We start from the raw sequence: 57,190 nt of genomic DNA, 5'->3' as shown, positions 1-57,190 counted from the left end.
CTTTTATTACGACTTTTTGGTTCATACAGCTCATCCTTTACCTCTGAATAGATAAAAAACTCACTTGCTATCGGGTATAAAGCTTTTGATCCATTGTCCGAAGCTGCCCGGATTTCTGCTTTGGATCAATACCGTCCCCTCGCCGCGAAAACGGCATACAAGCGCTTCTCCGCTCGTTACACTGGACAACCAGCCTTTGGACGCTTTTTCAATTTTGTAATCCATATAGTCCGGCCATGCCACCAGATGAGCGTTATCAATAATACGCTCCTCTCCGGGTGCAACATAAATCGGATGAATGGCTCCGTAAGAGGATAAAAACACTGTTCCGCGACCGCTGATTTCAACGATAAAAAAACCTTCGCCCGAGAACAATCCTTTCATCAGATTCTGCATTTTAGTGCTGACCTCAATGCCCTCCGTACACGCCAAGAAGCCATCCTTTTGCACCAAAAGTCTATACGTACCGTCCAATTCCACTGCTTGTACATCGCCTATACTTGCCGGAGCAAGCAGCACTTCAGCTGGCCCTCGAGATGCTCTCAGCTCCTGAAAAAAGAATTTCTCCCCGCTCAGCATCCGGCCTAAACCGCGCAACAATCCACCATCCACAGTCCCCTTTATATCCACGCTGGAAGACATGGAAACCATAGCTCCCATCTCCGCTTTAATCGTTTCTCCGGGGTTCATCTTTACCTTGAGCATAGCAAAAGCACCTTCATGCACAATTTCGTAGCCCATTCGTTCACCTGACTTTCCCAAAAGTTATTAGTTATCAATATAGCTTGGTGTTATCATACTATACTTGCCGCACTTATGCCTGTTCTTGCATATATGTAAAAGTGATAGATAAGCGCACCAGTAGAGGGCAAACAGCGTAAAAAGCCCGCTGAACGTGTCAGCAGGCCTTAAATTTAGCGTTAGGTTGTCAGTATAATATCATAACATAATGACGTTTAAAACGCTTTTTTATTATCGACTTTTAGTTACGTGTAAATTCCTGTACCCAGTATCCATTATAGTAAGCTACACCGATTTGTGTATATTCTGCCTTCAAAATATTTTCACGGTGTCCCTGACTGTTCATCCAGGCTTTCATAACTTCTCGCGGCGTTTGTTGTCCCATCGCAATATTTTCACCCGCATACGTATAACTTACACCGAATTTCTTCATCATATCAAATGGTGAGCCGTACGTCGGAGATGTATGGGAAAAGTAATTGTTTGTACTCATATCTTTTGCCTTGGCCAAAGCTACTTCGGTAAGCTTCGCGTTAGAAGCGAGTGGGCTCAAACCTTTTTGGCTACGCTCGTTATTCACCAGCTTGACTACTTCTGCTGCAAATTGAGACTTACTGAGCTGTACATCCGACCCGGCGGACTGACCTGCTCCTGAATTCGTATTTTGAGCTTTCGACTGTTTGTTAGTAGCAGGCTGTGAACCTTTTTGGTTAGCCGGCTTTGCCACTTGCTTGTCGGAAGAAGGATTCGTCGTCTTTGTTTTCGCTTGATCCTGTCCGGACAAATCCTGAATTACGGTCTTCGTAATCGTAGTCGTTCCGTTAGAGTTATTTACCGTATATCCGTTATCCTGGAACCATTGTTGTAATTGGGCAGACAAATCGTCGGCTGGTGAAGCTGATGCCGGAACGATGAATCCTGCGGATAACATAGCGGTTAAACTTCCCATCACCAGTGTTTTTTTCAACATATTCTTCATTTCGTCATCTCCTTGTTGTATAATGTCTTGTTGTGAACCTGCCTGGTTACAACTTTGTAATCTTTACTCTAGCAGTATATCATGTTTCATAGCAGGATCAATGGTATAAAATTTGGAAAAAAAATAGCCCCGCTCGGCAATAGCCTAAACGGAACTGATCTATGGTAATGAGGCTCTGAATATAATCCGGGCTTGTACAGGGCTGTTATTTAAGCTTTTTGCTAAAACGGTAGCCTTGCTTTTCAAAGCCGATTCGGTTGTAGAATGCCTGGGCCTCTATTTGTTTGATGCGGTTATTTGCTCCGGTAATGAACAAATGAAAGCTTCCTTGTGCACGTCCCCACTCCTCACCGCAGGCCACCAAGCGCTTGCCAATGCCCTCGCCGCGATACTCCTTGCTCACGACCAGCATGGTGATTTGTACGGCAGGATCAGGATAAGCCAGGCTTTGAGCCGTATGCATGCCGATTACGCCGACAACACGACCATCCATTTCTGCGACCATCATATTTGCTTGGCAGTCCTCCTGCGTAGTTCCCATAACTTCTTTCATCACACCACAAGTCATCGGATATCCGACTTCTCTTAGCAGTCCTGTTACGGCTTCGCAATCGCCAAGCTCTACGGAACGAATTGTCAGTACTGGAATCATCACATTGTTAGACATGATTTACCTCCACTTTCAGCATATTGGCAGCTTCTTTGGCCGTCTTCCGTGCTGTTTCCACATCTCCCGCAGCGCTAAGCGCTACAGCCATCCGGCGTCCCGGCTTGGTTTCAGGCTTCCCGAACACTCGCACCTGTGTCCGGGGTAGCAATAATGCATCATGCAGACCACCGATTACAAAATCCCGTGTAGCTTGTTCTGCCTTCAAGGTAGCCGAAGCCCCAGGGGTTAGCAGTGTAACCGACGGTATCGGGAATCCGAGAATGGCCCGTACATGAAGCGCAAATTCCGACAAATCCTGCGTAATCATCGTTACCATTCCCGTATCATGCGGACGGGGGGATACTTCACTGAATATGACGCCATCAGCCGTTAAAAACAGCTCTACGCCAAACAATCCGTAACCACCCAGTTCATCCGTAATCGTACGAGCAATGTCCTCCGCGTCCAAAAGTTGCTTGTCCGTCATGCCATGAGGCTGCCAAGATTCGACATAATCCCCATCCTTTTGAATGTGGCCAATCGGTGGGCAAAAAGTCGTACCCGATACCGATCTGACAGTCAATAACGTAATTTCACTTTCAAACGGAACAAAAGCTTCAACAATGACACGTGTTGTTTTGGCACGTGCGCCTTCCAACGCCGTATTCCAGCAGGATTCCGCATCTTCGGGTGTCCGGCATACAGACTGCCCTTTACCCGACGAACTCATCAAGGGCTTGACCACGCATGGCGTGCCCAGCTCATGAACCGCTGACCGCAACTGCTCAAAATGATCTGCAAAGCGGTAGGCGGCGGTCGGAAGTTGTAACTTCTCGGCAGCAAGCCTACGAATGCCCTCCCGGTCCATTGTAAGACGGGCGGCCCGGGCCGTTGGAACTACGTGAAATCCCTCTTGCTCCAATTCTTCCAAAGCACCCGTAGCAATAGCTTCGATTTCAGGTACAATTATGTCGGGCTTTTCCTTGCGAATCAGTGCCTTCAATGCCTCAGCATCCTGCATATCCAAACAATAAGAACGATGAGCCACCTGCATTGCTGGAGCCAGTTCATAGCGGTCTACAGCAATACATTCCACGCCAAGCCGCTGAGCTTCAATAATGACTTCTTTTCCCAATTCGCCGCTACCCAGCAGCAGCATCTTTTTAGCCCCGGCAGAAAAAGGAGCACCCCACATCTTGAACTCTTCCCCCTCTGAAGATATTGCTCTGATCTCTTTTCATCTTTATTTTCAGGGTTTAGCTCCAAGAATGCAATAGCGCTCCGCATTTAAATTTACAAAAATCGCGATTTTTTGATCTTTTTTTTACAAAAATCTGAACTGTGCTTCCACCAGCCCCCGATAAATTCCATGTTTTTTCATCAATTGTTCATGATTCCCACTTTCTTGGATCTGCCCATGATCCAGCACGACGATATGATCGGCATTCCGAATGGTGGACAAACGATGAGCAACCATGAAGGAGGTTCTACCTTCCAGCAGCACCTGAAGAGCCTCCTGAATTTTCAGCTCTGTTTCCGTATCTATACTGGCTGTGGCTTCATCCAATATGAGAATTCGTGGATTAGCCAGTAAAGCGCGGGCAAAAGATAGCAGCTGGCGCTGGCCCATGGACAGCATTCCGCCCCGCTCCTCTACCTCTGTTTCATAGCCGCCCGGCAAATGAACGATGAATTCATGAGCATTGACTGCCTTCGCAGCCGCTTCAATCTCCTCATCCGTTGCATCCAGTCGACCGAATCGAATATTATCGCGAATCGTTCCTGAAAAAATGAATGTATCCTGAAGTACGATGCTAATTTGGCTACGCAAGCTCTCCACCGTTACATCACGCACATCATGGCCGTCAATCGTAAGTCGCCCTGATGTAATGTCATAAAACCGGCTGAGCAGGTTAATGATTGTGCTTTTACCAGATCCGGTATGCCCGACAAGCGCAATGGATTGACCCGCCTCGACAGAGAGATTAATGCCTTTAAGCGCCTGACGTCCCTTTTCATATTCAAAAACAACTTCTTCAAAATGGATATCGCCGCGAATGGACGGCAGGTCTTGGGCTCCCGGCTTATTCGCAATATTCGGCTGTTCATCCATAAACTCAAAAATTCTTTCCGACGAAGCCATCGCAACCAGCAACTGGTTATACATTTGGCCGAGTCGATTAATCGGGTCCCAAAAGTTCCCCACATAGTTGGCAAACGCAACAAGCAGACCTACCGTAAGCTGATCCGTCTGAATCAGATGTGCCCCGAACCAGAACAGCACAAGCGTACCCAAGCCTCCGGTAATATCAATGAGCGGGCCGAAGATCTGATTCATGGCCGATGCTTTATCCCAAGATCGTTTGCTGGAGCTGTTCATGTTATCGAAATAAGCCATGTTTTCCTGCTCCTGCGTGTACGCCTGCGTCACACGGATACCCTGAATGGATTCATTCAGATGAGAGTTGATACGGGAATTCTTCATGCGTACTTCCTGCCAGGCACGGCGGATGCGCACACGCAGCTTGGTAGAAATTAAAAACATGATCGGAACAGTCACGATGACCGCCAGACCAAGCTTCCAGTTAATCAGCAGCAAAATGACGATGATTCCAGTGAGCTGTACACAGTCAATCAGGACATTCACCGCACCATTCGTAAATAGATCCTGAAGCGAGTTGATGTCATTCGTAACGCGTACCAATACAGATCCAGCCGGTCTTTTATCAAAAAAGTTGAAAGAAAGCTTCTGAATATGCTTGAACAGATCCTCACGCAGATCGTAAATGACACGTTGACCGATAATATTGGTAAATTTAATGCGGTACGTACTGGCTGCCCATTGAATTAAATATAGCAACAGCACTGCTCCAGTTATAAGCAGCAGCAATTTTACACTCGGCAGTGCAGGCCCTACGGGAGCAATCGCCTTGTCAATGGCCAGACTGATCAAATAGGGTACAGTCAGCTTGGTGATGGTACCAAGAATCATCATGACCAGTAGTATCGGCAGGATCTGCCGAGCGTAAGGCTTCATGTATGCGAGCAACCGTTTGAATTCGGACCAGTTAAACGGTTTGTCGATGATATCATCATCCTGGTACACAAATCGCTCATTCATTGGTTTTTGAAGCGTTTTGGCTTTTTCAGCGGGTACATTCATGATCTCACCTGCCTTTCGGATGCACCGTCAGGAGTCTGGGCTATGTAGTCGGCGTATTGAATATGATACACATCCTGATACGGACCTGGAGTGGCAATGAGCTGTTCATGCGTTCCTCGCTGGGCTATCCGCCCTTCCTCCAGCACTACAATTTCATCAGCATGACGAAGTGAAGAAATACGGTGAGCAATAATAAAGGTCGTCCGTCCTCGCATAACCTCTTGAAAACCGGTCTGGATTTCACGCTCCGTCTCCATATCGACCGCGCTGGTCGCATCATCAAGCACCAGAATTTTCGGATTTTTGAGTAGTGCGCGCGCGATGGCAATCCGTTGTTTTTGCCCACCAGACAGCCCCAGTCCCCGTTCACCGACAACTGTGTCATAACCCAATGACAGCTCGGTAATAAATTCATGCGCCTGGGCCAGCTTGGATACGCGTATAATGTCATCCATACTGACATGGCTTAGTCCATAAGCAATGTTGTTACGGATGGAAGATGAGAACAGGAACGTCTCCTGGAACACGGAAGATATTTGAGCACGTAAATCACGGATTTTCAAATGGCGTATATCCGTTCCATCCAGCTTGATGCTGCCTGCGTTCACATTGTAAGCACGCATAAGCAGTTGAATAATGGTGGATTTACCTGATCCGGTTCCGCCCAAAATACCGATGACTGATCCCGGTGGCGCATCCAGGTTGATGTCAACGACAGCGGGTAGCTTATTCCCGTAAGCAAAAGTGACATGCTCAAAGGTGACATGGCCCTCCACCTCATCAGCATCGAGCGTCAGAGCATCAGCTTCATCGGTAACATCCACCGATTGATTCAGTAGCTCCAAGACTCGTTCGCCCGAAGCTTTGGACTGGGTATAGTTATTGATATGGAAGCCAATGTTCCAGATGGGGCCGATAATGTACCAAATTAAGCTAAAAAAGGCGACAAGCTGACCCAGGGTCAGCGACTTTTCAATAACCAGATAGCCCCCCATGCCCAACAGAAGAACCACACTGACAGAAGCAATCAGCTCCATGGCGGGGAAGAAACGGCTCCACAGGGAAGCAGCTTGAATTTGATTACTTTTGTACTGCTCATTTCGCACTGAAAATTTTTCAACCTCATATGATTCGCGGGCAAATGATTTGACGGTGCGCACGCCTGTTATATTTTCCTGCACCGCTGTCGTCAAGGCGCTGAGCGCAAGCCGCATTTCCTGAAAGGTGGGGTGAATTCGGGATTCGAACTTAAACGTGACGAAGAGCAGCAAAGGCATGCTGATCATCGTAAAGAGGGTGAGTTGCCAGTTGATATACAGCATCATCATAGATCCGAATACGACCATCAGTACCACATTGAGGATTTGGGCAAAACCAAACCCGATGAAGTTGCGAATCGCCTCCAAATCACCCGTCAAACGGGACATGAGATCACCCGTTTTGGCAGTGTCATAATATCTGAAGGACAAAAATTGCAGTTTTTCATAACAAGCATTGCGGAGTCGGTATGCCAGATAGTTACCCAGCCGTCCACCAAAAAACCCGTGTAAAAATTGCATAAAGCCTTTGACGATCACTACTCCCAGCACAGTTAGAGCCAGCGCCGGGACTTTCCCGAAGTCACCGGGGATGATAGCGTTATCAATTAGCCTTTGGAGCAGGTTTGGATACACCAGTCCCAGGGCCGTCGCTATCGCAAGGCATAGAATGGAAAGAAACAGATAATGTCTCCTCTCACGAAAAAAGCCCTGCAATTGCCTGAGCACTTCCATGTCAATGTCCCTCCATTAGTTGCACGACGTTGTTATATGGCTTAGTGAAGTTTACCATTCGCATTCCAAGGCGGCAAAGAGGATAACTGGCCGTTTTCAGGCAGGTTCGCAATTGGCGGGTGATTAGACAAATTAAATCGCTTTCTTATCATTGAATATGGCTAATTACTCGCTATTGCTGTCTTTTTGAAGTATGCGTAAAACACCGGGTTGTCCCGCAACCCGGTGTCCTGATGAAAGATATGCTTGTCCATGAAGCGACGGTAGCCCGCAATCTATGGATGGAATGCTTATTAGGTGGCTGATTAGGTTATTTGAAAAAATGAACTTAGGCAATGTGTGGAAAGAATTACGTTAGCGATTCTTCCTGCTCCAAGGCGACAATCCGACTGGCAAGCTCTTCCCAAACCTGTGGCTGCTCACCACCCGTAAGTGCATGCTCCATACCACGAATCGTCTCCAGCATCTGCTCCCGAAGCAGAGCCGTCTGCCACGTTTGTTCCTCATGCACCAGCGTAATGTAAAAAGAGGACATTCGTTCTCGCTGTTGCTCTACAGCTTCCCCGATTCTCTCGCGCAGCACCGGCTCCAGTTTGGTTTGCAGACCCGCACGGCCAGATCCTTCAAAAAATAGCTTTGGATTTTTAAAGCTGTTCCAATATTCCTTCCAATGGACGGACTCCTGCAAGGAAATTTCAATCAGTTCGGGAACAGCCCATTCTCTGGGTTCAGGAACCGTGCAATCCAGTCCTTCCAGCTGATGGTTCATGTCCTCTACACACCGCTGTATAGCCTTGCGTACCAAGCTTTGTCCCGTTTTTTCCAGCCTAAGCGTGGTTGCCAGCAATTCTTGTGACAGTTCCAGTTCGATCAGGCGCATCAGCTCACGGCCACAGGAAGCAAATGCTGAACGAAGATCGCCCACACCTTCCCGCAGGACAGAGGGATGAAACGCCTCCGCGATAAACTCTCCAGTCCGATAAGCCAGCCGTTGACGTACGTGAAACAGCAGTTCATCGGTTTCCCCAGACAACACAGCTGCACCACTGCTATCAGACAGGCTCAGTAGTGTTTGCTCCAGTCCCTCGCGGATATGGGTTATTCGCTCCAACCGCCCTTCCCGTTCCTCCACGCTATATCTGGCCTCTGCGGCGTGTTGCACTATCCGGCTTCGCAACCGCCCCAGCTCCTGCATGGCGGAAGCAATGGACAATCCGGCCAGCTCTTCGGCTGCAAATGCTGAAAAATCATCTTCAAACGCATCAAAACGTGAAGCCGCACGCAGCGAAGCCTCTCCTTGCTCGGCTGCTTCCAGCGCAAGCATACTAGACAGCGGATAAATACGCGGCTTACGAATCCCGTTCGCTTGCAGTTGCTCCTGCACATGCCGGGTTACGGATTGCAGCTCTTCTTCGGACGAAGCGAGGTCTGCTGCATTGACGATAAAAAAGGTCTGATCCAGCGCCAACGTCTCTTTCACCCGGCCCAATTGATTCAAAAATTGACGGTCTCCTTGGGTGAACGCATGATTATAGTACGTGACAAATACAAGAGCGTCCGCATGCTTCATATAATTGAAGGTCACACCTGTGTGACGCGCATTGACTGAATCCGCTCCGGGGGTATCCACCAACACGATCCCCTGACGGGTCAGAGGGCAGTCATAATAAAGGTCAATATGCTCCACAAAGCATGACTTATGCTCGGATGCAACAAAATCCCGATACTGCTCCAGATTTACTTTAAGCTGCTGACCCAGCAAACTTTCAGCTTCTTCCCATCCAGCGGCGGCAGCCTTCAAAAAGCTGTAATGGGGCCGCCCGGCAGGGTGAATACCTTCCGGGGACAACGCATGTACGGTGTCCTGCCATCCCTCCGCAACCGGTTCTCCCAGTCCTAGCAACCGGAACGAGTATTTAAGGTCTTCCCGCAAAGCGTCCACTGATTTCATATGGACGTCTGCGGTAGCATGGCGCTCCTTGCTTGCGGGCGCCATAATCCGGTTAATTGCCGCTGTCGTCGGATGCGGCGATACGGGCAACACCGCTTCGCCCAGCAAAGCGTTGGCGAAGCTGGACTTCCCGGCGCTGAACGCTCCGAACAGCGCCAGCGTGAACCGCCCGCCTTCCAGCGCAGCGGCGCGGGCGTGCAAATCCCGTACTGCCGCTTGCATGGCAGGGTACGGGCTCAACAATGCAGCGGCGGCCTGCAATCGGGACGCTGCTGCATCCAGCCGCGTGCGGCGGCCTCCGGCGGCGGGCTGTGCTGCCACCGTGCCTGCAAGCGGCTGCGCCGCTGCGGCGTGTGCGCCAGCGGCGGCAGTACGCGCAGCGCCCGCTGGCGCGGCCGAAGCCGCAGCGGTGGTTTCCGCCGCTGGCGCTGGCGCTGCCGCCTGGGGCAACGCGTCAGGCGCGGCTGCTTGCGGAAGCAGGCTGCGCAGCACGGTGGCGTGCGCAGCCGAGGTGCTTAGGCGGGCGCGATAACGGCCTGCCGCGTCCGCCTGCGCCAGCAGCTCGGTGCGCGCGGACGCAAGAGCCGCGCGCCGTGCTTCGGCCTGCGCAGCTAGCTGCGCCAGCATGCGGTCTGCCAGCGCCAGCGCCTTGCGGCGGCAATCGGCCGTGACGGCGCTGCGCAGATCCTTGCAATAGTTCAGCGTATACTCCGGCGACAACGCGGTTTCCTTCACCGTTTGCTCAATCAGTCTCCGATCCGTCACAGGACGAATTTCGTCCAGCTCCTGCTCCATCGCAGCCGACCACAAACCATGCCCATCCCCCCAGGAACGCAGCAGCTCTCGCACATGAGGCAGCAACTGCCCCTCCACCTGATCAGTCAGCATACCAGTCAGTCGTTCTATTCGGTTTTCCTTCTCCCGCTCCGTCTTTCCTCCGGCAAACCATAGCCCGGCCTTGAAGCCCGGCTTGCGGCTCTCCAAATATTCGCCCGCCGCCTCACGCAGCTCCGCAGGTGTCAAATGGGCATGCTCCAGTACATGATCCAGCTCTTGCCGCAGCCGTTTATGCTCCTGATCTGGTAGTATATTCCAGCGTTTATCCTCTTGCTGCAAAACTTCCAGCTCCATATCCAGACGCGAAATTACTTCCTCCCCGCCTGCCTCTTCCAGCAACGTATTCAGTTCCTCTTCCTCGGCAGCCTGCACAGCCTCCACATGTTGATCCGCCAAATGGCGCATGGAGGAAACCAAACTGTACGACAATAGCTCTGTTTTTCGCTCCAACAGTGCTTTGATCAGCAACGGCAGCTCTTCCCATTGGTTCCAAAGATGGTTTTGCTCTTTCAAGGAGGTGAACAGTATATCTGTGTAATGAACCTGCCAAGCATGAAAGCTGGCCTCTACCTCACTACGATAACGTGTAAATGAAAGCTCTCGCTCTCGATGCTTATCTATTTGGTTAATAATCAAATATAACGGCTTGCCCCAATCCGACAGACTTTTGGCAAAGGACAAGTTATTTTCCGATTGAACATGGTTATAATCCATCACATAAAAAACAATATCCGCCCAGTGCAAAGCAGAATGTGTCGCCAGCGCATGGCCGTGGTCCGTAGAATCGACACCAGGTGTATCCAGCAGTACCCCTCCGCCAGCTAACATCGGGACATCCTCCCATACCTGAACCGATTCGTAAGCTCCGCCATTTTTACAATATTCAGCCAGCTCGGACAGAGAGGTTTCCAGCACCTCCGGCTCCGGGTTTTCTGATGTTTTGGCCGGATGAATTAGCGCTCTCGAACGTCCGTAACGGATCGACACCACATTAGCGCTCGTAGGAACCGGCCCGGAAGGCAGCACTGTTTTGCCGCACAGACTGTTGATCAAGCTCGATTTCCCAGCGGAAAAATGCCCGCAAAATGCAATGGTCAGTTCCTCTGCATCCGCCTTCTCCAGCAAGTCAGCTACGGCTTTCGCTCCTTCCTCATCCCCGGCTGTGCGCAAAAAATTCCGTAACTGTTCTATTGTATTCATTTCTTCCCGAGCTTTCCCTGTAATCGTTTGCATCATAAGCTATAGTTCCACTCCTTGTCCCTTAACTGCCTCAAATAGCTTTATTGTAGCATTCCTTAGGCGCTGTGAGAATCATCACAGTTGAGGATTTTGCAAAAATCCACAAAGCGACGTGTAATCAGCAATATATAGATCGAAATGATTTTATTCATCTATATGTTGCACCTTGGAGCGGCTGGAATCGAATTTTGCAAAATCCTGAATTAAAAAAGATGTTAAAAAAAGGCGCTCCCCGCCATGTACATGACTTTGGGAAATCGCCTTTTTATCAATAGTCAATAAGTTCATCTCATTCTGTCCAAAACTGATCTTTACAGCAAAGCTTCAATATCCTCTTCCATATCCAGGGGATCCGTTGTCGCCTCAAAGCGTTTGACCACTTTCCCGTTCCGATCAATCAGGAATTTTGTAAAATTCCATTTGATCGAATCTCCAGCTAAGTATTCAGGATGACGCTCATGAATTAAAGGAATAAGTATTTTGGCAACCGAATGCGTTTCATCAAAGCCCTCAAAGGGCAACGACGAAGCAAGATATGTAAACAACGGGTGAGCCTGCTTATCACGTACATCCACCTTTTGGAACATGGGGAACGCAACGCCATAATTCAGGGTACAAAATGCATGCACGCTGTCATTGGAATCCGGCTCCTGATCGGCAAACTGATTACACGGAAAGCCGAGAATCACCAAACCTCTATCCTTATAGTGATCATACAAACGCTGCAAATCCTGATATTGAAATGTAAAACCGCACTGGCTGGCTGTATTTACAATTAACACCACTTTATCTTTAAAATCACTAAGGGAGATTTCCTTACCGTTCATTGCAACGGCTGAATAATCATAAATGCTCATTTAAGAATAACTCCTCTGTAAGTTATACACCATGCGCCCCGAGGCTGGTTAGACCAGCCGAGCCGCCTACGGCGGAACATGCAAGCATGTCCGCTAATTGAACTTAATTTGTTGCCGTCTCAAGCACTGGCAGCAAAATTTCGAATACTTGACCATGCTGCAAAATCGTAATTCCGCGGGATTTGTCCTTCATTACGACTACTTCTGGCTTTTGAGACATACGCTCCAGATAATGCTCAGGTACATCACCAGAATGGCTAACTGTGATTCCTTCAAGCTCGCGCTCTTCGTTTTCAGCAAACTCCGATGTTACGATTTGCTCAAAAATATCGGAAAAAGCCTCAAAATTGTCTGTATATACCGAAATGCATTTCATACTCTTCATCCTTTTCTACACTTAAATGGTTAAACCCTCGTAATCTCTGCGGGGTCTTTAAGCTCTACGTTCCTTATCTTTCCTGATCAGGGACGTTTTCATACGTTTCTTGCCTTCCCTGCATACATCGAGCAACGGACATACCTGACATTGAGGGTTTTGCGCTTTGCAGTGGTAGCGGCCGAAAAAAATGAGCCTGTGATGGGTCAAGGACCATTCGTCCCTAGGTACCCTTTTCATCAGCTTTTTCTCCACCTCTAGCACTGAATCATCCCATCCCGCAAAGCCCAGTCGTTTGGAAACACGCTCTACATGCGTATCTACCGCAATGGCTGGTACATTAAAAGCGGTGGACACAACGACATTAGCCGTCTTGCGCCCAACACCGGGAAGCTTGACCAACTCATCATGCTCAGACGGTATTTCTCCCCCGTACTGGTCTATCAATAAACGGCACAGGTTATGAATATGCTTAGCCTTGTTCCGGTACAAGCCGATTCTGCGGATATCCTGCTCCAGTTCTTCAATGGGAACAGCCAAATAATCCTCGGGTGTCTTGTATTTTTGAAACAGGTCTGCCGTTACTTTATTCACCATCTGATCGGAGCATTGAGCAGACAATAACACAGCAATCGTTAATTCAAAAGCATTGTCATGGTTCAACTCACAATGGGCATCCGGAAACATCGTACCGATGGTGTCCAATATATGACGTGCGGTTGCTGCATTCACGGAATCCTACCTCCTACCAAAAAAAACGTCTTGATACGGGATAGCCCGCATCAAGACGGTCACTCTAAATAATCATCCGGAAAGAAACGAATACTATTTGTGCATGACTGCCTGCATAGGCGAGAAATACACTCCTATATTAACATTAACTGTCACAGATTGCACGTGAAAAGTGTGTAATTCCCAAGAAATTTTCATACAGTCTGATCTGTTAACGGTTCATCGGATGATCCAGGTCTACATGTCCCATTAAGGATTCCAGGGATTGACCATCTACGAGCAAATCCAGCGTTTTGACTTCCTTGAACTGGAACATCGTTTTCTTCAAAGCGTCGATAGCCAATTCCTCGCCGCCTGCACCCAGACGAGCCTCGTCCGGCAGGGAAATATCAAACGTCAATGCTCCATTGTCCAATTTGATTTTATGCACGGAAATTTTCTCGGACCATAACGGTATCAGAGTAGAATTCCCACTCTTTTGCAGAGCTTCAAACGCCTTTTGGAATTTTTCCAGCTCGCTTGGGTAGGTAATTTCCTTTTTCTGTTCCTTCAAGCCTGTCTCTTGTGTATCGGTGTAGTACACCGTGATCTGTTGAGTTTGGCGGTCTCCTGATTTTACCGTATCCGTCTTGGTGTTTGTAGGCTCGGTTGACGAGGATGCAGGTGTTTGACTCGCTCCGTTATTTTCAGCAGACTGAGTCGATGAATCAGGGGCCGTTTGTTCTGGTGTGCTATTTTGCGCCGCAGACGTTTTCGTTTCCTGAGATGGAGCAGCAGGAGCGGCTGTCTCCTTGGAGGCGCAGCCTGCACCTGCAATAGCAAATAGTGCCAGCAGACCTGCGATTACGATTTTCTTGTGCATATGTCCCCCTCCTTGCTTGACGTTGGCAAGCGATTTGTTGAAGATTTATTTTACACCAAGATACTCTGTGATGCCATCTGCAATCCCTTGAGCTACCCGGTTTTGGAAATCTTCATCAAACAGTGTGGCTTCCTCTTTCGCATTACTGAGATATCCTACCTCAAGCAAAACAGCAGGCATCGTCGTTTCCCGAATGACATGGAAATTGCCATAACGAATGCCCCGGTCTGTCAAACCTGTCGCTGGTGCAAAGTACTTATGCATGACGTCCGCGAACGCTTTGCTTGCACTACGCTGGTAATACGTCTCTGTACCATTGGAAGCCGAGCTGCCGCTGCTGTTGGCGTGAATGGACACGAATACGTTGGCATTGAGATTTTCAGCCACTTTTACACGCTGTTTAAGCTCCAAAAACGTATCATCGCTGCGTGTCAACACAACCTCAAGATTAGGGTTCTGCTTCAAAATGCTTTCTGCCTTTAGAGCCATAGCCAAGTTGAAGGTCTTTTCGTAATTTTTTCTAGAAATCCCAACGGCTCCGGAATCCTTCGCTCCATGACCGGCATCAATAACAACGACTTTTTTGCCATTGCTGTTAACTGGTGAGGTCTGTGTATCATCCGGCTGTGAACCATCTGGTAAGGTAGCGTCAGGTGTTGTATTCACTGAATCCTTCGATGCCAGATCGACGATAACGCGATTCGAGCCGTCATTGTATGCGGTATAATTCATGGCATGCTTCAGATCAATAACAACGCGAACCGTTGAAGGTTCCTTTTGGAATAAAGCATAACGGATACCGGATACATCCGCTTCATCCTGAATATCCAGTGAACCATTCTGGCTGCTATCCAGCTTTTGCTGGGCCCCAAAGTTGTCAGCAAAAGCCGTAGCCGGCAAATCCACAACTACTCGATCAGGAGCAGTCATTGTAAATGCTTTTGGCTTCACTGCACCCGTAGTCGTAATGGTTAAGCGGTTTTGACTGAAACTGATTCCCTGTACCTGCATTACACCTGAACTGGCATTATTCGTTGGTAAAGTTACACTTCCAGTATCTGTGCTGCTATTCCCGGATTTAGGAGGAGTAAATTCCCCGTTTCCCGACCCGCTGCTGCGGGTATATAATTTTACGGACTTGGAGCTACTGTCCCATTTTACGTCCAGTCCCATTTGCTCGCCGATAAAGCGAAGCGGTACAAGGGCATAATTGGAACGCAGCAGAGGCGAAGCATCCAGACTAATGTCGCTTCCATTGACAGTCGCCGTCTTGCTTCCGATTATCATTCGGATCGAGGTACTGTCCTTCTCAATCGTTATGGTTCGCACCTGCTGCTTCCATGTCACGTCATAACCTAAATTTTCAGAAATTACGCGTAGCGGAACCATTGTACTTCCGCCAATCACTTGTGCCTTAGCACCACTCGGGACACTCAGCTGTTGATCGTCGAGATAGATTTGTGTTCCACTCGAAGCCGCATGTCCATAACCCGGAACCGCCCACATGAAGACAAATAATAACAACAAAAAACCAAATTTCTTCATTCGTCACCCTTCCATTCATAATTTTTTTGCCACATGCTCCGGTGCGGCGACCTGATATACGCGCTTATGTAATATCAGACAACCTTTTAGACGTTATTCCACACCAAAAGTTGCGAATATATTCCATCATAACAGAAATATACGTGCCAAAGAACTAGTTTTGTCGAATTTTAGCTAAACATATAGTTCATTCGCTTTGCGGCTAAAGTCATTGCCCGATTACAAAAAAAAGCTGCTTCCTCCCTAAATATAGCTAGGGATGAAAAACAGCTTTTTGGTGAGTTTCATACGATCTCATTTGAAATTTTCAAAATTATGAGTTGATAGAATCACTCGTGTCGTTGACCGTCACAGTCCCCAGATATTCCTTTAGACCGTCCACAATCCCTTCCGCAATCCTTTCCTGTGTTTCTTCCGAGAACATGGCCGCTTCATCAGACAGATTGCTAAGGTAGCCGCATTCCAGCAACACGGCTGGCATTTGGGCCTTTCTCGTCACGATATGATTCGCCACCTTAATCCCGTTATCCTTAAATCCGGTAGCTGCTACAAGATGCTTATGCATCGTTGTTGCCAATCCCAGACTTTCCTGACGTGCATAGTAGGTTTCAGAACCGTTGGCTTTTCCTTTATTGGAGGCCAGCATACTGTTTCCATGGATCGAAACAAACACGCTTGCCTGCTGTTCGTTTGCTAGCTGGGGGCGTTCATCCAGCGTAGGATACGTATCTCCATCGCGGGTCATGACTACCTGAATATCAGGATCGTTTTGCAAGAGCTGCTTGACCTTTAACCCTACAGCCAGTGCAAACTCCTTTTCGTGTCTTCCAGTGATACTGCCTGCTCCAGGATCTCTGCCACCATGCCCTGGATCAATGACGACTATTTTCCGTCCGCCGCTGTTGGTTGGTGTCACAGCCTGATCAACACTGCGTTCACGTAATTGGAGTGTGATTTCACCTGTGCTGTTAGTTGAAAGCTCGTAATCACGTACCTGGTTTAAAACAATTACAATACGGACGCCGCCCTTTTGTCCATCGGCGGGGGCAAACCTGACTTCCTGCACATCCCCGCTGTCAATATTCGTCAGCACTCGTAATCCATCGCTACGAACCGGAAATTGCTGAGAAAGCTCCGACGTCAGCGCCGCTTCTGCCAGATCTACAACAATGCGGTCAGGTCCCGTCATTTTGGTCACTTTGGGCGTTACATCTCTGTTCAAAGAAATCTGTAATGCTTCATCTTGAAAGGTAATGTTTTGTACCAGTAGTGTATTTGCTTTTAGCTGTTCTGTATCCTGCTGCTTGGATGATGAGAATGCATCCTGTGTAAGCTTGTCTGATCCAGCAAGATTTGTAGTCGTCGTTGTTGGCGTAGGTGGTTTTGGTGTGCTTGTGTTCTGCACCTGCGTTTGTGATGATTTTTGGGATGTAGACTGTTTGTCTATCTGCTGAGTTGCCACTTTCTGACTGAGATTCACGGATTTATTTTTATTATTCCAATCTACCTTCAGCCCCATTTGCTCCCCGACAAAACGTAACGGAACCATGGTGGAGTTGCCACGCAACACAGGAGGTGCATCCAAATTGACCGTTTTTCCATTCACATCAGCCGATGTACGGCCCACATACATGGACATATCCGTGCTGTTTTTTTGGATTGAGATTTTATAGGCTTGTGGTTCCCATTTAAATTGATATCCAAGCTGTTCACCAACCACTCGCAGCGGAACCATGACTTTTCCATTGACCATCTCAGGCTTGGCATCTGCGGGCGCTTCTATCCTTTTTCCATCTAAAAACAAATCTGCTCCAGCCGCATTCACATGAGAGGAGGACGGCCACAACCCAATTAGAATAGCCACCAGTATCAACCAACCATATTTCTTCATCCTCATTCCCCTAACTTAGATATGTATTTTTTGTGCTACTGCATAGGCATAGTCCTTCAGCCATTTTACATTTACCATACCATGCTGAGTCGAACCGTCAACCCCTTATTTACCAATTTATCTTATGAACATGACAAAAGCCCGCAGGCAAAAGAATTGCCAGTACGGGCTTTTTGTCCAACAAACCAGTTCACTTTATCGCTACAAACTCATACTGAGCTGGAATTACGCGCCTTGCTTCGCAGCACGCTTCTGTTCATAAGCCAGGATTTCAGCCTCATGCTGGAGCGTCAAGCCAATGTCATCCAAACCTTGCAGCAAAAATTGACGGCGATGCTCATCCAGATCAAAATTAATATGCAGACCATAATCGTCGGTAATTGTTTTTTCGTTCAGGTCTACGCTCAATTGGTAGTTATCATGCTTCGCTGTGCGTTGAAACAAATCCTCTACTTGCTCCTCAGACAACTTAATCGGTAAAATAGCATTTTTAAAACAGTTATTATAGAAGATATCCGCATAAGACGGTGCAATTACGCAGCGAAATCCATAGTCCATGATCGCCCACGGCGCATGCTCACGGGAGGAGCCGCAGCCAAAGTTGGCACGAGAGATCAGAACAGATGCTCCTGCATAGCGAGGTTTATTCGGTTCAAAATCAGGATTTATATTTCCTTCCTCATCAAAACGCCACTCGTAAAACAGAAACTGTCCAAAACCTGTACGCTCGATTCGTTTCAAAAACTGCTTGGGTATAATAGCATCTGTATCTACGTTCACCCGATCCACGGGTGCTACAATCCCTTTTAAAGTTGTGAATGCTTCCATTGTAAATTCCTCCTCCGTATCCTAGTGGACTACTGCTTCCTGCTTGAACTTCCAGTCCCGCACATCGACAAAATGTCCATGAATCGCCGCAGCGACTGCCATTGCCGGAGATACGAGGTGAGTACGGCCTCCACGTCCTTGGCGACCTTCAAAGTTACGGTTAGAAGTCGACGCACAGCGCTGTCCCGGTTGAAGTACATCCGGATTCATCGCAAGACACATGCTGCACCCCGCTTCACGCCACTCAAATCCTGCTTCCTTGAAAATGACGTCCAGTCCTTCTTCCTCGGCCTGAATTTTCACACGTCCTGAGCCTGGTACGACGATTGCCGTTACCCTGTCGGATACCTGATAGCCTTTGGCCACCTCGGCCGCAGCGCGCAAATCTTCAATTCGCCCGTTGGTACAAGAGCCAATGAATACATAATCAATCGCAATATCCGTGATCGGTGTACCTGGCTTTAAATCCATATATTCAAGCGCTTTTTCAGCAGCTTTACGTTCGTTTTCTGTTGGCAATTCTGCCGGAATCGGTACTGTGGCAGAGATATCTGTACCCATGCCCGGGCTAGTCCCCCAGGTTACTTGTGGAATCAAAGCATCCACATCAAACTCTAGCACGATATCAAATTCAGCGCCTTCATCTGTAACAAGCTCTTTCCACTCAGCAACCGCCTGCTCGAAAGCAGCTCCTTGCGCTACATGTTGACGTCCACGCAAGTAGTTAAAGGTTGTTTCATCCGGCGCAATCATACCCGCTCTGGCTCCGCCTTCAATGGACATGTTGCACACGGTCATGCGCTCTTCCATGCTCAATTCGCGGATAGATTCACCTGTATACTCAATAACATAACCGGTAGCGAAATCCGTGCCGTATTTGGCGATGACACCCAAAATCATATCCTTTGCTGTCACACCCGGCATGCGGCGGCCCACAAAGCGGACTTCCATTGTTTTTGCTTTTGCTTGCTGGAGACATTGCGTTGCCATTACGTGCTCTACTTCGCTGGTTCCGATACCAAAAGCGAGCGCTCCGAACGCGCCATGTGTGGAGGTGTGACTGTCACCACAAACAATCGTTTTACCCGGGTGAGTCAGACCGAGCTCCGGCCCCATAACGTGAACGACACCTTGATCAATCGTATCCAGATCATACAGTGTGACACCGAAATCACGGCAATTTTGAGTCAAAGTATCAATCTGCTGCTTGGAAATCGGGTCCGTAATATTGTAACGATCCTTCGTCGGTACGTTATGATCCATCGTCGCAAACGTAAGCTCTGGACGACGCACCTTGCGTCCGCTAAGACGAAGCCCCTCAAACGCCTGCGGCGAGGTCACCTCATGTACTAGATGAAGGTCAATGTACAAAATACTCGGCTTTCCCTCTTCCTGATAGATGACATGGTTATCCCAAATTTTCTCGAACATGGTCTTTTTGCTCATCATAATTCACCCCTGTGTTTTTCAAACCTATTGTAGAGAAGGCTGTACGGCTTTCTCTTGGATGTCAACAATATACCACGGCATGCTTGATTGATCCAAGATATGATATCTATAGAAGTGATAGGTTAAGGCTATAAGGCGGGTTAAGGCAACATGGGATAGATATTGGTATAAATACGCCATAAACATTTCCCAACGAGACAGCTTTACTTCACATCTGCTTGTGTTTATTGAGGTAACAACGGGTACAAATTATAGATAGAACATATGTTCTATTCAATAAATTTACAGATAGAAAAATATTCCTAGGTCTGATAGACTACTTGTAGAATGAGGATTTTGCAAAGTCCTGAAATATTAAAAGAGGAGATTATTATGAAGCGCCTTCTTACCTTATTGTTCATTTTTGTTGTCTATTTTGGAACGATTCCAACCATTCATGCGAACCCGTCGAATTATCGTATTTTTTTGGATGGAAAAATTGTGACACTTCAATCTGCCCCTCGCATTGAAAGTAACTCCCTTATGGTTCCAGTTGTCCCGTTGTTAAAAAAATTAGGCTATACAGCTGCTGTAGATCCCGATATTCCTGATCGTGTAAAAATAACAAATTCGGATAATTCGATTACCTTTGTGATTGGTGCTAAAAATATTTATATCAACGGAAAAGAAATTCGTATGCCTATTAGCTCTAAATCATACAATGGAGTAACTTACCTTCCTCTGCGCGCAATTTCGCAAGCGCTCGGGAAACCATTTGGCAGTAACCCTACAGAACAGTACGCCTGGATTGGAGTTGCACCGAGTAAAAGCCAAAACATTCCCCCAGAATTGCAAGGGAAAGATTTTAGAAATGCTGTATGGGGTATGACAGTTCAGCAAATTAAAAGATCCGAGACACTGCCTCTCATCAATGCTGTCACTGAATTGGATGATTACGGCATGAGTAATATGTACTATACTTATTTGGACTACAAAGGTGAATACAACGGGTACAAAGCAGTTTACACTTATATCCTAACTGGGGAGGATAAGAACAACACTAAACTGTATGACGGCCAGATTGTATTTCCTGAAAAATTTAGTAACATGCAAAACTATATAGATCGATTCTTTAAAATTAGTTCTAAAATGCAATTATCATACGGTACACCAGTTGATACGGAGCGACCACGAGGAAAAGATCAGAGTAAATGGGCGGAAGACCTGTCTTTAGGTAATCTCTCATTAACCGATTACTACAATGTCGGTCGAAACTCTTATTATATTCGATTGTACAAAAGTATGCATTCTGAATATCCTCAATTGGATATTTTGGTGTCTCAAAGATAATATTAGACTTTTTTCTGAGAATCAGCTCGACAGTGTAAATAATTTTATCGAGTGCTTCGAAGATCGCTATAGAACTGACTAGACAAAAAGCTCTGCCGACCCATTAAGGTTAGCAGAGCTTTTTTATTTACGTTTAAGCACCTCCAACGACATCGTGAAGCTGAATACTATGGTGCTGGTCATAAGCATGATTAGGCCCATTCGCGATAAACAGAAAACTAGCTGCGACGATCAGAAGAACCATTTTTCTCAACATTGTTTATCCACACCCTCTCAATGAAATTGAAAACCTCTGCTTTGGTTTCAGGAACCGCATGATTCCGAAAGTGTAAAAACAAACCCATACAATTTATAAAATAATCCTTATTACTTAGTGTATGATAACTTATCATTGAATACATCAAATGTTTAAAACCATCACTATGCATCCCTCGATACAAATAATAATAAGCCAATTCATATCCAAAGCGTGCAAATTGCTCTGGTATAACTTGCTTAGTATACATGTCGGATGATAGCTGTCCCTGTTGCACAAAAGAGTCAATAACCGTTTCAAAACGTTTAAGTATATCACTCACATCTAACTGATATCGGTTAGCCGCAAACATTACGTTCAACAGCTTAGTAACCATTTCTTTATCGGCTTTATTGGTTGATGCAGCAATATATTCAACATAATCGTGCAGAACACTTATATCTCCCGACAAAAGCTTAAATACGTAAGTATTAACTTCTGCCCAATGTTGAAACAAACCGATCCAGTGTCGGGTATCCTCGTCCGCCTCCTTGACCCAATCTAAATTAGCGTAGGCGTATGTATATTGTAGAGCTTGTTGATAATCGCCTTGGGCTTCACAAACACCTGCACACAACAAATCAGCATAGGTGATGTACACAAACATGGGACGACTCAGCTTCTTTTCAGACTCATTGCGCTCTCGCTTCTTCTGTTGATGTTCCAGCGAATATTGGATTTCCGCTTTCTCCTTCATTTTTCTCGCTGTTTCATCAACCTTGTCCCATAGACGCAAAGACCTGTACACGTTCGCCAAATCCTTCAATGCGTCAAGCTGGTCTATTTCATCCAGGCGCTCAACAAAAGCTTCAAATATCGTAGCTGCCTTGAGATTTTGGCGTTGATTGGTTCCAGCCTGAATTGTGAATATACGATACTGACAGACTGCCAATCTTTCGGAGTGCTGGTACTTCTCTCCTTCCGCAACCCCCTCATAGAGCAACAACGCAGCAGCGTGCCGACCTTGTGCGAATAATATTTCCGCTGCATCAAATAGCTTCGGGGAATATAGCAGCTTGTCCATGATATGCCCAACTACACGCTTAATCGCTTCCAGCTTATCCAGTTCAGCACAACGATACAATACTGGCTCAATTCGCCGCCAATCCGGGGAACGTTCGATGATGTAATGTTCTATGTATCGTTCGTAAAAAAAGCTTTCTGGTAATCCCATAGCCAGCGTCATTCGATCAAGCTGATGTATAGCAACAGGACGATGCTTAAGAATCCAATTATTAAGCGTTCTTTGATGAACACCTGAGCACTCCGCAAATTCTGCTAAAGTCAAGTTGTTTTGCTTTAAATAATTATCCAACTCCGCTAAAACCGTAGGTGTATGCTTCATGTCATATCCACCCTTCACATAAAAATTCCAATTTTTTATATTATTACATTCTATTGTTGTCCAAAATTAACCATATGTCAATATACTATGCAACCAATATAATATTCAATTTTTGGCATGAAATGAAACAAAAAACACTCTCCGCTAACCTTTGGTCAACGGAGAGTGTGATTCTCTATATTTTTTTCTCAGTGTTGTTGTTCTTATTATTTTTCTCAGCAATAAGTAGACCTAGCAGTGTATATATTAAAATCACCCAGCTATATTCATCGACAATTCCACTTCCTATTCCCCAATACCCCGTATTTGACAAAAACATTACGCTATACACGATGATGTTAGCCTCTGGGTTCGTAGACCATTTTGTCAACAGATCTGCCGATTTTTGATGCACTGCGTAGTAAAAAAAATCGCTTGACTTGGAGTTAACTCCAAATGCAATAATATCGGATGTAAATAGGTGGAGGGTAATCAGAGTAAACTGCATTTGAATGAAACAATATCCAGGAAAGCGAGGAACAAACAAATGGAATATGTGAAACTTGGAAATACCGGCTTGGATGTATCTCGGCTTTGTCTTGGCTGTATGGGCTTTGGTGTTGCAGAGCGGTGGATTCATCCATGGATACTTGATGAAGAACGCAGTCGTCCAATTATAAAAAAAGCCCTGGAGCTTGGTATCAATTTTTTTGATACTGCGAATGTATATTCAGACGGAACAAGCGAGGAAATTGTTGGGCGGGCTTTAAAGGATTATGCGAATCGAGATGAAATTGTCCTCGCGACGAAGGTTCATTTCCGTATGCATCAAGGTCCCAACGGTGCGGGACTTTCCCGAAAGGCAATCATGAGTGAAATAGATAAGAGCCTTAAGAGACTGGGAACAGATTATGTGGATCTGTACCAAATTCACCGCTGGGATTATAATACTCCCATCGAAGAGACAATGGAAGCATTACATGATGTGGTGAAGGCCGGGAAGGCAAGATATATTGGTGCTTCTGCCATGTACGCATGGCAGTTTCTGAAGGCGTTACATGTAGCTGAGAAAAATGGATGGACCCGGTTTGTATCGATGCAGAATCATTTAAACCTCTTATATCGTGAAGAAGAGAGGGAGATGCTGCCGCTTTGTAAGGAAGAAAAAATCGGTGTGGTTCCATACAGCCCTCTTGCAGGAGGAAGATTGACGCGTGATGCGCAGGAAACAACACATCGTTCCGAAACCGATCAAGTTGCGAAATCTAAATATGATGCGACTGCACATACCGATCGATTGATCGTGGATCAGGTTGCGGCAATCGCAGAACAACGTGGAGTTCCCCGTGTCCAAATCGCACTTGCCTGGTTGCTGCAGAAAGAACCGGTAACAGCTCCCATTATCGGTGCTACGAAAACGTCTCATCTCGAAGATGCGGTAGCTGCGCTCTCGATTACGTTAACACCTGAAGAAATTGCGTTGCTGGAAGAGCCGTATGTTCCTCATCCGGTTATTGGCGCTCAGTAAATTTTGATGCGATGACCGTTTTGATATAAGAAACGACAAGAAAGCCCTATCCATTTACTTAGGGCGTTCTTGTGCGAAAATCGGGAGGTGAAATCTGCATGTTGATAGCAGAAGTAAGTAAAAAATTTGATCTATCACAGGATACACTCCGCTATTATGAACGCATCGGACTTATTCCACGTGTGAACCGCAATAAAAGCGGAATTAGGGATTATACGGAAGAAGACTGCAGGTGGGTTGAATACATCAAATGTATGCGAGGCGTAGGTCTTCCAGTTGAAATTTTGATTGAGTATGTTGGGTTGTTTCAACAGGGTGATGAAACCATGGATGCTAGAAAAGAACTCCTAATCGAGCAACGTAAGCAGCTCAAAACAAGAATGGAAGACATGAAGAACGTGTTGGAACGCATGGATTATAAAATTGCAAGATATGAACAGACAATAGTTGAAAAAGAAAAAACACTAAATAGACCGCAAAATTAGTCTTTTGAATGACCATGTGAAAATCATTCCATAAGTCAGGTCTGTCTACAGTAGTAATATTGGCGTCTGGTTCAGTAAAGAAACTTGTACCTATAGTAAGGATTAGGATCATCGAGTTGGGTAATTACTTATACAAAGGAGTGAAAAATCAATGATTAGTAAAGTCGGTCAAATTATGTTGTATGTAAATAACCAAGATGAGTCACTGGATTTTTGGACAGGAAAAGTAGGATTTAATGTAATTTCTGAAGAAAATAATGGTCAAGGAATGAGATGGATTGAAATTGCTCCTGAAAAGGGTGCAGAAACAAGTATCATTCTCCATAATAAGGAATTCGTTGCTAAAATGTCACCTGAATTAAATCTCGGTACACCTTCTTTAATGTTTTTTTCGGAAAATCTCGATCAGTTACATGGCGACTTATCCAATAAAAATGTCAAAGTCGGAGAAATTGTAAATATGCCTTCAGGCAGAGTATTTAACTTTGCAGATAATGAAGAAAATTACTTTGCTGTAATGGAAAAAAAGTAAATTACGATAAAAGAGTAAAAGCCCTCCGTTTAAGAGGGCTTTTTCATATATGCTGGCCGCAAACTAAAATCATCGATTGACCTCACTAACCGCCAATCTGGTCCACTCCAACCTCATCTATGTAAAATTATGGCTTAGTGTAATGAATTTCACATCTTTCCGGGTCAACCTGTTCTACCATAGAAGAGTGATACGCCGTGCTGGGCAGACCACTTTGGGCGGGACGGGGGCGTTCTGCTGCAAATCAGCTACACAGGCTGTCTGGCATGAGCGGCAAGCACGCTTTTATTTTGATTCGAAGCGGAGTGTCCAGATGTTGAATACCGAATGGGAATACCGTGAGCGCATCAGGAAGCTGGCCGTATGCATTGTCAAGCATTACCGAGGAAAAGGACCGGACAACGTCAAGGTCTCACTGGAGTCGCCGCTCCGGATTACGGTAGAGATTTGGGGCACCTTGTCCAATCTCTCCGAAATTTTGGTTCATGAAGGGGCCGGCGAAAAGGTCAAAGAATATTGGAACGTCCTTCGTCCTTATCTAGAAAAGGAATTTATGAGCGAAGCCGAAAAAACACTTGGCAGTCCCTTCACTTACACTTGGGAAGTCTGCCCCTCCGTCCATGGGGACGGACATATTATCATTACTCTTGAATTACAACACATACACCGGTTGGATTAGCGGGAAGGAGCTTGTCTCCTCGCCCGCGGATAAGCCAGTACAGGATGCAGCGTAAAGCGGCATTTTTGTATTGGCTTTTTTTCATGTTACGAGCTTCATCTAATTCATATAAAAAGAGGTGCTGCACACATGGCAGACAAGGTATTGACCGTATGTCCCTACTGCGGAAGCGGTTGTCAGCTTCATTTGCTGGTGGACAAGGGACAGGTAATTGGCGCAGAGCCGGCTGGTGGTCGTACAAACGAAGGAACACTGTGTCTGAAAGGACACTATGGATGGGATTTTCTGAATGACCCGCAAATTCTGACTGCACGCTTGCGTAAGCCCCTGATACGCAAAAATGGGGTTATGGAGGAAGTAGAATGGGAAGAAGCCATCCAGTATACCGCTGAACGCCTTTTAGCAATCAAGGAAAAATACGGACCCGATTCCATTATGGGAACAGGCTCCGCACGTGGTCCGGGAAACGAAGCGAATTATGTCATGCAAAAGTTCATGCGGGCGGTCATTGGCACGAACAATATTGACCATTGCGCTCGTGTATGCCATGGCCCTTCTGTGGCTGGTTTGACATACTCACTCGGGGACGGAGCCATGTCCAACTCAATTCCAGAAATTGAACACTCTGATCTTATTTTCGTGTTTGGGTATAATGCACCCGAAACACATCCGATCGTAGCAAGACGCATTGTAGCTGCCAAGCAAAGAGGTGCCAAAATTATTGTATGCGATCCGCGCATGACTGAAACTGGACGCATTTCAGATATGTGGCTACCTCTAAAAGGCGGTTCGAACATGGCTTTGGTGAATGCTTTTGGTCATGTGCTTGTACATGAAGGACTGTACGACAAACGATATGTGGAAGCAAACACAGAAGGCTTTGCCGAATACGTAGAAAGCATTAAAAAATATACGCCTGAATATGCAGAAGGCATTACGGGGGTCAAGGCGGCTGACATTCGAGCAGCTATGAGGGAATATGCAAAGGCCCCTACCGCTACAATTCTGTATGGAATGGGCGTATGTCAATTTTCACAGGCCGTTGACGTGGTAAAGGGACTCGCTTCTCTTGCACTGTTGACCGGAAATCTGGGCAAGCCGAATGTGGGGATTGGGCCTGTGCGGGGGCAAAACAATGTCCAGGGCTCCTGCGACATGGGCGCATTGCCGAATGTATATCCTGGTTATCAGGAAGTAACGGATAGCACGGTTCGCAAAAAGTTTGAAAAAGCATACGGTGTTGAGCTGCCGCGTAAAAAAGGATATCCCCTTACGGAGGTGCCACACCTCATCCTGAAGGAGAACAAGCTGAAAGCTTATTATATTTTCGGCGAGGACCCTGTACAAAGCGATCCGAACGCCGCCGAGTTACGTGAAGCGCTAGACCAATTGGAATTTGTCGTGGTGCAGGATATTTTCATGAATAAAACGGCGCTGCACGCCGATGTCATCCTCCCTTCTACCTCCTGGGGCGAACATGATGGTGTGTATTCCTCGGCAGACCGCGGCTTTCAGCGCATTCGCAAAGCGGTCGAGCCACAAGGTGACGTAAAGCCGGACTGGGCCATTATTAGCGAGGTTGCTACCGCTATGGGCTACCCTATGTCCTATGCAAACACAGAGGAAATTTGGGATGAAATGCGCAGCCTCTGCCCGTTATTCGCTGGTGCCAGCTACCAAAAAATGGAGGAACAAGGTGGCGTACAGTGGCCCTGCCCTACAGAGGATCACCCAGGTACACCGTATTTGTACAAAGGGAATCAATTTTCTACACCTAGTGGCAAAGGCCGATTATTCGCCTGCGAATGGCGTCCACCGCAAGAACAGCCGGATGAGAAATTCCCACTTGTCTTATCTACAGTTCGTGAGGTAGGCCATTACTCCGTGCGTACCATGACTGGCAATTGCCGTGCGCTACGCCAACTGTCTGATGAGCCTGGCTTTATTCAGATTAGCCCGGAAGACGGAGCAGATCTGAACATTCTGGATGGCGAAATTGTTGCCATATCCTCCCGTCGGGGACGCATCATGGCACGGGCACAAATCACTGACCGTGTGCAACAAGGTGCGACCTACATGACCTATCACTGGTGGGTTGGAGCATGTAACGAGCTGACCGCCGATTTTCTTGATCCGGTGTCCAAAACACCGGAATTAAAATACTGCGCCATCCGGCTGGAACGGATCGCCGACCAAGCGCAGGCCGAGCGTGATGTACATGAATCTTACCAACGGATCCGCAGACAGATGAACGTCCAGGAAGCTGTTTTGGCGGATAAGGTGACGAGATGAGCGGCGCACGAAACACGCTGAACCGTCCGACGAGCAGAATGGGAGCAGCCGATAGAACAAGCGCTGTCGCCTCTTCCTTTGTGGTCGCAGATGCCGGGCACTGTATCGGCTGCAAAGCCTGCGAACTAGCCTGCTTCGCCGTTCACAGTCAGACTAACGGCATAGGCGCTTCGGTCGGAACCGTCAGCGTGCCTGTCGTACCTAAGGTGTATGTTGTACGCGCCGGGGATACGTATGTGCCTGTGCAATGCCGGCATTGTGAGAATGCGCCCTGCGCACATGCCTGTCCGGTTCAGGCCATTCGACAGGAGAACGGTGTGGTTATGATTGATGAGGAGCTGTGCATCGGCTGTACCTCTTGTGTTTTGGCCTGTCCCTTCGGGGCCATTGAGGTATCTACCATCTACCGGGAAGGACGCGTCATGACGCAGCCCGGCTTGACCGACCGTGCCGCTCACAAGCCTCTCCCCCGGACTGCCGCAGGCAAATGCGACCTGTGCGCAGACACAAACGGAGGACAGCCTGCCTGTGTAGAAGCCTGTCCAAACGATGTACTACGGCTGGCTATAGTCGAGTCCGATCTGCTTCCCGAGCGTCGGCGGGAAGTCTTCTTCCCTCACCTGTAAGGCCAAAATCAGCCGCAGAAAGGTAGAAATAAGATGTCCATAACAACTAACAATGCCTATTCGGCTCCTTGTATGGAGACGACAGATTGCACCAACCCCATTATTCATATTGACCCCAGTATGTGTACCGGATGTAGACGCTGTGCAGGGGTTTGTCCGGTAGATGCCATAGAAGGACAGCCCGGAGAGCCGCAAACCGTGAATGCAGACCGTTGCGTGATCTGTGGCCAATGTGTACAAATATGCAGCGTATACGCATCCGATTGGGCAGATTCATCCCCACAGGAAGCCGCCAGCAGACGGCAGGAGCGTTTGCGTGAGCGCGATATGCCTGCTGACATCGGAGAACCGCTATTCGCTGCCTATTATAGCGGTAGCCTGAATAAGGTGACCGACATGATGACGAAACCGGGACAGTTTCGGATCGTCCAATGTGCTCCAGCCATTCGCGTTTCAATCGCGGAGGAATTTGGTATGCCATTTGGCACGCTCACACCAGGTAAAATGGCCGCAGCTCTGCGCCGTCTGGGCTTTGATCGGGTATATGACACCAACTTTGGAGCTGATGTCACCATTATGGAGGAAGGCACCGAACTGATTCGTCGTGTAACCGAAGGTGGGCCGCTACCGATGTTTACCTCCTGCTGTCCGGCATGGGTTCGGTTCGCCGAGATTGAATATCCCGATCTGTTGGACCATCTATCCAGTTGCAAATCCCCAATGCAAATGCTAGGCTCGCTGGTCAAAACCTATGGTGCCCAACTGGACGAGGTGGAACCTGCGAACATTTATAGCGTCGCGATCATGCCTTGTACCTGCAAGCAATTCGAATGTGATCGTCCTGAAATGGAATCCGACGGGTACCGTGACGTGGATGAGGTACTGACAACGCGTGAACTGGCATACTGGATCAAGAAAAGCGGCATTGATTTTATGAATCTGCCAGATGAAGAATTCGATTCACCGCTAGGACGTTATTCAGGAGCAGGGTCCATTTTTGGTGTAACAGGAGGCGTTATGGAAGCCGCCATCCGTACAGGTTATGAGCTGCTGACGAATGAAAAGCTACCGAAACTCCAACTGGATTTTGTTCGCGGTGAGGAAGGCATTCGAGTCGCGGAGGTTCAGGTGGGCGAGCTACAACTTAAGGTAGCGGTCGTCGCGGGGCTACAACATGCCTATGGGCTGCTGGATCGTGTGCAGGCAGGCGAATGTGATTATCATTTTATTGAGGTAATGGGCTGTCCTGCCGGATGTATTAGCGGAGGCGGTCAACCCAAGCTCATGCTGGAAAAACACCGGATCGAAGCTTACCGTGCACGCAAATCCTCTATTTATGGACATGATGCGGGACTCCAGGTGCGAAAATCACATGAGAATCCTCACATTATTAAGCTGTACGATGAATTTTTAGGTGAGCCGCTTGGTCATGTATCGCATCATCTGCTGCACACGACCTTCCAAAAGCGCGGACCAGGCAAGCAAAACCGTAGCTGTGATGCTCCCGCTAAAGAGAATACAGGTAACTCCATTCATTAGCACGTTAAGTTAAAAGGGTGAACCATTGCGGCATCCTGCCTCTCCATACTTAAAAAGAAGCTGCTGAGTCTTATCTGTGTTCATCCTATGCTCATCATGTTCTGCACCAACAAATTGCATTATTAAACTTTTTCATACTGTACCCATTGTATTTTGTCGTTAGTTAGAAAGGAGTCGAGTTGAATGAACCGCTTTGTTTTAGCTGATCCCGATCAGTGTATCGGTTGTCGTACCTGTGAAATCGCATGTGTCATCGCACATTCAGCAGGTAACCCTTTTATCTCGCCGGATGATGAGTTTCATTTTCACCCACGTCTGAAGGTCATCAAATCCATTGGGGTCACTGCCCCTGTCCAATGCCGTCACTGTGAGGATGCCCCCTGCGCCAACGCTTGTCCGAACGGTTCCATTACGAACGCGGACGGCTGCATTCTCATTAACAGCGAGAGCTGTATCGGCTGTAAAACCTGTATGATTGCCTGCCCATACGGTGCCATTACCATGGTACCTGAATATCGGGACGGGCGGCCTGTAGTACAGGATGGACTGTACAGCAATGTGTCAGGACGTTTGCAGCCCAAAGAACGAATGATTGCCAGCAAATGTGATCTGTGTGCAGGTGTAGAGGGTGGTCCCGCCTGTATTGGAAAATGCCCAACACGTGCCCTCAAGCTGGTTGAGCCGGATCTGCTTCACGCTCGTGTTGAGGAAAAGCGAGCTGCGAGCGCACGCCAGTTACTGCATATGACGCGCATTCCGGCAACGGGTCTCTGACATGACTGAAGCCCTTCCTCTGCAAAAGGATACGCGGACCGAGCGGGATGCGCTAGGGGAAATGGAGATTCCCGCCAATGCCTATTACGGCATTCATACCGCACGTGCGATGAACAACTTTGCGGTCAGCGGCAGACCTGTGAACCGGAAGCTGATTCACGCTCTCGTGCTGGTAAAAAAGACAGCCGCTCAGGTGAACTGTGAGCAAAATCGGCTCCCTCCCCACCGGGCGGCTGCAATGATAGACGCCTGCAATGAATTGCTCGCCGGACGGCATCTGGATATGTTTGCAGTCGATGCCCTGCAGGGCGGTGCAGGCACCAGCACCAACATGAACGTCAATGAGGTCATTGCTAATTTGGCGATTATGCGGCTTGGTGGAAAACCCGGACAGTATGAGCTAGTACATCCTCTGGATGATGTGAACTGCTGTCAGTCCACGAATGATGTTTATCCGACAGCATTACGAATTGCGGCCATTCGACTGCTTCGTCCTTTATGTGACGCGATGGCTTCGTTACAAGAGTCTTTACAGCACAAAGAAACGGAATATGCCGATCTGCTCAAGCTAGGTCGCACACAGCTAATGGATGCCCTGCCCATGATGGCGGGGCAAGGCTTTGGTGCTTACGCAAAGGCCGTGGCACGTGACCGCTGGCGTCTCTACAAAGCCGAGGAACGGCTGCGGGAAATCCCTATTGGCGGTACGGCGATCGGCACAGGCATGAATGCGCCTCGTGCTTACAGCTATCGGATGGTTGAGAAGCTGGCGGACGAGACTGGCTTTGGGCTATGCCGAAGTGACCACCCGATGGACCCGATTCAGAATATGGATGTCTTTGTGGAGGTATCCGGTCTGCTCAAATCCGCTGCTGTGAACCTGTTCAAAATATCAGGCGATTTTCGCCTGCTGGCCTCCGGTCCTCTCGGCGGTATTGGCGAGTTCACTCTGCCTCCAGTTCAGGCAGGATCATCCATTATGCCTGGCAAGGTTAATCCGGTGATGGCTGAACTGGCCGGACTAACGGCGTTGCGTGTGATAGCCGAAGATGCAGCGATTACGATGGCGGCTGCCTCCGGGCAGCTAGAGCTAAACGCGTTCCTGCCGCTGATTGCCGAATCGCTGCTGGAATCGCTACAAATTCTGGACGGCGCGGTTCGGCTGTTTGATGAACGGTGTGTACGCGGTCTGATCGTATGCGAGGACCGCTGTTCAGCTAATCTGCGTAACTCCGCTGTGATGGCTTCTGCGCTGGTCGCGGAGCTTGGCTATGATGAAGCTGCCTCCATTGCCTCAGCAGCCATTGCGCAGGGCCGCACACCGGAGGATATTACCGAAGAACGCGATCTGCTGACACGCTCGCGCATTGAGCAATTGTGCCATCCCTATACAGTAACCAAGCCCGGTATTCCGGGGCAGGAAGAAGGAATTCACGATGGGAATGCATGATACCCCCCGTAGCAACCGACCGCACATCACCCTGCTCGGTCGCCGCAACGCTGGCAAATCCAGCATTCTGAACACCCTGACCGGCCAGCCCGCCGCCGTGGTTTCTCCCGTAGGAGGAACGACCACGGACCCCGTTTTCAAGCCGATGGAGCTGCTCCCTGCTGGCCCCATTGTTCTGGTGGATACCGCCGGACTGGACGATGAGGGTGAGATCGGAGCGCTGCGCCGCAACAAAACGCTAGAAATATTAAATAGCACGGATCTGGCGCTGCTAATCATCGATGCTACTGTTGGGGTTAGCGCATTTGAACATGGGCTACTCGAAAAGCTGCATGCCAAGAAGATTCCCGTCATTGGTGTATTAAACAAGACGGACATCTTGGCAGAGGTAGAGAAAATGACCGCAACCCTAAAGGCTGAACTGGATTTACCCCTCATTCCTTTCAGTGCCTCTAAGCTATGGGGAGACGCGGAACTGAAAAAGGCCATCATGGATGCCCTTCCCCAAAATGAGGATCGTTTCCGTATCGTTGGTGACCTGCTGTCACCCGGCGATTTTGTCGTACTGGTCGTTCCAATCGACAAAGCTGCGCCCAAAGGCCGACTGATTCTGCCACAGCAGCAGACGATCCGTGATACGTTGGAGAGCGATGCCATCGCCGTAGTGACCAAAGAACATGAGCTACGACTGACGTTGGAGCGACTGGGGCGCAAGCCCCGCTTGGTCATTACCGATTCACAGGCTTTTATGAAGGTAGCCGCAGATACTCCCAAGGATGTATCCCTGACCTCCTTTTCCATCCTGTTCGCCCGCCATAAAGGTGACCTTGACGAACTCGTACGAGGCGCAAGAGCCATTGACCGTCTCAAGGATGGTGACCGCGTACTCATTGCTGAAGCCTGTACGCATCAATGTCAGTCTGATGATATCGGTCGTGTGAAAATCCCCCGTTGGCTCCGTCAAACGATAGGCAAACGTCTCATCATCGAGCACGCATCTGGTTCCAGCTTTCCTGCCGATCTGAGCGAATATGCGCTGGTTATTCACTGCGGGGCCTGCATGCTCAATCGACGTACCATGCTTCACCGAATGGCAGAAACGGAAGCCGCCGGGGTACCCATAGTGAACTATGGTATTTTCATCGCCTATGTTCAGGGAGTCTTCCCCCGTGCCATCGAATGCTTCCCATCCGCTATGCTGGCATGGGAGCAAGCCGTTGGAGCTGGCAGCCATTCCTGAATGAGACGAATCATTGAAGCAACAAATTCCGCCCCATACACGCAAAAGCAGCCGCGCTGACTCTCACGCGGCTGCTTTTTATTTGCCCAATTCCAAAGAGAAGGTCGATATTCTAAAAATACAAATCCCGCTCGCCCGCTTCTAAGCGTTCCAGCTTATCAAGTGTCAAACGGCGTGCCGACTCACGCGGGATACGCTCCAAATTATCACGCAGGGCTTCAGCTCCCAGCTCACGTGCCTCTTCATCTCCATAATCCAACAGAAATTCCTGAAAAGTCAGCAGCGAATTCGGCTGGCATACATTGTGAATCTGCCCTGATTTAGCAAGCTCCATGAACCGATCTCCGGTTCTTCCTTCGCGATAGCAGGCTGTGCAATAGCTTGGCATATATCCGCCACGACACAGACTTTTGATGATTTCCATCGGCGAACGATGATCCCCGACCTCGAACTGGGGTTTATCTTCCGTATCCTGTTTTGCATAAGCCCCTACACCCGTAGCTGAACCTGCACTAATTTGTGACACACCCAGACCAATAACACGGTCTCTGTATTCCGGTTCTTCACGTGTAGACAAAATCATACCTGCATAAGGAACAGCCAGCCGGAGAACGGACACAATTTTCATAAAATCCTCGTCGTTGACCAAATACGGATAGCGCTCCAGATCCACATTTTCAGCCGGACGTAACCGTGGAACCGAAACCGTGTGAGGACCACAGCCAAACACTTCCTCCAGATGCTCAGCATGTTTAAGCATAGCTATCGTTTCATAACGGAAATCGTATAAACCATACAACACACCAATACCCACATCGTCTATCCCTGCTCGCATAGCTCGGTCCATGGCAGTCGTGTGCCAGTCATAATTCCGTTTTGGCCCTTGAAGATGATATTCGCGGTAGCTTTCGCGATGATACGTTTCCTGGAACAAAATATACGTACCAATTCCTACCTCTGCCAGCTTCCGATAGTCTTCTTCGGTTGTGGAAGCAATATTGACGTTGATTCGGCGTATGCTGCCATTGTCCACTTTAACCTCATAGATCTGACGCAGACAATCGACGATATAATCAATCGGACAATTGAGCGGATCTTCCCCCGCTTCCAGTACGAGGCGCTTATGCCCCAACTCCTGAAGCACTCTGACCTCCTCGACCAGTTCCTCCGGCGTCAAACGGCTGCGGGTAAAGCTATCATTGGTATGCTTATAGCCGCAGTATTCGCAGTTATTGACACAGTGATTACTTACATATAGAGGGGCAAACAGCACAATCCGATTGCCGTAAATCTGCTCTTTCACCGCCCGTGAGGATCTAAACATTTCCTCCAGCAGTTCAGGATCATCCACATGCAAAAGAGCCGCCGCTTCAGTTGCACTCAACCCCCGGCAAGCTCTTCCCTTCTCCAAAATGTCTAAAATACGGTTGCGATCTGTTGCTTCCTGCTTTCCCTGCTCCACCGCTGCCATAATCTCTGCCTCATTAATGAAATCCGCCGACACTTTCTCCCGTACTTCACTCACGTAGATCCATCTCCCTTATTATGGTGAGGATTTCGCAAAATCCTAATGCTTAACTACTACTTTTAGTTCAGCCCCATCATTGACTTAGGAGCTGTCGCTGCACCCTCAAACTATCGCCACGCCCCATATCGACTTCAAACCCCGCTCCACGGATGCGCAGCTCCAGGCAATGTCGACATTGGGCAGATTCATCACCCAAGCATATTTTATTTTCATAAATGGCATACTTCGGCCTCACTGCAAGTGGCGACAAATTGGGCATAACTACATTCGCCCCCGCCTGTAGCGCCTTCTCCCGACCTTGGGGATGAATCGTTCCCATCGCTGTCGATGCTGGAATAAGCGCATCTGGAACGACCAACCGGGACAACGAAACAATATCCAGCGCCTTTTCCATGCTTCCCTGACTGGCATCCCGGAGCGGCGTGTTGCTATGCGGTAAAAACGGTCCAATCCCGATCATATCCGGCGACAAGCTGTGCAAATAGACCAAATCGTCTGCCAAATCACTGTTCGTTTGTCCCGGTAAACCAACCATACATCCAGCCCCGATCTGAAATCCGATTCGCTGCAAGGCCAGCAGACGACTGCGCCTGCTTTCTATCGTCATCGTCGGATGCAGCTTAGCGTACAAACGCGGTGAAGCCGTCTCATGCCGCAGCAAAAAGCGGTCCGCCCCCGCCTCGTATAATAGCGCATAAGTTTCATCATCCCGCTCACCAATGGACAGTGTAACGGCCACATCGGTAAAACGCCTTTTGATCTCCCGAATCAGTTTCGCCAGCCGGGCTGCCGTGAACCAGTAATCTTCGCCGCTTTGCAGGACAAAGGTCCGATATCCCAGCTCATACCCCTCCGCGCAACAGGCCAAAATTTCTTCCGGTCGCAAACGATAGCGATCCGCCTGTTTATTCGAGGCCCGTAGCCCGCAATACATGCAGTCCTGACGACATATGCTGGAGAACTCAATTAATCCACGTAAAAAAACACCTTTACCGTAACGCTCCATTTTGATGCGAGCTGCCAATTTTCGTAACTGTGTCCGCACCGTCGGTTCTTCCTCCAGACGTACCAGCAGCTCCGTCATTTCCGTATGCGTCCATTCCTTGCCGTCAGCCAGACGCAGTAATAATTCGTCCGTGACTCATCCCTTCTTCCCTCGTCCATCTGGACTCCACATCGTCAGCAGCTTGTACCGTACATGTATTATTCTAGCAACATCAGAGGGAATAGAACGTGACTAGCTTCACAAAAAATCCCATTTTCTGAATATAAACTCCAGCTTCTGCCGCAAAAAATACATATTTACCGCAACAAAAAAAGCTGTTTCTCCTTTAATGGAAAAAACAGCTTCTGATCAAGCTTATTATTGAATTAAATCAACCGCCTGCTGTGGTACAAAATAATCAACGCCGTTATATACGACAACACCGTTCAGTGCTGAATTTTTACCATTTAACGTTGCGATATTTTTGTATACCATGACCACCTGTAGTCCAGCCAATATTTGCGCGTTTGCTAATGATCGGTTCGACCGCATAGGTCATGCTGCCTTCTTTGGCTTCTTTGATCGTTTTAACTTCCTCATCCGTCAGATCCGTAATTCCAAAATACGTGGACAGCAATTCTTTAATGTTGCTGCGATCTGCATCCAGCTGGCTTCCAAGCCTTCACCTGTCAGCTTCGCTTTTTTCAGCGGATCAATAAAAGAAGCTAACGGCGTTTTGTCATCGCCAGATGCAATCGCTTGTAGTCCGGAGAATAACTGCATTTTTAATCGATGTGTCCTATTCAACTGCCATCGCCGTTCCGCCGCTTACTGCTAACATCATGGTTGCTACGAGTGCAGCCACCGATTTTTTCGTATGTATCCCCCAACACTTTAACATTCAATTTCCTCCCAGACACTTTATGTACAATCAGAACTAAATTTAATCATACTTTGTCAGGAGAATGTTAAGGGGATTGTCTAACTATATTAGCGGTTCCAATATTCCAGAGAGCATCATTAAAGATGCTCTCTGGAGTATTGGTCTCACTCAAATTGCCCCTGAATTACCGATACGATACTTTCACGCAGTGCTTTGGCGTTTTGTGACTTATATGGATCAGTATTAAAAAGGATTGCATCTGCTGTGTAGTTTTCTTTTATACGTCCCAATCTGTCCCCATATCCCAAAATTTCAGCGGCGAACTCCGTGGCAGCCTGCCAGGCCTCTTTTCGAGTTAACCCACAGTCTATAAGTGTGTCTAATTCCTCAAGGTTGCGTCCATGTAACGAAGGTGTGGCAAAATCTGTACCGAACGCAATTCGTACGCCTGCTCTTTTGGCATAGCTGACAGCTTTAGGATGGGCTTCGGCGGCGCGGGCGGCGCGATCACAAATTTCCCTGTCGAGTGAAAGAACTCCAGACGGGTCTGCAGCAATACGATAGATGGAAGCAGTAGGCACAAAGGCTGTCCTGGTTTGCGCAAGCCGGTTGGCTTGATCCTCGGTCAAATACATTCCATGCTCTATAGATTCCACACCAGCGTCAATAGACCAGTCCACAGTAGGTCCGCCCCAAGTATGAACCATGACTTTTATGTTACGTGCACGGGCGCTACGCACAATAAAAGAGAATTCTTCCTCAGAAAAAATCGGGTTCAGCACTGTATCTGGCGACGACCCTAGTCCCCCCGTTGCAAGAATTTTAATCCAGCTTGCCCCGGAATCAATAATTTCTGTTACCCGCCGTTCCAAATGCTTAAGACCTCGTGCGTCTCCGGCTCCAAGCATATCACCACAGGTATAAACTCTTAAAGGCTGGCTATAATGCTGACCTATATGCTTCACTGTACTTGGCAAAAGCCCACCTGCATCACGCACCGAAGTCACTCCAGCCCGGAAAGTAGCCTCAAAGGCTTGCGCCTGCATCACTTCGATCTCCAGTTCATCCCGCTTCTCCTGGTCAGTATGATTAAAATCTGTCCATGCCAAATGCGTATGAAGGTCAATTACGCCGGGGCTAATCCATAAGTCGCCATCTGGACTATTTTGTTGCGCATACGGAGATACGGACTCTGCAATGGACGAAAAACGACCATTGCTGATCGTAATATTGAATCGTTTCCCATCAATCCCCGCCACAAATATATTATGATATGTTAGCTCTTTTTGAATGTTATTTCCCATCTTTATTCCCCCAGATTGACCTTTGGACCGCCAGCGCATGATCAGGATCTTGATGCATAAGCTCTGCAAGCGTCAGGATGGCTTCTTCAACGCTTTGCTGATTTGCCTTCGCTCCAAAATGGTTAATGCGTAAGAGTTTATGATGCAATTCCCCATCTCCGGGTGCGACAATGCCTATGGGCTGTTCGATATTGAAATGGCCGCCTTGAGGAATCCGAACCGTTGTAGTCAATGTTGAGTAGCTGTCTTTGTTCCGCTGCCACGGTTCAAGGCCCAAGGCTGTAATGCCAGCAATTGCAGCGGACGTAGTTAAACGATGACGGCGGTTGACCGCTTCCAGACCTTCTTCTTCAATTAGCTTTAAGGCCTCTATAAGCGCCCGGGCTTCCAAAACAGGGATGTTGGGAGGAACCCGTAAGGGAGTCGCACTATCATGAGGACGCTTTAGGTCAAGCAAAGACAGAATGGAATTGCGCGGCGCATTTTCGTTGGAGGCCAGAAACTCCCAGCCACGGGGAGAAATCCCCACAGCGCTGATCCCGTTAGGCCCGGATAGTGCTTTTTGCGCGCCCACAGCTACAAAATCAATTCCCCACTCGTCCATAAGCACCGGTTCGCCCCCGATTGCCGAAACTGAATCTAACACGGTTATAATGTTTGACCGACGCGCAAGATCCAATATTTCCCTTGTTGGATTGGAGCCTCCTGTGACCACTTCCGCCTGCACGAAAGAAAGCGCACATGGGTTATATCGCTCAATCGCTGCGGCGACTTCATCTACAGTTACCACTTCATCAAAAGATGTTTTGAGTTCGATGACTTCTGCTCCGCCACGCGCAAGCCAGTTACCAAAAATCGTTCCATAGGGACCTGTCACAATGTTTAGAATTGTACGGTTGGGCGCAGCTATGCCTGCTGCTATGGCTTCAATTCCCAGGATCGCCTCGCCCGGTATGATTACCGGGGATTCTTGGGTGGACAGGAGTTTGGAGAGCAAGTTAGTTAGCGTATCAAACTCCGATATTGTAAGAGGTACAAATCCTTTATTATTTTGACTCATAAATACCTCCTGCAGAATTGGATATTGGCATCTTGGGTACAGCGGACAAAAGCTCACGGCTATAGGGCGTTTCAGGATGAGAAAAGAATTTCTCCTTCGGGCTGATCTCAACCAGCTTTCCCTGCCTCATTACAGCAACAATATCGCTTATCGCATTGATAACACCCAGGTCATGAGAGATAAAAAGCATCGTAAGATTAAGCTCCGATTTGAGCGTGTTCAAGAGTTCCAGCATACTCCGTTGTACCGAAACATCCAGTGCGCTCGTTGGTTCATCTGCGATAAGTATGCTTGGCTCAACGCTTAATGCGCGGGCAATTGCTATCCGCTGACGCTGACCGCCGGAAAATTCGTGAGGGTATCTGCCAAGGGCGCTTTCATCGATGTGAACACGTGTAAGCAGTTCCCTACATCTCTTGTCCACTTGAGCGCGGTCAACAATCTTGTGAAAAAGCAAGGCTTCGGCAAGGATTTGCCTGATCGTATGCTTTGGATTTAGCGAGGAATCCGGGTTTTGGAAAACCATTTGTATTCTTTTATGCTGCTCCCGGCTCCGTCGCTTGCCCAGTACCTGAGAACCCAGCATGATCCGGCCCTCATCCGGGGCGATCAGCCCGGCTATTACCCGCGCGAGGGTAGACTTTCCTGAACCCGATTCTCCCACAAGACCAAGCGTGGTACGCTCCTGCAGCTCCAGGCTTACTTGATCAAGCGCGGTGAACTTACCATAAGCAACCGTTATATTTTCTATCCGCAAGGCTGTTTTCATAAATCAGCGCTCCTTTCAAGATCCGGGAGAGGAAGCACTGAGCTTATCAGCAACTGTGTATACGGATTTTGCGGGTTTTGTAAAAGGGGCAAAGTGTCTCCCCGCTCTATGATTCTTCCCTCTTTCATAACGCAAAGCTTTGAGCACATTGAGGAAGCTACGGCAAGATTGTGCGTAACAAACACCATGGCAAAACCCAGCTCCTTTTGAAGACGTGAAATAACGTCAAGTATTTGCCGTTGAACCGTTACGTCAAGCGCCGTTGTTGGCTCATCACAAAGAAGGATGCCCGGCTTGCACGCCAAAGCCATCGCAATAACAATACGTTGACACTGGCCGCCTGAAAGCTGGCGGGGGTAACGGTCAGTATGCTTTAAGGAATCGGGAAGACCAAGCATTTCAAGCAATTCCAAAGCTATTGTACGCGCGACCTTCCGGCTCACCTTCTGCCTGTAGTACACAACCTCGGCAAGCTGCCGGACCACCGGGCAGAGAGGGTCAAGCGCCCTTATCGGGTCTTGAAAAATCATTGCGCATCTGCCATTGCTCCTGATATTCCCGCCAACCTGTTCAATACCGGAGGGAAGCAACCCTATGATGGAGCGCAGGGTGAGCGATTTTCCAGATCCAGATTCCCCCACAAGTCCTATGCTTTCGCCCGCTTCAACTTTAAGACTCACATCGGTGACCAATTTATGATTCGATCGCGTCGCGAGCGACAAATTTTCCACTTCTAAAATTGGATTCATAGCATTCATTTTCTTCTCCATATATCTGCTAGCCCATCGCCCACAAGGGATAAGGCTATCCCCGTATATACCACCGCAAAGCCCGGGATGGCTGAAAGCCACCACTTTGTAGATATAAAGGGCTGCCCATCAGAAATCATCGTTCCCCAATCCGGAGTTGGCGGCGCAATGCCGATACCGAGATAGCCTAGCGTAACAATGGCCACAAGCAGAACAGCCATATCCGTCATAAGCACTACCACTGCTTGCGGTAGCACATTCGGCAGAAGATGGCGCAGTATGATTTTAATATTCGGGATTCCCAGTGTCTTGGCAGCGGCTATCCATTCCTGCTTGCGAAAGGATGCGCTAAGACCCTTGACCACACGAGCGTATACGATCCAGCCAACGAGAGCAAACGTAATATATATCCCCTGTTCACCCGTACCGCTTGCAAACGCCACTATAATGACAATCAAATAAAAAGGGAACGCAATAAACGTATCGGTCAAAAGCGTGATAACCGTGTCTACCCATTTACCATAATACCCGGCAAGCATTCCCAGAAACACCCCCATACAAAAAGGGATGATCTCCGCCAGCACCATAATCTTCAAATCAGTCCGTGCGGCATAGATCAGCCGTGTAAACAAATCACGCCCCAGTTGATCGGTTCCCAGCCAGTGTTCGAAGGACGGGGGTTGTAAAGTTGCCGAAATATTTTGATCAGAAGGCTGGTAGGGGCTAATAACCGGTGCGAACACTGCAATACCTATGAGTAACGCAAACATAATACTGCCCCATAAAAGAGATGGAGTATTTAGTATTTTTCCCCAAGAGCTGTTGCTATGACCCGCCTTCTGAATCTGAAGATCTAATTGCGTGCGTTTCATTGTTCTCCTTTCGTCCTGGGATCAAGATACCCAGAAGCAACCTCAATCACGAAGCCGATGATTACCACAGATATCGCACAATAAAGAGCAATCCCCTGTATAACAGGAAAATCCCGATTTGAAATGGCTGAAAATAACAGGCTTCCGATACCCTTGAGGCCAAAAACCTGTTCAATTACCAACGTGCCGCCCATCAGGTAGGCAATGTTTACGCCAAGCAGCATAAGAGCGGGAAGAGCGGAATTGCGCAGGACATGCTTTACCAGTATAACCCGGCCGGGGATTCCCGCTGCCTTCAAGGTTACAACAAAATCAGATTCCAGTACTTCCAGCATCTGCGCTCTTAAAGAACGAACGAGCGAGGGAATTTGCGACAATCCGACAGTTATCGCAGGAAGGGCGAGACTGTACAAGATTCCAAGCCAGCCCTCGCCGACTCCCCCAACGGGAAACCAGCGAAGCCGAACGCTAAATACCAGAATCAGTAGCAGTCCAACCCAAAAAATTGGCATACCGAGCGTTACAGCAGGCAAGATGCGTATCATATGATCAAGCAGTCCGTCTTTATGTGTTGCCGCAAGGGTGGCCAGCACCAGCGAAACAATGATGGCAAAAAGACAGGTCATTGCAATGAGCAGCAGCGTCACGGGGGCCCGCTCTGCAATCAACTCTCTTGAAGAAGTCTCAAAAACAATCGAAACGCCGGTATCACCGTGTGTAAAGAAATTGTGCACAAAGCCTATAAACTGCTCCCAAAGAGAACGATCCAGCCCCAACCTATGACGCATACTCTCAATAGCTTCAGCTGTGGCGTATTCCCCCAGAATCATTTTGGCGGGGTCTCCCGGCACCAGCCTTATGATGAAGAAGACTGCCACCACCACACAGATGACTACTGATGCCGCTCTTATCATAGCGCGCACAAGCCATTTGTGTGGGGAAGTTAGATTTGCAGACCATCCGGCAGACTTTTTAAATAAATTGTGGGCCGTCAAGAATCTAATTACCTTTCACACGTACATCTTCAAAACGAACGCTGTTATTGGGAAGCACGACCAGACTATCAATGGGAGAACGAACACCTTTCAGAATATCCGGATAATAAAGCGGGATGTAAGGCACCTCATCTGCAAGGATTTGTTGAAGCTTGGCGTAAATTCCCGCACGTTCTTCCCCATCAGGTGTTTTTTGCCCCTCGTGCAGGAGCTTGGTAACTTCATTGTTCGTGTAATGAGTCCAATACGACTTGCTAAAGCCTTCCGGGTCTGTCTGGAAAGCGAGGATCGAGTTGGCTTCTGGAGAATCCGCTTGTCCGCTGTTGATCATTGCCGAAAAATCATAGGCAAAGAAACGCTCGCGGAATGAGGCCAACTCAACAGATTCGATCTGGATGTCTATGCCGATCGTTTTGGCGGCCGCCTGAATAATCTGTGCCTCCTGAGTTCTTGAGTTATTTCCAGAGGCAATGAGCAATTTTGTAGAAAACCCGTTAGGGAACTTTGATTTTGCAAGCTCTGCTTTGGCAGCATTCGTATCAAAGCTGAGCGCTTTAATCGTATCGTTCGTGTTGTAGGGAATGGCTGGCGGCAAAAGCGAATTGGCTGGCTTTGCGAAACCAAAGGTAACCGCATTGGTCAATCCATTACGGTCAAGTGCCAACGCCAGCGCACGGCGAACGTGCACATCCGAAAAATGTTTGTCCAGGGTATTGAAGAACAATTGCTCTGTCACCCAGCTTCCATTGGTCGCCACCTTGGTATCCGTACCTTGTTTTAATTCATTTACATTTTCAAGAGCTACAGACTCAATAGCATCAATCGCGCCAGCCTTCAGCTGGTTAATCGCTTGGCTGTCATCTTCAATGAGCTTGTAGACAAGCTCATCGATATATGGCTTGCCTTTCTGCCAATAGTATTTATTTTTGCTGAAAGTAAGATCACCGGCAGAATCCCATTTCTTAACGACGAAGGGACCGGTACCGACCGGATTCTTGAAGAATTCTTTTTCCGAGACGCCGCCGAAATCCTTTGGAAGGATACCATTGGAAAAGTTTGAGAGTTCAGAAATAAACGGCGTATACGGCGCTTTAAGCTTAATTACGAGTGTTTTTTCATCTTTAGCCGAAAGCGAAGCCACCTTTGCAGCTATTGCAAGAGGACCTCCTACATTCAAATGACGCTGAATTGAAAAAACCGCGTCCTTGGCAGTAACTCCGGTTCCGTTTGAAAATTTCAAGCCATCGCGCAAAACAAAAGTATAGGTTAAACCATCTGCGCTTATACTGTGCGACTCTGCAAGCCAATCCACAATTGTTCCATCACTGTTAAAGGCGACCAGCGGCTCAAATACTTTGTCGATAGCAAAAGCATTATTGGATGTAATCTGATTATGCAAATCAAACGAGGTTACGGAAGCTGGGCGGCCATATGTAAAGGTTCCCCCTTCCGCGGGTTGATCAGCGGTTGTGCTTGGGTTAGTTGCGTTTGTATTTTTACCTGCATCATTTTTGGAGCCGGAGCATCCTGCCACGAGAACCAATAAAAGAAATACTAAAGATCCAACCAAAAACGGCTTCCTAAAAGATACAATAAGTTTGGACATCCCATTTTCCCCTTTTCCCCAATAAAACATATTGTTTTAATATGAATAGTATTATGGATGAACCCATTTGCCATGTCAAACAGAATTAAATACCATAATTTAAAAAATCAAAGATAAAAGTAAACATAGGGATTTTCCAGCTTGTGAACACATGGAGTTCATTTGGGATTGGGATTTTGATTCAATTATTGTATAATAAGCACATGATGTAATAGGTAAATCTTATAAGCCGACAACACTTATAAAAGCGTATAAAAGGGGTCTAAAACTCGATGGAATTCAGACAGCTTCAATACACCCTGCAAATTGCAGCGGAAAAAAACTTCTCACGCGCAGCGGAAAAGCTGCACATTGCCCAGCCTTCCCTGAGCCAGCAATTGTCCAAACTGGAAAAAGAGCTTGGGGTGCTGTTATTTCAACGCAATACAAGCGCGGTGGAATTAACACATGCAGGAGCAAGCTTTGTGGAAAAAGCAAAAAAGATCGTCGACGCCGTCGAGCAACTCCGACAGGAAATGGACGATATTTCTCAGTTGCGCAAAGGGAAGGTTGTCGTCGGCAGTATGCCTATCACGGGTTCCCATTTGCTGCCACATGTGTTGCCTGTGTTTAAGAAGGCTCACCCGGACATTGAAATTGTTTTGGTCGAGGATTCATCCATGAATCTGGAGAAAAAAACAGCCAGCGGCGATACCGACCTCAGCCTGCTTTCTCTCCCATTGGTAGAACCGACACTTTCCTATGTGCCTATCGGTGAAGAATGGATTGATCTCGCTGTTCCCCCGGGTCACCCGCTGGCTCTGCGCAAAAACGGTGACCAGCCCCAGCCAGTGCATCTGGAAGAGCTGAAAGACGAACCGTTTGTCGTCCTCAAAAAAGGGCAAGGCTTCCGAAAGCTGACGATGGACTTGTGCCATCAAGCGGGCTTTGAGCCGAATGTTGTGTTTGAAAGCACCAATATGGAAACCCTCCAATCGCTCGTAGCAACAGGGATGGGGGTAACACTCGTACCTCGTTTTATCGCCCGGGCTGCCAGCAGCGAGTTTGTTCCGGCATTGCTGCCACTGGCTGAACCGACGCCAAGCCGCACGCTGGCTATTGCATATCGGAATGGACGTTATTTATCCAAAGCCGCCGAGGCTTTTATTGAAACTTTCCGCGAAACGGTCAAACAGCTTTCCCAAAAGTAGTTCTCACGTAAAAAGACCGTCTTCCTCCCCAGCCAAAGCCAGAGAAGAAGACGGTCCCGGGACTACACCCCTATACATTACACATTTAATGTTCAGTTCCATTAGGTTCGATTACAATGTTGCTATGCTGCTCCACCTGGGTTCAACGAACCTTATTTCAAGTTCACTTGAATTCCATGTCAGCCTCGCCTGATTACCTTACACTTGCTCGGAAACTCCACTTTATCCATCCCCCATCACTTCTTTCCTTAAGGTCTCATGCCCTGGTTTCCCAAGAATGTCCTACCTCAGTTCCAATGTGCTGTGTGATCCCAAAGTGCCTGTGTCCTCGCCTTGTCGTGATCAGGGTCGCCCTGAATCTGGTGGACTTTTATCCTGATCATAGCCCATTTCGTGATTATTGCCGACAACCTGCCTATTTAAGCCTCTCGGCCGTGACAGGCCATCCCTATTCGCCAGTTCGGATCTACTTTGGTAATCCATCGTTATCAACCTCCTGGTGTCGGGATACTATTATAATACACCTATGGGCTGTATCTGAAACAGGAACGGTAATATTTATTTAACGGTCATACAGAGAAGGACGACGGTCCTCGAATACTGGAATACGCCCACGTACGTCCTGCACCAAGGCTGACTCAATCGTTCCTGTGATGATGTCTTCCTGCTCTCCGCCCTCGGCAATGATTTCTCCCCACGGATCAATAATGAGAGAATGCCCGAAGAAATCCGTATCTCCACTGCGTCCTACCCGGTTACAGGCGATGACGTACATTTGATTTTCAATGGCCCGTGCAGTCAGCAATGTGCGCCAGTGATGAAGACGGGGATGTGGCCATTCCGCAGGTACGATAAGCAGATTTGCGCCAGACAGGGCCAGACTGCGTGCTAGTTCGGGAAAACGGATGTCATAGCAGATAGACGCACCCGCCTGAATCCCTCCATCCAGCGTGAATAAAACCTTTTCCTCGCCAGGCTGCAAATATTTTTCTTCATCCATAAGCCGGAACAAATGAATCTTGGAATACGAAGCAACCTCAGCACCGGATCGGTCAAAAACGATCATCGTATTGTACACATGTCCGTCGCTTTTCTTCTCCGCGATAGATCCGGCTACCACGTTCACCTGATGAGTAGAAGCGAATGCCGATATCCATTCGCGGGTTTCCGCTCCTTCCTGATCCGCCAGCTCATGAATGCGGTCCAGCGCATACCCCGTGTTCCACATTTCCGGCAGTACAATCAGGTCCGGCTTTAATTCGGCTGTCACCGCTTGTTCCATTAACGTACGAATATGACTGCGGTTTTCCGGGGGATTCCCCAGCTCAATATGAGCTTGTATGAGTGCAACACTGAACGGCTGAGCTTCATGATACGTCAAAATCGTTCATCCTCCTTGTGAACCGGAGCTTCCGGTGATCGCTTGTCCGGCATTTTCTCCCATCATAGCCCGATCAGGCTCGGCCACGCAACCGCATAAGCCCAATCCCCTCTATACAACTTGGTTAAATCGTGATAAATTAATCCTCAAACTATTCCAAAAGGTCGTGTGAAATAATGAGTAAGTTTTCCATCCCCTCCGCTGATGTGATGAAGCAGTTGCCCACTCAATTTTTTGCCACACTCGTACAAAATGTAAACCGTGAAATTGCGGCAGGGCATGATGTCATTAATCTCGGGCAAGGGAACCCGGATACACCTACCCCACCTCATATTGTAAAAGCTTTGCAAGAATCAGCGGCTAACCCGCTGTATCATAAATATTCACCTTTTCGCGGTTACGGCTTTCTCAAGGAAGCCGTCGCCCAGCGCTATCAGGAGGACTACGGTGTGACACTTGACCCGGAAACTGAGGTCGCCATCCTGTTTGGCGGAAAAACAGGCTTGGTGCAGCTACCGCAAATTTTACTCAATCCCGGCGATGTGTGTCTCGTACCTGATCCCGGCTATCCGGATTACTGGTCTGGCGTAGCCCTGGCTAAAGCGGAAATGTCCTTTCTCCCATTAAAGGAAGAGAACCGTTTTCTGCCCGATTATGAGGCTATTTCCGAGGAAGATCGCCGCCGAGCCAAGCTGATGTTCCTCAATTATCCGAATAATCCGACCTCGGCCACCGCGCCTCTTTCCTTCTATGAGGAAACGGTTGAATTTGCGAAGCGTAATGGCATTGTGGTGGCCAGTGATTTTGCCTATGGCGCTATAGGTTTTGACGGCGAACGTCCGGTAAGCTTCCTTCAGGCCGAGGGTGCCAAGGACGTAGGTATTGAGTTTTATACCCTGTCCAAAACGTACAATATGGCGGGCTGGCGCGTCGGTTTCGCGCTCGGCAATGCCGAAATTATCTCGATGATTAATCTGCTACAGGATCATATTTATGTAAGCCTGTTTGGCGGCATTCAGGCAGCGGCGGCAACCGCTCTGACATCCTCGCAGGACTGCGTGGGCGAGCTGGTTGCACGCTATGAATCGCGCCGCAACGCTTTTTATGATGCGCTTGGGCAAATTGGCTGGAAGGCGACGCGTCCAAGCGGCTCCTTTTTTAGCTGGTTGCCCGTGCCGCAGGGCTATACCTCAGCTTCCTTTGCCGATCTGCTGCTGCGGGAAGCCAAGGTGGCTGTCGCTCCAGGGATCGGCTTCGGTAACGGCGGCGAAGGATATGTGCGGGCGGGGCTGCTAAGCTCGGAAGCTCGACTGACCGAGGCGGTTGAACGAATTGGCAAGCTGAGCCTGTTTGGTTAAGCCGTATTTTCCAGCTACAACTTCTTTGCCAAACCCGGCCTTTTCATGGTATTCTGTTACCAATATCATTTAGCGTGTTGAAGGGACTATTAAGAGAGACCCGTCCTGTTCAGAGAGTAAATTCCGATAGGCTGCAAGAATTTACCTGGACCCTCTCCCAACTCCTATCCCCGAGCGCCCTGCGCAGTCAGGCGGTTCCTGCCGTTAACAGGTTTCAAGTGGGATGATCATGAATCATCAATGAAGGTGGTACCGCGGAAGCACAAACTTTCGTCCTTTGCATACAAAGGATGAAAGTTTTTTTGTATATTCAGGATTTTGCAAAATCCTCATATTAAAAAGAGTACAAATTAAGGAAGTGGACGTCTTGTCAACACGAATCGTCATTAAAATCGGAAGCAGCTCCTTAACCGGAGTCGAGGGGGGCTTGAATCGGGAAGCCATTGCTTATTTTGCCCGCGAAATCGCTGGACTTCGTTCGAAGGGCCATGAAGTGCTGCTGGTCACATCAGGTGCAGTCGCCGCTGGGTTTCGTGAAATCGGGTACCCGTTTCGCCCCAAGCTGCTGCATGAGAAACAAGCGGCGGCAGCCGTAGGTCAGGCGCTGCTTATGCAAGCCTATCAACAGGCTTTTAGGGATTATGGCTTGGTGAGCGCGCAGATCCTGCTGACACGCAGTGACTTTTTGAGCCGCAAACGGATGAACAATGCTGGAATGACCGTAGAAGAACTGCTGCGCCAGCAGGTCATTCCGATTTTTAACGAAAATGATACTGTGTCAATTGACGAATTGAAATTTGGTGATAACGATATGCTGTCTGCGCTGGTCGCCAATCTGGTCAAGGCACAGCATTTGATCATTATCACAGATACCGATGGCGTATATACGGCAGACCCGCGCAAGCATCCGAACGCCGTACGTTTTGAACGCATCGACGAGATTACCGAGGAAATTTATGCATTTGCTGGAGGTTCCGGGTCAGCTGTAGGGACTGGCGGTATGCGATCCAAGATCGAAGCTGCCAAAGTCGCCACACGCGGCGGTGTGCCTGTGTTTGTAGGACGCGTCAACGCAGACGGCGATCTGGATGCCGCCGTGGAGGGACACGGGCCGGGGACTTATTTTGACACCCACCTCTCTTCCCTCCCGATGAAAAAACAATGGCTTGGCTTCATGTCGACGCCGCTCGGTACGGTGCATGTAGACCAGGGAGCTGAGGAAGCACTGGTGAATGGTGGTCATAGCCTGCTTCCTGTTGGCGTACGGCGCGTGGAAGGCAGCTTTCATGCCGGAGATGTCGTTGAGGTGCTGGGGCCGGAAAATAAGGTATTGGGGCGCGGCATTGTCAATTATGACGATGGACAGCTTCGAAGCGTACAAGGTTTACCAAGCGGCGAGGTTGTGGGCAAAATCGGTCCCATTCACCGGCTTGAGGTGATTCACAGGGATGAATGGATTACATTATAAATGCGGGGAGGCCGTAACATGAGTGAATTAACGACGAACACAGCCACAACAGATGAAAGCCAGTTCAGTGAAGTACGCGCCAAAGCGACTCTGGCCAAAAAAAGCGCCGGGGTCATGAACCGACTGACGACAGTACAAAAAAATGAAGCGCTACTCGCCATGGCTGAAGCACTGGTAAATCATACGGAAGAGCTGATTGCAGCGAACAAAAACGACTTGGAGCGTGGACGGGAACTGGGAACGTCGGAATCGCTGCTCGACCGCCTCAAGCTGACCGAGGACCGTATCGGGGCCATCGCCGAGGGCTTACGCCAAATTGTGGAGCTGCCTGATCCGGTTGGTGACACGCTGGAGCATATCGAGCGTCCAAACGGTCTGCGTATTGAGAAAATACGTGTGCCGCTAGGTGTCATTGGCATCATCTATGAAGCGCGTCCTAATGTGACGGTAGATGCTGCGGGCCTGTGTCTGAAAACAGGAAATCCGGTTGTGCTTCGTGGTGGCTCGGCTGCCCTGTTTTCCAACCGCAAAATCATTGAAGTTCTCCAACAGGCGTTGGACACAACTGCTGTACCGCGCGATGCGCTTCAGCTCATTGAAGATTCAGACCGCGCCTCTGTCAATGAAATGCTCACGCTGAACGGTTTGCTGGATGTGATCATTCCACGCGGCGGGCGCTCGCTTATTCAAAATGTTGTTCAGAATTCTACTGTGCCTGTCATTGAAACCGGAGCTGGTGTGTGCCACACCTATTTGGACGCTACGGCAGATACACAAATGGCTGAGGCGATTACGCTGAACGCCAAGGTGCAAAGACCGTCCGTATGTAACTCCATGGAAACACTGCTCGTTCACTCGGATTATGCACAGGTATATCTGACGAGTTTGGCAGAACGTTTTCGTGAGGCCGGGGTCGAGCTACGCGGCTGCGCACGGACACGGGAACTGGCTCCCTGGGCTGTTCCAGCCACAGAAGAGGATTATGGCACCGAGTATAATGATTACATTATGAACATCAAGGTCGTAGACCATTTGGACGAAGTGCTGGAGCATATTGCCCGGTACGGTACGATGCACTCGGAGTGTATTGTGACCGCAGATGAAGCCCATGCCGAACGTTTTCTGCAAGAAGTGGACGCGGCAGCCGTGTATCACAATGCCTCCACCCGCTTCACGGATGGCTTTGAGTTCGGATTTGGTGCCGAGATCGGGATCAGTACGCAAAAATTACATGCCCGCGGTCCAATGGGACTGCCTGCGCTGACTTCAACCAAATATCGTGTGTACGGTACTGGACAAATCAGGGAATAATATCATTTATCAATCCGTATCCTTGGAGGTTATGAAACCATGTGTGAATCACAAACAAAGGCTTTAATTCAAGAGCAAATTACGTTTTTCGGAGCAGGCTCGATGGCAGAGGCTATTATCCGCGGGATGATGGCCCGTTCCGTTGTCAAACGTGGCGGTATTACGGTCATCAACCGCAGCAATCAGGCACGCCTGGAGGAACTTCAACAGCAATATGGGGTGTTGTTCCAAACCGAGGATGCCGCCAAAATCGAGCTGCTGCGCCGTTCTCCCGTGATTGTGCTTGCCATGAAGCCCAAGGATGCTGCACAAGCCCTTGGACAGCTCGGTCCGCTCCTGTCAGATGGGCAGTTGATCATTTCGGTGATCGCCGGACTATCCATTCGTACGATGCAGACGTTGCTTGGCCGCAAGCAGCCCATCGCCCGGACGATGCCGAACACATCCAGTTCGATTGGACTGGGAGCCACAGGCATCAGCTTTTCCAAGGAGATTAGTGAAGAACAGCGTAAAAACGTACTTACGATATTCGAATCTGTAGGTACCGTAACGGTTATAGAAGAAGAGAAAATGGATGTATTGACCGGAATTTCCGGAAGCGGCCCTGCCTATGTCTACTACTTGATGGAAGCCATGATTGCCGGGGGAATCCGTGGTGGCTTGACTCCTGAGCAAGCGCACGAACTGACAGTGCAAACGGCACTTGGAGCGGCACGCATGGTACAACAAACCGGGGAGGAGCCTTCTGCCCTGCGCCACAAAATCATGTCGCCCAACGGCTCGACGGTAGCCGCGTTGGAAAGGCTGGACAAAGGCGATTTCTACGAAACGGTCATTGCGGCGGTACAACGTTGTGCTGAACGATCCCGTGAGATGGGAGCGGTACTAAAGGAGGGAATTGAATGAGCTATTGCTTAGCGACCTACCGGGTATACGATGACAAAGCCGATTTTAATAAAAAGGCCCAATCCATTGCCATCGGCATGACGGTGGGCAGCTGGACTGAGCTGCCGCAAGCCAAGCGGGACGCGATGCAAAAGCATCTCGGCTCGGTTCAATCTGTGGATGTTCACGATGGAGGGCCCGGTGAACGATATGCCGACCTGACTATTGCTTACCCGGATGTAAATTTCAGCCGGGATATTCCCGCACTGCTGGTGACGGTCTTCGGCAAAATTTCGATGGACGGCCGTATCAAGCTGACGAAGCTGAGTTTCTCGGAAGCATTCCGTTCCGCTTTTCCGGGGCCTAAATTTGGCATCAGCGGCTTGCGTGAGCAGCTCGGCGTATATGACCGTCCACTGCTAATGAGCATTTTCAAGTCAGTGATTGGTCTTAATCTGGACGAGCTGAGCGAGCAGTTTACCCGACAAGCCCTGGGCGGCGTCGATCTGATCAAGGACGACGAGATTTTGTTTGAAAATGCGCTGACGCCGATTGAAAAACGCGTCGCAGCCTGCATCAAAGCCGCCGAAGCGGCTGAGCGTGAAACCGGTAAAAAGCTGCTGTATGCAGCTAATTTAACTGGACCAACCTCGCAGCTCAAAGCGCAAGCCCTCAAGGCCATCGACGCAGGCGCAAATGCCCTGCTGTTCAACGTGCTGGCCTATGGCTACGATGTGCTGCATGAACTAAGCAGTGATCCCGCTATCTCGGTGCCGATTGCAGCCCACCCTTCGTTAGCGGGTGCTGCTTATCCGTCACCGCATTATGGTATTTCGGCATCGGTGCTGCTCGGTCAGCTCATGCGACTGGCAGGAGCCGACCTCGTGCTCTTCCCTTCTCCTTACGGCTCGGTTACGATGCCGCGTGAGGAAAACATGGCGATCCGCGATGAGCTGATCACCCCTGAGCTGCCGCTAAAGGCCAGCATGCCTGTGCCATCCGCAGGGATTCACCCCGGCCTGGTGCCGTTAATTGTGCGTGATTTTGGCACAGATGTTGTCGTGAACGCCGGGGGCGGCATTCACGGCCATCCGCTCGGCACCGAAGCAGGCGGACGCGCCTTTGTGCAGGCGATTGAAGCTGTGCGTCAGGCTGTGCCGCTGGCGGAATACGCCCGCACGCACCCCGAACTGCAGTCCGCGCTCGACACGTGGGGAGGTGAACGATGAGTACAGCGAAGAAGCCCGTCATTTTTTGCGATTTTGATGGGACGATTACGAACAGTGACAATATTGTCGCCATTATGAAGCATTTTCAGCCTGCGGGCTGTGAGGCCATCATGCATGATATCGTGAACGGACACACGTCCATTCGTGAAGGCGTTGGTGCCATGTTCGCTCTGATGCCCTCGGCGCAAAAAGATGTAATCATTTCTTATGTACTTGGACAAGCTGGTATACGCGAGGGCTTTGCCCGCTTTTTGGATTATGTACGGGAACAGGATATTGAATTTTTTGTCACCAGCGGCGGTATTGATTTCTTTATTGATCCTCTGCTGGAGCCTTTCGACATTCCACAGGATCACGTTTACTGCAATGGTGCCAATTTCTCGGGGAATCACATTGAGATTACGTGGCCGCATACATGTCAGGAACCGTGTACGAACGACTGCGGTATGTGCAAAACAACCGTGATTCGCCAATACCCTGCCGAACAGTACGAACGAATTTTGATCGGGGACAGCCTGACGGATTTTGAAGGAGCCAAAATTGCCGACCTCGTGTACTCCCGCTCGCACCTGACTTTAAAGTGTCAGGAGTTGGGCGTGCCGCATGTGCCCTTTGAAACATTTGACGAAATTATCAAGGATTTAAAGCAAAAACAGGAGCAAGGAGTGCTGTAAATGGGCTTTAGCTTGGCAGACATTACGTTGGAAGAAAAACGCCGTGCACTGGAAGAACTCGCTGATGTCAAGGAGCTATTCGCATCTCGCAACTGGTTCCCTGGCACGAGCGGCAATTTGTCGATACGGATCGGGGATTTTCATCCTGAACAATTTTATTTTGCAGTTACTGCCAGCGGTAAGGATAAAACCAAGCGGACACCGGAAGATTTTCTGTTCGTGGACCAGTTCGGAAAAGCGGCAGAAGCCACGAGCCTCAAGCCGAGCGCCGAAACGCTGATTCATTGCGAAATTTACCGCCTGACAGGCTGCGGAGCCGTTTTCCATGTGCATACGGTGTTCAACAATCTGATTTCCGAATATTACGGGGAACAAGGCTCTGTACCTGTGCAAGGCATTGAACTCATTAAGGCTTTTAACATTTGGGAGGAAAATGCAGCGATTGACATTCCCGTACTGCCAAATTACGCGGATATTGCTGCGATTGCCAAGCTGGTGCCAGGTATGCTGAATGATCAGGTACCGGGGATCTTGCTGCGTAACCACGGCATTTATGCGTGGGGGCGTGATGTGTTTGAGGCTAAAAAGCATCTGGAGGCGTTTGAATTTTTGTTTGAAGCGACATACCGCTCCCTGCTGATGAGACCTTAGTTATGAAGAATAACTTACTACATGCGCGCCTACTTTAATTGAAAAGTGCAAATTGAATGCAGAGAACGTAGCCCCAGCGAAAGCAGGGGAGCGTTCTCTTTTTATTACATAGAAGAGCAGCCTTGGACGTGAAACAAAAGTCCCGACTGCCTTTGTATCATTATTGAACCCATTTGATCATTTCAGGATGCTTCTCAGACTTTGTGCAGCTTCACGTGGGGCTTCTGCCCATGAGATGGCTGAAATGACTGCTATACCATCTGCTCCTGCCTGTAGGACGTTTGTTGCGTTGTCCACCGTAATGCCGCCAATGCCTACCAGCGGAAGGCTTGCACCACCTGCACGTAGCCTGCGGACCAGCTCCGGTCCCTGCACAGGATGTGCATCCAGCTTGGAACGAGTCGGGAACATCGGCCCTGCGCCCCCATAATCAGCGCCAGCGCGTACCGCCTGCTCCGCTTCTGTTAGACTGTGTACCGATACGCCGATGATTTTGTCGCCCATTCGGGAGCGTACGTGGGCTGCAGGCTCGTCATCTTGTCCAAGATGGACACCGTCTGCATCCACAGCCAAAGCAAGCTGGACATCATCATTGACGAGAAATGGAACATCATACTGATGGCATAGCCTCCTGGCGGCTTGAGCGAACTCGTGCAAGCGACTTCCCGTTAGACAGTCCGCACCCTTTTCACGCAATTGAAAAAGGGTCACACCTCCCTGCAACGCTTCCTCCAAAACCATCAGCGGATCACGGCCGCAATTCACACTGCCCATGACCAAATAAAGACGCAGATGCTCCCGCATACGCCCTATATCAACTCTTGGCATCGCTTTGTTCCTCCCTCATGGCCCTGCTCCATACAGACGCCCCTTCTCCTGTCCAGCGTGCGTTCCATGCCCAATGGTTCGTTGGTCCATGCCCACAGCCGATACCCAAGCCCTGCTCAATCGCCGCCTGTATAAAAGCCTTGGCCGTCTGAGCCGCCTCGGGTACACTTCGTCCTGCCGCCAATCCAGCCGCCAGCGCCGCTGAAAAGGTGCAGCCCGTTCCATGGGTATGCGGGGTATGAATTCGGGGGCCGTCCAGTTCGGTAAAATTGCGCCCGTCGAACAACAAATCCACCGACCGATCCGCTTCCGCGCTGTGTCCTCCCTTGATGATCACGTAGCCGCTCCCTAAATCAGCCAGCATTCGAGCCGCTTCCTTCGCATCCTCACGACTAGAGAGAACTAGTCCAGTCAACGCCTCCGCTTCCGGAAAATTCGGGGTGACTACCTTTGCCAAAGGTAATAAATACGATTTTAGCGTTTCCACTGCCTCATCTTGAAGTAGAGAAGTTCCGCCCTTGGCGATCATTACCGGGTCTACGACAACATTAGGCCACCGAAACTGGCGAATTTGCGCGGCTACCTGACGGATGACCTCAGCCCCTACGAGCATACCCGTTTTAACGGCATCAGGGGATAAATCCGTACCTATGGACTGTAATTGAGCTTCCACCATGGGAACAGGGACAGGATGAACAGCTTGTACACCGCGTGTATTTTGAGCAGTAACTCCCGTCAGGACAGACATGCCGTACACGCCCAGCTCCTGAAAGGTTTTTAAATCAGCCTGTATGCCTGCGCCCCCTCCGCTGTCCGAGCCTGCAACGGTCAATGCTTTGTACACCGTATGGGTCATAGTTGTGGCCCCCTGACAACGTCTTGCCGCTTCCAATTCTGCCACTCATCCTGAATCTGATTTTTGGTATAAAGTAAAATGAATTTCAATATCAAGCGAACCCTGCTCCTTTGATGACAGGAGCCTGCGCTTCTTTCCAGCCGAGAGATATGGTTTTCAGCATGCACATGCTCAAGTGTATAAAACAACAAAAAAACACTATGCAAAAGCAGAGTGTTCCTACACTAAGGTCCCTGCGCTGGCATTATCCAACAGGTTCATACGGTCTACGACAGAATAGTCGTACTCTCAGCTTGCTTCCGCAGGCTCCCGTGCTATTTTTTTTATAATCGTAACCCTTTATGCTGTAAAAAGCAACGTCCCCTATTGGGGACGCTCCAGCCTGAATTGCTCTCCCAGCTTTGCATAATCATTGCCGGCCAAACGACTCACTGGACGCAGCTCCTTGGCGATTATGTATGTATTTTGATACGCTTCCTCGGACAAATGATACTGCACCACGCGCCCGATCAGCAGATCGCAGGCAGGTGCGCCCTCTGTGCCCCCCAGCGGTATCGCCTGCTCCAGGACACATTCCATGCGTATTTTCGCTTCAACCACGCCAGGAACCACAATTTTTGTGCTTTTTATCGGCGTAAGTCCGG

General features: G+C 48.8%; 48 protein-coding genes and 2 pseudogenes. 19 read left to right on the top strand and 31 right to left on the bottom strand.

What is annotated here, in order from left to right:
* Nucleotides 1-60: 60 nt before the first annotated feature.
* The 15 genes from QD47_RS18810 to leuC form a co-directional block, all read right to left on the bottom strand.
* The gene (locus tag QD47_RS18810) at nucleotides 61-741 is read right to left on the bottom strand and encodes a TIGR00266 family protein (RefSeq protein ID WP_044647581.1); all 681 of its coding nucleotides are present in this window, start codon (nucleotides 739-741) and stop codon (nucleotides 61-63) included.
* Nucleotides 742-982: 241 nt separating this feature from the next.
* Entirely contained in the window at nucleotides 983-1,720 is a 738-nt protein-coding gene (locus tag QD47_RS18805; protein ID WP_044647580.1) for a CAP domain-containing protein, read from the bottom strand.
* Between the two features lie 205 nt (nucleotides 1,721-1,925).
* On the bottom strand, nucleotides 1,926-2,387 hold the full coding sequence (locus QD47_RS18800) for a GNAT family N-acetyltransferase (protein ID WP_044647579.1): 462 nt from the start codon (nucleotides 2,385-2,387) through the stop codon (nucleotides 1,926-1,928).
* A complete protein-coding gene (gene purT, locus QD47_RS18795) occupies nucleotides 2,380-3,564 on the bottom strand; it encodes a formate-dependent phosphoribosylglycinamide formyltransferase (protein ID WP_044647578.1) in 1,185 nt (394 codons plus the stop codon). The genes QD47_RS18800 and purT overlap by 8 nt, the downstream gene beginning before the upstream one ends.
* 129 nt (nucleotides 3,565-3,693) lie before the next feature.
* Nucleotides 3,694-5,532: an ABC transporter ATP-binding protein gene (locus QD47_RS18790; RefSeq protein WP_044647577.1), complete on the bottom strand. Its 1,839-nt coding sequence runs from the start codon at nucleotides 5,530-5,532 to the stop codon at nucleotides 3,694-3,696.
* Nucleotides 5,529-7,304, bottom strand: coding sequence for an ABC transporter ATP-binding protein (locus QD47_RS18785; protein ID WP_044647576.1), 1,776 nt, complete (start codon nucleotides 7,302-7,304; stop codon nucleotides 5,529-5,531). Before QD47_RS18785 ends, QD47_RS18790 begins: the two co-directional genes overlap by 4 nt.
* A gap of 349 nt (nucleotides 7,305-7,653) precedes the next feature.
* On the bottom strand, nucleotides 7,654-11,328 hold the full coding sequence (locus QD47_RS18780) for a dynamin family protein (protein WP_044647575.1): 3,675 nt from the start codon (nucleotides 11,326-11,328) through the stop codon (nucleotides 7,654-7,656).
* A gap of 314 nt (nucleotides 11,329-11,642) precedes the next feature.
* Nucleotides 11,643-12,188: a glutathione peroxidase gene (locus QD47_RS18775; RefSeq protein WP_044647574.1), complete on the bottom strand. Its 546-nt coding sequence runs from the start codon at nucleotides 12,186-12,188 to the stop codon at nucleotides 11,643-11,645.
* A 103-nt stretch (nucleotides 12,189-12,291) separates the two neighbouring features.
* Complete coding sequence (locus QD47_RS18770; protein ID WP_014282011.1) at nucleotides 12,292-12,564, bottom strand: hypothetical protein; 273 nt, start codon at nucleotides 12,562-12,564, stop codon at nucleotides 12,292-12,294.
* A 57-nt stretch (nucleotides 12,565-12,621) separates the two neighbouring features.
* A complete protein-coding gene (nth, locus tag QD47_RS18765; protein ID WP_044647573.1) occupies nucleotides 12,622-13,296 on the bottom strand; it encodes an endonuclease III in 675 nt (224 codons plus the stop codon).
* A gap of 211 nt (nucleotides 13,297-13,507) precedes the next feature.
* Nucleotides 13,508-14,158, bottom strand: coding sequence for a GerMN domain-containing protein (locus QD47_RS18760; RefSeq protein ID WP_044647572.1), 651 nt, complete (start codon nucleotides 14,156-14,158; stop codon nucleotides 13,508-13,510).
* 45 nt (nucleotides 14,159-14,203) lie between these two features.
* A complete protein-coding gene (locus tag QD47_RS18755) occupies nucleotides 14,204-15,703 on the bottom strand; it encodes an N-acetylmuramoyl-L-alanine amidase family protein (RefSeq protein ID WP_044647571.1) in 1,500 nt (499 codons plus the stop codon).
* A gap of 313 nt (nucleotides 15,704-16,016) precedes the next feature.
* Nucleotides 16,017-17,594 (bottom strand): N-acetylmuramoyl-L-alanine amidase family protein, encoded by a 1,578-nt coding sequence (locus tag QD47_RS18750; RefSeq protein WP_044647570.1) that lies wholly within the window; start codon nucleotides 17,592-17,594, stop codon nucleotides 16,017-16,019.
* Between the two features lie 225 nt (nucleotides 17,595-17,819).
* Nucleotides 17,820-18,422, bottom strand: coding sequence for a 3-isopropylmalate dehydratase small subunit (gene leuD / locus QD47_RS18745; protein WP_044647569.1), 603 nt, complete (start codon nucleotides 18,420-18,422; stop codon nucleotides 17,820-17,822).
* 21 nt (nucleotides 18,423-18,443) lie between these two features.
* The gene (gene leuC, locus QD47_RS18740) at nucleotides 18,444-19,868 is read right to left on the bottom strand and encodes a 3-isopropylmalate dehydratase large subunit (RefSeq protein WP_044647568.1); all 1,425 of its coding nucleotides are present in this window, start codon (nucleotides 19,866-19,868) and stop codon (nucleotides 18,444-18,446) included.
* A gap of 375 nt (nucleotides 19,869-20,243) precedes the next feature.
* Between leuC and QD47_RS18735 the strand changes: the two genes are divergently transcribed.
* The gene (locus QD47_RS18735) at nucleotides 20,244-21,200 is read left to right on the top strand and encodes a copper amine oxidase N-terminal domain-containing protein (protein WP_044647567.1); all 957 of its coding nucleotides are present in this window, start codon (nucleotides 20,244-20,246) and stop codon (nucleotides 21,198-21,200) included.
* Between the two features lie 218 nt (nucleotides 21,201-21,418).
* Here the strand turns inward: QD47_RS18735 and QD47_RS18730 are convergent, their stop codons facing one another.
* The gene (locus tag QD47_RS18730; RefSeq protein WP_044647566.1) at nucleotides 21,419-22,840 is read right to left on the bottom strand and encodes a helix-turn-helix domain-containing protein; all 1,422 of its coding nucleotides are present in this window, start codon (nucleotides 22,838-22,840) and stop codon (nucleotides 21,419-21,421) included.
* Between the two features lie 526 nt (nucleotides 22,841-23,366).
* On the opposite strand from QD47_RS18730, the gene QD47_RS18720 reads away from it, so the two are divergent.
* The 10 genes from QD47_RS18720 to hydF all read left to right on the top strand — a co-directional run bounded on the left by QD47_RS18720 (nucleotide 23,367) and on the right by hydF (nucleotide 33,964).
* Complete coding sequence (locus tag QD47_RS18720; RefSeq protein WP_044647564.1) at nucleotides 23,367-24,347, top strand: aldo/keto reductase; 981 nt, start codon at nucleotides 23,367-23,369, stop codon at nucleotides 24,345-24,347.
* A gap of 98 nt (nucleotides 24,348-24,445) precedes the next feature.
* Entirely contained in the window at nucleotides 24,446-24,832 is a 387-nt protein-coding gene (locus tag QD47_RS18715) for a MerR family transcriptional regulator (RefSeq protein ID WP_044647563.1), read from the top strand.
* Nucleotides 24,833-24,983: 151 nt separating this feature from the next.
* On the top strand, nucleotides 24,984-25,364 hold the full coding sequence (locus QD47_RS18710; RefSeq protein ID WP_044647562.1) for a VOC family protein: 381 nt from the start codon (nucleotides 24,984-24,986) through the stop codon (nucleotides 25,362-25,364).
* 142 nt (nucleotides 25,365-25,506) lie between these two features.
* Nucleotides 25,507-26,043 (top strand): hypothetical protein, encoded by a 537-nt coding sequence (locus tag QD47_RS18705; protein ID WP_235332303.1) that lies wholly within the window; start codon nucleotides 25,507-25,509, stop codon nucleotides 26,041-26,043.
* Between the two features lie 129 nt (nucleotides 26,044-26,172).
* A complete protein-coding gene (gene fdhF / locus QD47_RS18700; protein ID WP_044647560.1) occupies nucleotides 26,173-28,335 on the top strand; it encodes a formate dehydrogenase subunit alpha in 2,163 nt (720 codons plus the stop codon).
* Entirely contained in the window at nucleotides 28,332-28,961 is a 630-nt protein-coding gene (locus QD47_RS18695) for a 4Fe-4S dicluster domain-containing protein (protein ID WP_044647559.1), read from the top strand. Before fdhF ends, QD47_RS18695 begins: the two co-directional genes overlap by 4 nt.
* 33 nt (nucleotides 28,962-28,994) lie before the next feature.
* The gene (locus QD47_RS18690) at nucleotides 28,995-30,500 is read left to right on the top strand and encodes a [FeFe] hydrogenase, group A (RefSeq protein ID WP_235332302.1); all 1,506 of its coding nucleotides are present in this window, start codon (nucleotides 28,995-28,997) and stop codon (nucleotides 30,498-30,500) included.
* Nucleotides 30,501-30,683: 183 nt separating this feature from the next.
* Nucleotides 30,684-31,274, top strand: a complete 591-nt coding sequence (locus tag QD47_RS18685; RefSeq protein WP_044647557.1) for a 4Fe-4S dicluster domain-containing protein — start codon at nucleotides 30,684-30,686, stop codon at nucleotides 31,272-31,274.
* Between the two features lies 1 nt (nucleotide 31,275).
* The gene (locus QD47_RS18680; protein ID WP_082067227.1) at nucleotides 31,276-32,724 is read left to right on the top strand and encodes an aspartate ammonia-lyase; all 1,449 of its coding nucleotides are present in this window, start codon (nucleotides 31,276-31,278) and stop codon (nucleotides 32,722-32,724) included.
* A complete protein-coding gene (hydF, locus tag QD47_RS18675; protein ID WP_044647556.1) occupies nucleotides 32,711-33,964 on the top strand; it encodes a [FeFe] hydrogenase H-cluster maturation GTPase HydF in 1,254 nt (417 codons plus the stop codon). Before QD47_RS18680 ends, hydF begins: the two co-directional genes overlap by 14 nt.
* A gap of 112 nt (nucleotides 33,965-34,076) precedes the next feature.
* Here hydF and hydG read toward each other — a convergent pair whose 3' ends face one another.
* The 10 genes and pseudogenes from hydG to QD47_RS18625 form a co-directional block, all read right to left on the bottom strand.
* Complete coding sequence (gene hydG, locus QD47_RS18670; protein WP_044647555.1) at nucleotides 34,077-35,489, bottom strand: [FeFe] hydrogenase H-cluster radical SAM maturase HydG; 1,413 nt, start codon at nucleotides 35,487-35,489, stop codon at nucleotides 34,077-34,079.
* 76 nt (nucleotides 35,490-35,565) lie between these two features.
* Complete coding sequence (hydE, locus tag QD47_RS18665) at nucleotides 35,566-36,609, bottom strand: [FeFe] hydrogenase H-cluster radical SAM maturase HydE (protein ID WP_268794255.1); 1,044 nt, start codon at nucleotides 36,607-36,609, stop codon at nucleotides 35,566-35,568.
* Between the two features lie 246 nt (nucleotides 36,610-36,855).
* Nucleotides 36,856-37,245, bottom strand: a pseudogene (locus QD47_RS33940) (hypothetical protein); the annotation flags it as partial.
* Between the two features lie 279 nt (nucleotides 37,246-37,524).
* Nucleotides 37,525-38,664: an amidohydrolase family protein gene (locus tag QD47_RS18655; protein ID WP_044647552.1), complete on the bottom strand. Its 1,140-nt coding sequence runs from the start codon at nucleotides 38,662-38,664 to the stop codon at nucleotides 37,525-37,527.
* Nucleotides 38,654-39,724, bottom strand: a complete 1,071-nt coding sequence (locus QD47_RS18650) for a pyridoxal-phosphate-dependent aminotransferase family protein (protein WP_044647551.1) — start codon at nucleotides 39,722-39,724, stop codon at nucleotides 38,654-38,656. Before QD47_RS18650 ends, QD47_RS18655 begins: the two co-directional genes overlap by 11 nt.
* Nucleotides 39,711-40,493: an ABC transporter ATP-binding protein gene (locus tag QD47_RS18645; RefSeq protein WP_044647550.1), complete on the bottom strand. Its 783-nt coding sequence runs from the start codon at nucleotides 40,491-40,493 to the stop codon at nucleotides 39,711-39,713. The genes QD47_RS18650 and QD47_RS18645 overlap by 14 nt, the downstream gene beginning before the upstream one ends.
* A complete protein-coding gene (locus QD47_RS18640) occupies nucleotides 40,490-41,263 on the bottom strand; it encodes an ABC transporter ATP-binding protein (RefSeq protein ID WP_052646802.1) in 774 nt (257 codons plus the stop codon). Before QD47_RS18640 ends, QD47_RS18645 begins: the two co-directional genes overlap by 4 nt.
* Nucleotides 41,248-42,114: an ABC transporter permease gene (locus tag QD47_RS18635; protein ID WP_152643825.1), complete on the bottom strand. Its 867-nt coding sequence runs from the start codon at nucleotides 42,112-42,114 to the stop codon at nucleotides 41,248-41,250. Before QD47_RS18635 ends, QD47_RS18640 begins: the two co-directional genes overlap by 16 nt.
* Complete coding sequence (locus QD47_RS18630; RefSeq protein ID WP_412177984.1) at nucleotides 42,111-43,037, bottom strand: ABC transporter permease; 927 nt, start codon at nucleotides 43,035-43,037, stop codon at nucleotides 42,111-42,113. The genes QD47_RS18635 and QD47_RS18630 overlap by 4 nt, the downstream gene beginning before the upstream one ends.
* A gap of 76 nt (nucleotides 43,038-43,113) precedes the next feature.
* A complete protein-coding gene (locus QD47_RS18625) occupies nucleotides 43,114-44,715 on the bottom strand; it encodes an ABC transporter substrate-binding protein (protein WP_044647547.1) in 1,602 nt (533 codons plus the stop codon).
* A gap of 272 nt (nucleotides 44,716-44,987) precedes the next feature.
* Here QD47_RS18625 and QD47_RS18620 point away from each other — a divergent pair, with 272 nt between their 5' ends.
* Nucleotides 44,988-45,905 (top strand): LysR family transcriptional regulator, encoded by a 918-nt coding sequence (locus QD47_RS18620; protein ID WP_044647546.1) that lies wholly within the window; start codon nucleotides 44,988-44,990, stop codon nucleotides 45,903-45,905.
* 342 nt (nucleotides 45,906-46,247) lie between these two features.
* Here QD47_RS18620 and QD47_RS32580 read toward each other — a convergent pair whose 3' ends face one another.
* Together QD47_RS32580 and QD47_RS18615 are read right to left on the bottom strand one after the other, a co-directional pair.
* Nucleotides 46,248-46,388, bottom strand: coding sequence for a hypothetical protein (locus QD47_RS32580; RefSeq protein WP_200893464.1), 141 nt, complete (start codon nucleotides 46,386-46,388; stop codon nucleotides 46,248-46,250).
* Between the two features lie 79 nt (nucleotides 46,389-46,467).
* The gene (locus QD47_RS18615; protein WP_044647545.1) at nucleotides 46,468-47,286 is read right to left on the bottom strand and encodes a carbon-nitrogen family hydrolase; all 819 of its coding nucleotides are present in this window, start codon (nucleotides 47,284-47,286) and stop codon (nucleotides 46,468-46,470) included.
* Nucleotides 47,287-47,462: 176 nt separating this feature from the next.
* On the opposite strand from QD47_RS18615, the gene QD47_RS18610 reads away from it, so the two are divergent.
* The 7 genes from QD47_RS18610 (at nucleotide 47,463) to QD47_RS18580 (ending at nucleotide 54,862) form a co-directional block, all read left to right on the top strand.
* On the top strand, nucleotides 47,463-48,644 hold the full coding sequence (locus QD47_RS18610; RefSeq protein WP_044647544.1) for a pyridoxal phosphate-dependent aminotransferase: 1,182 nt from the start codon (nucleotides 47,463-47,465) through the stop codon (nucleotides 48,642-48,644).
* Nucleotides 48,645-49,011: 367 nt separating this feature from the next.
* A complete protein-coding gene (proB, locus tag QD47_RS18605) occupies nucleotides 49,012-50,112 on the top strand; it encodes a glutamate 5-kinase (RefSeq protein WP_044647543.1) in 1,101 nt (366 codons plus the stop codon).
* A gap of 18 nt (nucleotides 50,113-50,130) precedes the next feature.
* On the top strand, nucleotides 50,131-51,423 hold the full coding sequence (locus tag QD47_RS18600) for a glutamate-5-semialdehyde dehydrogenase (protein ID WP_044647542.1): 1,293 nt from the start codon (nucleotides 50,131-50,133) through the stop codon (nucleotides 51,421-51,423).
* 39 nt (nucleotides 51,424-51,462) lie between these two features.
* The gene (proC, locus tag QD47_RS18595) at nucleotides 51,463-52,329 is read left to right on the top strand and encodes a pyrroline-5-carboxylate reductase (protein WP_044647541.1); all 867 of its coding nucleotides are present in this window, start codon (nucleotides 51,463-51,465) and stop codon (nucleotides 52,327-52,329) included.
* A complete protein-coding gene (locus QD47_RS18590; RefSeq protein ID WP_044647540.1) occupies nucleotides 52,326-53,537 on the top strand; it encodes a 2,3-diketo-5-methylthiopentyl-1-phosphate enolase in 1,212 nt (403 codons plus the stop codon). The genes proC and QD47_RS18590 overlap by 4 nt, the downstream gene beginning before the upstream one ends.
* Complete coding sequence (locus tag QD47_RS18585; RefSeq protein ID WP_044647539.1) at nucleotides 53,534-54,211, top strand: 2-hydroxy-3-keto-5-methylthiopentenyl-1-phosphate phosphatase; 678 nt, start codon at nucleotides 53,534-53,536, stop codon at nucleotides 54,209-54,211. The genes QD47_RS18590 and QD47_RS18585 overlap by 4 nt, the downstream gene beginning before the upstream one ends.
* Nucleotides 54,212-54,862, top strand: coding sequence for a methylthioribulose 1-phosphate dehydratase (locus tag QD47_RS18580; protein WP_044647538.1), 651 nt, complete (start codon nucleotides 54,212-54,214; stop codon nucleotides 54,860-54,862). It abuts the gene before it with no gap.
* 177 nt (nucleotides 54,863-55,039) lie between these two features.
* On the opposite strand, the gene thiE is transcribed toward QD47_RS18580, so the two are convergent.
* From thiE to QD47_RS18565, 3 genes and pseudogenes are all read right to left on the bottom strand, one after another.
* Complete coding sequence (thiE, locus tag QD47_RS18575; protein WP_044647537.1) at nucleotides 55,040-55,690, bottom strand: thiamine phosphate synthase; 651 nt, start codon at nucleotides 55,688-55,690, stop codon at nucleotides 55,040-55,042.
* Nucleotides 55,677-56,546, bottom strand: coding sequence for a bifunctional hydroxymethylpyrimidine kinase/phosphomethylpyrimidine kinase (gene thiD / locus QD47_RS18570; protein WP_044647536.1), 870 nt, complete (start codon nucleotides 56,544-56,546; stop codon nucleotides 55,677-55,679). The genes thiE and thiD overlap by 14 nt, the downstream gene beginning before the upstream one ends.
* Nucleotides 56,547-56,909: 363 nt before the next feature.
* Nucleotides 56,910-57,190 (bottom strand): annotated as a pseudogene (locus tag QD47_RS18565) (flavin reductase family protein); the annotation flags it as partial.

The organism is Paenibacillus terrae, from assembly GCF_000943545.1.
GTDB lineage: Bacteria > Bacillota > Bacilli > Paenibacillales > Paenibacillaceae > Paenibacillus > Paenibacillus terrae_A.
The sequence above is the reverse complement of the archived record's forward strand: the minus strand, read 5'-3'. Positions and strand labels throughout refer to the sequence as shown.

Coding starts and splice junctions, on each gene's coding strand:
- QD47_RS18810 (WP_044647581.1), bottom strand. CDS start 741: ATGGGCTACGAAATTGTGCATGAAGGTGCTTTTGCTATGCTCAAGGTA.
- QD47_RS18805 (WP_044647580.1), bottom strand. CDS start 1,720: ATGAAGAATATGTTGAAAAAAACACTGGTGATGGGAAGTTTAACCGCT.
- QD47_RS18800 (WP_044647579.1), bottom strand. CDS start 2,387: ATGTCTAACAATGTGATGATTCCAGTACTGACAATTCGTTCCGTAGAG.
- purT (WP_044647578.1), bottom strand. CDS start 3,564: ATGTGGGGTGCTCCTTTTTCTGCCGGGGCTAAAAAGATGCTGCTGCTG.
- QD47_RS18790 (WP_044647577.1), bottom strand. CDS start 5,532: ATGAATGTACCCGCTGAAAAAGCCAAAACGCTTCAAAAACCAATGAAT.
- QD47_RS18785 (WP_044647576.1), bottom strand. CDS start 7,304: ATGGAAGTGCTCAGGCAATTGCAGGGCTTTTTTCGTGAGAGGAGACAT.
- QD47_RS18780 (WP_044647575.1), bottom strand. CDS start 11,328: ATGATGCAAACGATTACAGGGAAAGCTCGGGAAGAAATGAATACAATA.
- QD47_RS18775 (WP_044647574.1), bottom strand. CDS start 12,188: ATGAGCATTTATGATTATTCAGCCGTTGCAATGAACGGTAAGGAAATC.
- QD47_RS18770 (WP_014282011.1), bottom strand. CDS start 12,564: ATGAAATGCATTTCGGTATATACAGACAATTTTGAGGCTTTTTCCGAT.
- QD47_RS18760 (WP_044647572.1), bottom strand. CDS start 14,158: ATGCACAAGAAAATCGTAATCGCAGGTCTGCTGGCACTATTTGCTATT.
- QD47_RS18755 (WP_044647571.1), bottom strand. CDS start 15,703: ATGAAGAAATTTGGTTTTTTGTTGTTATTATTTGTCTTCATGTGGGCG.
- QD47_RS18750 (WP_044647570.1), bottom strand. CDS start 17,594: ATGAAGAAATATGGTTGGTTGATACTGGTGGCTATTCTAATTGGGTTG.
- leuD (WP_044647569.1), bottom strand. CDS start 18,422: ATGGAAGCATTCACAACTTTAAAAGGGATTGTAGCACCCGTGGATCGG.
- leuC (WP_044647568.1), bottom strand. CDS start 19,868: ATGAGCAAAAAGACCATGTTCGAGAAAATTTGGGATAACCATGTCATC.
- QD47_RS18735 (WP_044647567.1), top strand. CDS start 20,244: ATGAAGCGCCTTCTTACCTTATTGTTCATTTTTGTTGTCTATTTTGGA.
- QD47_RS18730 (WP_044647566.1), bottom strand. CDS start 22,840: ATGAAGCATACACCTACGGTTTTAGCGGAGTTGGATAATTATTTAAAG.
- QD47_RS18720 (WP_044647564.1), top strand. CDS start 23,367: ATGGAATATGTGAAACTTGGAAATACCGGCTTGGATGTATCTCGGCTT.
- QD47_RS18715 (WP_044647563.1), top strand. CDS start 24,446: ATGTTGATAGCAGAAGTAAGTAAAAAATTTGATCTATCACAGGATACA.
- QD47_RS18710 (WP_044647562.1), top strand. CDS start 24,984: ATGATTAGTAAAGTCGGTCAAATTATGTTGTATGTAAATAACCAAGAT.
- QD47_RS18705 (WP_235332303.1), top strand. CDS start 25,507: ATGAATTTCACATCTTTCCGGGTCAACCTGTTCTACCATAGAAGAGTG.
- fdhF (WP_044647560.1), top strand. CDS start 26,173: ATGGCAGACAAGGTATTGACCGTATGTCCCTACTGCGGAAGCGGTTGT.
- QD47_RS18695 (WP_044647559.1), top strand. CDS start 28,332: ATGAGCGGCGCACGAAACACGCTGAACCGTCCGACGAGCAGAATGGGA.
- QD47_RS18690 (WP_235332302.1), top strand. CDS start 28,995: ATGTCCATAACAACTAACAATGCCTATTCGGCTCCTTGTATGGAGACG.
- QD47_RS18685 (WP_044647557.1), top strand. CDS start 30,684: ATGAACCGCTTTGTTTTAGCTGATCCCGATCAGTGTATCGGTTGTCGT.
- QD47_RS18680 (WP_082067227.1), top strand. CDS start 31,276: ATGACTGAAGCCCTTCCTCTGCAAAAGGATACGCGGACCGAGCGGGAT.
- hydF (WP_044647556.1), top strand. CDS start 32,711: ATGGGAATGCATGATACCCCCCGTAGCAACCGACCGCACATCACCCTG.
- QD47_RS18655 (WP_044647552.1), bottom strand. CDS start 38,664: ATGGGAAATAACATTCAAAAAGAGCTAACATATCATAATATATTTGTG.
- QD47_RS18650 (WP_044647551.1), bottom strand. CDS start 39,724: ATGAGTCAAAATAATAAAGGATTTGTACCTCTTACAATATCGGAGTTT.
- QD47_RS18645 (WP_044647550.1), bottom strand. CDS start 40,493: ATGAAAACAGCCTTGCGGATAGAAAATATAACGGTTGCTTATGGTAAG.
- QD47_RS18640 (WP_052646802.1), bottom strand. CDS start 41,263: ATGGAGAAGAAAATGAATGCTATGAATCCAATTTTAGAAGTGGAAAAT.
- QD47_RS18635 (WP_152643825.1), bottom strand. CDS start 42,114: ATGAAACGCACGCAATTAGATCTTCAGATTCAGAAGGCGGGTCATAGC.
- QD47_RS18625 (WP_044647547.1), bottom strand. CDS start 44,715: ATGTCCAAACTTATTGTATCTTTTAGGAAGCCGTTTTTGGTTGGATCT.
- QD47_RS18620 (WP_044647546.1), top strand. CDS start 44,988: ATGGAATTCAGACAGCTTCAATACACCCTGCAAATTGCAGCGGAAAAA.
- QD47_RS32580 (WP_200893464.1), bottom strand. CDS start 46,388: ATGGATTACCAAAGTAGATCCGAACTGGCGAATAGGGATGGCCTGTCA.
- QD47_RS18610 (WP_044647544.1), top strand. CDS start 47,463: ATGAGTAAGTTTTCCATCCCCTCCGCTGATGTGATGAAGCAGTTGCCC.
- QD47_RS18600 (WP_044647542.1), top strand. CDS start 50,131: ATGAGTGAATTAACGACGAACACAGCCACAACAGATGAAAGCCAGTTC.
- proC (WP_044647541.1), top strand. CDS start 51,463: ATGTGTGAATCACAAACAAAGGCTTTAATTCAAGAGCAAATTACGTTT.
- QD47_RS18590 (WP_044647540.1), top strand. CDS start 52,326: ATGAGCTATTGCTTAGCGACCTACCGGGTATACGATGACAAAGCCGAT.
- QD47_RS18585 (WP_044647539.1), top strand. CDS start 53,534: ATGAGTACAGCGAAGAAGCCCGTCATTTTTTGCGATTTTGATGGGACG.
- QD47_RS18580 (WP_044647538.1), top strand. CDS start 54,212: ATGGGCTTTAGCTTGGCAGACATTACGTTGGAAGAAAAACGCCGTGCA.
- thiE (WP_044647537.1), bottom strand. CDS start 55,690: ATGCCAAGAGTTGATATAGGGCGTATGCGGGAGCATCTGCGTCTTTAT.
- thiD (WP_044647536.1), bottom strand. CDS start 56,546: ATGACCCATACGGTGTACAAAGCATTGACCGTTGCAGGCTCGGACAGC.